This is a genomic window from Candidatus Nomurabacteria bacterium (assembly GCA_020631975.1).
Lineage (GTDB): Bacteria > Patescibacteriota > Saccharimonadia > Saccharimonadales > CAIOMD01 > JACKGO01.
The window spans coordinates 1-57,671 of record JACKGO010000008.1 but is presented as its reverse complement, the minus strand read 5'-3'; the positions used below and the strand labels follow the sequence as shown (position 1 = coordinate 57,671).

Here is a 57,671-nt window from a genome sequence, read left to right as displayed (position 1 = left end):
ACATCGTACTGAATGCACTTGGTAAAAATCACCAGCAACTTCAAAGTGTATTAACGGAGTATCAGTTTAAGATCGAACATTTAGTAGATAGTCCAACATACTTCCATAAGTTCGACTAATATTTATAAATATTTTATAATTACTGTAATGAAGCAACCACATATATTTCGTAGCACGTATGGTGGTGTCTTTATGGCTTTAGTGCTCTTTAGCTTATTTTGTGCGAATTTAAGTTTTATACGGGTTAGTATTACCCACTCTACAAGTTTATTGTTTTTACTGTGGAACCTACTTCTTGCATGGGTACCTTTAATCTTTGCGTGGCTGCTATACCGTAAGACTTTACAAAGTGGTCTTACGTGGTCAAAAAGAAATATTATTTACTTTATTTTTTGGTTACTATTTTTACCAAACGCATTTTACTTGACCACTGATTTCGTACACTTAAAAGGCTATTTTGATGACCCGCAGCGTATTTTTGATATCGTGTTGCTTATTAGCTACGCCATAAATGGGATAATTTTAGGGATGGTTGCGCTGTTACTGGTGCATGTTAGTGCTGTAAAAAGATTTAAAAACAACGGGCATTGGCTTCCGGTAGCCGTGCTGCTAATGAGTGGATTTGCAATATATTTAGGTCGTTATTTACGATGGAACAGCTGGGACGTGTTTATTAACCCGTTTGGTCTGCTATTTGATGTTTCAGACAGGATTGTTAACCCCAGTGATCATTTGCTTACTTTTAGCACAACGTTACTATTTTTTAGCTTTTATGGATTTTTGTATTTAATAGTGTGGCGCTTCTACCAGCTGGCAAGCACCCTTCAGCAAGAAAGTAAGTAATCTGTTACAATACCAATCGTTATGAAGCAGCTTACACAAGCCATCCAAACTAGTGTTAAACATTTATATGGTATAGATATTACAAACGTAGATCTTACGAGACCTGATACCCAATTTGGCGATTACGCAACCAATACAGCGATGCAACTTGCCAAACAACTTAAACAGCCACCAAGGCACATAGCCGATGCGCTGGTTGCTGATATTACTTCTAAAAACTATCCGTGGCTGACGAGTTTGTCTGTGGCAGGGCCTGGTTTTATTAATGCTTTTTTAAGTGACGACTTTATATTTAAAAATATTAATCCAGTACCAGACAAGGTACTGGCAGATAAGGTAGTTATAGCCGAATATTCAGACCCAAACGCTTTTAAGGCACTTCATGCTGGGCACTTGTATACTACGCTCGTGGGTAACGCGGTAGCTAACATACTAGAAGCCGTAGGTGGGCGCGTGTATCGGCTTAATTATGGTGGTGACGTGGGGTTGCATGCTGCCAAGGCAATGTGGGGTATTATTGATACGCTTGGTGGTGAGTTCCCCAATAAGCTACAAGATATTCCAGAATCCGATCGCCCTTCGTGGGTAAGCCAATGTTACGTTGCTGGTAATACGGCATATGAATCGAGCGAACAACACAAGCAAGCAATTGCTGAAATCAACCAAAAAGTGTATGCAATCCACGAACAAAACGATCATGAATCTGATTTTGCACAAATATACTGGATAACCAGAAATTGGAGCTATGATGGCTTTAAGAAAATGTACAAAGAATTGCAGGTTCATGCGTTTGATGAATTTATACCAGAAAGTACCGTGACACCACTTGGTAAACAAATTGTAGAAGAAGGCCTTGCAAAAAATGTGTTCGAAACATCAGATGGTGCAATTATTTACAGCGAAAAAAAATCTGGCCTTCATACACGGGTATTTATTACCTCTAAAGGCCTGCCAACGTACGAAGCAAAAGAGCTAGGTTTAGCAGTCTATAAGTGGCAAAAATATCAGTTTGATAAAAGCCTTGTCATTACAGCCAACGACATTACAGAATATATGAAAGTGTTGTTTAGCGCTATCGCGCACTTTTACCCAGAAGTAGAACAACGTACAACGCACCTTACGCATGGCATGATAAAACTCAGTGGCGGGCGTAAAATGAGTAGTCGCACGGGTAATGTGCTTATGGCCGCAGATATTATAAATTCTGCCACGCAAGCAAATAAAGAAAGTTCTGGCAAAGATGACGAAGCTGTAGCAATTGGCGCAATTAAATATGCATTTTTAAAACAGCGAATAGGCGGTGATATATCCTACGATCCAGAAGAGTCTATTAGTCTTAATGGCAACAGTGGGCCGTATTTGCAATACGCTCATGCAAGAGCGCGGAGTATATTGGCCAAAATACCAACCAGCAGCGATTCAAAAGTAGTCGTTGACACTTTAGACACTCATGAGCGTGCCCTAGCGGTTAAACTATCAGATTACGCAGAGACTATCAACAAAGCAGCCAACGATCTCATGCCGCACCATATATGTAGCTATTTATACGAACTTGCCCAAGTGTTTAACCGTTTTTACGAAAACAGCAAAGTGGTTGGCGATCCGCGCCAAGCAATTAGGCGAACATTAGTTCAGCAATATGCCAACACGCTAAAAACTGGCCTTGAAATCCTAGGCATAACCGCCCCCAATAAAATGTAGTATTTACAAAACAATAATAAAGTGCTATAATATATATGTCTATTATAGTGGCCGGATAGTCCGGAACAACCACTACTACCACGACGAGAGGTGGTAAAAATGGACTATGCAGCAATCGTAGCAATAGTTGGTCCTATCTTGGGGCTGACTTCGTGCTATCTTGGTATCTACAGCATGGGGGACGACAAGTTCCCGCTGCTGGTGAGCCTAGTCATGTTCTGTTTGGGCATGACAACGTGTGTGGTGTCCGTTCTTGCGACAGCAGGAACGTACCCCCTGTTGGTGAGTGGGAGCCTTGCTCTTGCCTTGATCCCGGGCATATTGTTCTGGGTGAGCACCATTTTCGATGCGTGGCGTGAGTAGCGTTGCAAAAAGGCTTTCTAGGTGGGCCGATTCAAACCACCTAAATCGTCCCGCGTGTGGCTACAAACCCCGCGGGACTTTCTCTTGGCTCTGAATTGACACGTACCTAAACTATATGATTACCTATAGTGTAGTATGAAAATGTTTTGCAAAACTAAATTTACGCAAATATAGAGTCGCCAATGGCGGCTTTTTTTTATATGTATAACAAGAAAGGATTAAGTAGTGGCAGAAACAATGTATAAAGGCGAACCAATTAACGGAGATTTTGCTGGTAAAGATTTTATATCTATTCAACAAGTTAGCAGAAGCGACCTAGAAATAGTATATTCTGCAGCTGATGTGTTGCGCGTAATACGTGAAGAAAAATTGCCTATCTCATTACTTAACAATCAATACCAACTTGCTAACGTGTATTACGAGCCTTCAACTAGGACATCATCATCACATGCCGCTGCATGGCGTAGGTTGGGTGGTGGCGTAGACACTATAAATAATGTAAGTTTTTCTTCTGTCGTTAAAGGAGAATCATTAAAACACACTGTTCAAACCCTAGAGGCTTTTTCAGAAATGGTGGTGCTGCGTCATGGTCAAGTTGGCGCAGCCGCATTGGCGGCACTGGCGCTAGACAAGCCTGTCATGAACGCAGGCGATGGCGTTGGTGAGCATCCTACACAAGCCCTGCTTGATGGCTATACTTTAGAACGCGAACTTGGTGGCATAGATGACAAGGTAATTACAATTGCAGGTGACTTATTACATGGCCGTACCACGCATTCACTCATGCAGCTCTTGGCCCTGTATAAGCCACGCCGGGTTAATTTAGTTGCGCCTCCAGAATATCAAATGCCCCAACAGTACATTGATTTAGTAACTTCCAAGGGTATAGAAGTTGTGCTTCACGTTGGCCTAGAAGCGGTTTTACCAGAAACAGATGCTTTGTATATGGTGCGTTTGCAGCGTGAGCGGCTAGAAAGTGACACTCATTTGCCGGTAGAAAAACAAGTAGTAAAAAAAGTTAATAAAATCATCAATCATGGTAGTGCGCTGCAGAAAGAAGCATTGGGTACAGATTTTGATGCTGCACTGGAGCGGTTATTTGGAACTATCAAGCATTCATCTAGTGAATCAGAGCGAGACATGGCACGGTTTTTGCTGTATGCAATAAATGGCACATTGCCAGAAGTAAAAGTACTAAAGAATGGCAATGGGTTTAATGACAATATATATGTGCTAACGCCTGAACTTATGGCTACTATGAAAGATGAAGCAAAAGTCTTACACCCTATGCCAATTGCAGGTGAAATTGAAGACGAAGTAGATGCCGATCCAAGAGCGGTGTACCTAGAACAAGTAGAAAATGGTATGTACGTTCGTGGTGCATTGATGTCTGAAATAATGGACGTCAATGTTCATGAAGCAAAGCTACAATATGATATCAATCAAGAGCGCGTGGCGGCTATTCGCCGGTATGCAGACTACCTTAAAGAGAGTGATCACGTTCCCCCCGAAATTAATTGGCAGCTTCAGTTGGCCGAGCTAGCAATATCTAAGGCTACATAAACAGTGATTTAATTTGTTAGTAGCGGCAAAACTACTATACTGTGTATATAAAAGCATAAAAAGAATGAGCGTATGAAAAAAATAGAATCAGCTTTGTTATTGTATCCACATCAACTATTTGCCACTGAGCATTTACCAAAAGTAGATATCATATATGTTATAGAAGATCCACTGTTTTTTGGTACAGACCAAGAATACCCTGTGGCGTTTCATAAGCAAAAGTTAGTATTGCACCGTGCAAGCATGCGCAGGTACACAGAAGAGCAATTGTGGGCACACGAAATAGACGTAGAATACATAGAACTTGCCGATGTCGTAAGTTCAGGCGAAGTACTTTCACACGCCCAAAAAGCTGGGGCTAGCCTTGTCTATATGTTTGACCCTAGCGATAGCCGCTTAGAAAAGCGTCTCCAAGATGCGCTATCTACAAACATAGTGTCACCGTTTGAACTGCGGGTTTTGCCTACGCCAATGTTCATGCTCAGAAGGGGCGAAGTAGAAGATTTCTTTACTAATAAGTCAAATCATTCTTTTGCCCCATTTTATCAGTGGCAACGCGAACGTTTTAACATCCTGATAGATAAAAAATACAAGCCGGTAGGGGGAAAGTGGAGTTATGATACCGATAACCGTAAAAAATTGCCCCAAGATATCCAAGTGCCGGGCTTTGTCAGCTTTGGCGATAACGAATACGTAAAAGAAGCGGCTTTGTGGGTAGAAAAACGATTTCCAGATAACCCAGGTGACGTTACAAACTTTATATGGCCAACTAGTCATGCAGAAGCAGAGCAGTGGCTTGATGATTTTCTGCAGCACCGCCTAGAATTATTTGGTCCGTACGAAGACGCAATTGATGGCCAAGCAATGTTGCTCTATCACAGTGGGATTTCGGCGCCACTTAACTGCGGCTTACTGACCCCTGGGGAAGTTGTTGATGCCGTGCTGGCGCAACATGAAAAATCTCCGGTTGATCTACCCAGTCTAGAAGGATTTATACGGCAAATTATAGGTTGGCGTGAATATATTCGCGGTATATATGCTGTGCAAGGTAGCAAAATGCGTAAAACTAACGGCCTGGGGCAAAACCGACAGCTAAGCACGCAGTGGTGGGATGGTACCACGGGTTTACCACCGGTAGACGATGTTATAACCAAGGTACAAAACCACGCCTATGGGCACCATATTGAACGCCTAATGGTAATGGGTAATATTATGTTGCTTTGCGAAATTCACCCAGATGAAGTGTACAAGTGGTTTTTTAGCCTGTTTATAGATGCCTACGACTGGGTCATGGTACCTAACGTGTACGGTATGAGTCAATTTAGTGATCTTGGTAGCATGGTTACTAAACCTTATATATCTGGTAGCAATTATATTTTAAGTATGAGCCACTACCCTAAAGAAGATTGGTGTGATGTTTGGGACGGCTTGTTTTGGGGTTTTGTAGAAAGGCATCAAGATATGTTAGCTAAGAACCCGCGCACCAGCATGATGGTTAAAAATTTGCACCGCTTAAACGAAGATCGCCGCCGTATAATTCACTATCGCGCTCAAGATTTCTTAAACAGTATATAACCTAGATATATAGCACAAGTACATTGACAAAAGCACAAAACTGTGCTAATAATATGTATGTAATTAACTAAAAACAAAAATATGACTGACATAGTTGAATCTCCAAGGAAAAAGGCTAATGAAATCGCGAAAGAACTTGTTTGCGTTACTGATGATTCAATTGAGGTATTGAAACAGGCATTTTACGCAGGGGATCAGCGACTAATAGATGATTATTTTTATACCGTGTGCGCTCATGTATCGGAATATCTCAACAGTTTACCACAAGATAGACGTGTGCAATCTGCTTTCCGTCTGATGCATGATCAGATTGATGCATTGGGCGATGTTGAAAAAGATTCTGACAGAAGAGCTGCAACACGACTAAACGCAGACGCTCTTTTGCAGGCTTGTCTACTACCGCTACCACCATACGCACCATGGGAGCTGATAGATTTAATGGGTCATGCAGCTATGCGTACATCCGATGTAGCAAACGATGTCTTATTGCCAATCTTGGCTGGCAAGCGAGTTGTCCCTGAGTTGTCCGCCGATGCGCCGTTAGGCGTACATTTGTTGCGAATCCGTTCGGTAGGGGTGATCGGGGTTTATCAGCAAGAATTCTGGCCCCAAATGAAGCAGATATTAGAGAGGTACCAGCGAATTGATATTCCTTTACTTGCAATGACAGCACAAATCGAATCCGATAATTGTGAACTTGAATTTGAGATGCGAAGTAACGATACGGGTCATAGTGATCTTACCCAAAAAAGCGCTGATTTATTAAAACGGCAATCTGGCTACGAGGATCGTTTCTGTGACGTCTTACTACCTGACGGCTTTGATTCGTACAAACAGTATGTTCGAATCGCCCCGGATGCGATTGCTGCTTACTCTGCGGGTGGCAATGTCGAAAGGTTTGTGCGCATAAAGCCAGGATTGCCCACAGATCAGAGCGAGATTCATGAAGAGGAAATATTAGAAGAGGTTAGCGCTTACGACGAAACCGAATACCCATTACTGTATGATCGATATACATTAGGTGCGATTGGTGATAGGCTTGGGCTTGATGTGCTGCGAATTACTCTTACGACGCAACAGCGATTATTTGACTTTATGATAGAGTCGGACAATCAAAGATTCAAGCGGGTCGAGACTGTCTTGCAGACATTATCCAGTGAAGATCGTCTGATCTTTGCAGAAGCATTTTTGGCTACTGAGTACGGCGAGAGTCTTGGTGATTCAATCCTGCAGATAGCCGAGAGGAGTGAGAGTTCAGAGCGTGGTAATGAGATTTTTCGTCTAATATCGTCGATTAGAGAAAACGCGCGAGTATGGGAATCGAATGCTTGGTTTGCCCAGCCAGATTGTGAGTATAATGAATATTTTGCAGGTATCAAGCAAGCTATAGAGTCACGTATATCACAGATATTGAGCCCTACTCCGGATCTGATGGACGGTATAACGCAACTGGCGCAATATTTTCACCGTGATGACACTCCGGCTGAACGTTTTGACATCGATTCGGTAGAGCAAGTGGTGCAAGGGCTAAAGATATTGAACTTGCTGATACAAAAATTATCTGCCGCTGAAGCAGAACCTATTTCTGATCGCAAGTCATTTGTCGAAGAAGATTACATGTCGTCTAGTGCAAGTTCTGATGGTTCTACTGCACGCATAATGATGCGACCAACTGAAACTCCGCAAGCCGAAGCGCGGATACGTTGGGCTGTTAATATCACGCCACAAGAGCAGATGGAAATATTTGGGAGGTATTTAGATGTTAATTCGAACGGTCAACCCAGAAACGCCAAGGCTTCTTTACGACTAGATTTTGAAAAAATTTCGGGTAGGTTATCCCTTGATCTCGGGTCTAGCATGCAGTACGGCAGTGGCTCAAGGGAATATCCCGATGTATTACTTGCAGCACTTATTACTGCTGGTGTGCAGCATGATGCCCTGCGGCAGGGCAAAGATATTGCCCATTTAGACTATCACGTTAGGGACACATTTGATTTATCTTTAAGCAATCCAGATACATTTGCAGGCTTTGTCAGAGCTATGCAAGAACGTTATGTTGACAAAGCTAAAATAGAACTTGGACGTATGTCTGTAGAAGCAACTGGCTTAACGGCAGAAACTACCAAAGAATCATTGCCTAACGTTGTGTATACTGGAGTCTTTTTCGATGATGCAGTACTTAGGTCTGTAGCTGGAGTAATTTTTAGTGAACCGTATGAACATATTCCCGACAATCCCCACATTACCTTAAAGTTCAGACCAAAAGATGGGGGGCTAAAAGGTCTAGATATTGGAAAACAGCAAAAGGTAAGAGTAGTGGGCTATATAAACGACGGTAAAGCTCAAGTGCTCATTATTGACCAAGCAGGTTTTGGCTCAGATGTAACGCAACCACATATTACCATAGCTACAGGAAACGATGCGAATGGCAAAAAAATTCCTCCCATGTACAGCAAATATGCAATCAAACAGGCTGAAATAAATGGTTCAATAGTTTGGTTTGATAAGCCCATAGAGCTGGTGGGCACAATTGGATATTTCGATGCGAAAGCTGGTAAGGTAATTACCCAGCCGAAATAGTTGGCTTGTAATGATCACGAAGAACAGTGAGTATTTGTCTCACTGCTTCGGCAATTGGCGTGCTATCAATTATAGTAGCCATTTGGGTTTCACCGAAAGCGATGAAAGCTACGCGGTTCCCATAAACATCGATTTCGACTGGTGCGATACGTGGGATGGCCTTTTGTGGCGTTTTGTTGCAAATAATCAAGATGTACTGAGCCAAAACTCTCGTACTGCCTCAACGGTAAAAACCTACAAACGTCTAAACGAAGACCGCAAACGTATTATTTCGTACCGCGCCCAAGATTTCTTGAACAGTTTGTAGCCCGCGCCGTATACTAAAAGGGCATGAAGCCTACAAAACTTACAAAACTGCAAAGAGACGTGCTGATAGACAAGGGCACAGAACCGCCATTTAGCGGTGATTACTAATATAACGAAGAGTATGGCGAATACGTATGCGCAGGCTGTGGCTCGGTACTATTTGCAAGTGAACATAAATTTGATTCTGGCAGTGGTTGGCCAAGTTTTTATGATGTCGCCAATAAAAAAGCTGTGCGTTTAGTAGAAGATACTTCAAACGGTATGCATCGTGTAGCGGTAGAATGTGCCAATTGCGGTGGCCATTTAGGCCATGTATTTAACGATGCTCCACAAACGCCCACCAATATACGTTTTTGTATTAATTCGTGCGTACTACATTTTAACGAAAAAGACATTTCTACCTAGAGATATAAAAGCATACAGGGAAAACCCTTTACAAAAACCTATTAAAGTGCTATAATATAATACGTTCATTTCCTGGATGCTGCATGGTGCAGAATACCGTCCACGAGCCTTGTAAAGGAGGTGAAAATGAACGAAACGTTGCTTTTGGCAGCAGCGGGGCCTCTAATGGCGCTCTGCGCCATGGCGATCGGTTTCATCATCATAGAAGGTGAAACCATCGTCGGCGGCATGCTCACCACGCTCGGTGGGATGGCGCTGCTGGGCAGCCTGTTGGGGTACGAAGCATACCCAACAGCGTGGGCTGTTAGCCTGTTTACAGGCGCGGTTCTGGCTGCAATGGCGATGCTGGAAAATTGGCACAGTACCAAAAAATGCCAGCAAAGGGGTTAGGTTTAAAAACCTCTAGAGCGGGGATCCGTAAGCATAGGTGTGCCCGTCAATAAAAGGCACAACCGAGAAGGAGCTGCTGTCAGGAAAGACGGCATAACCAGAAGGCACGGGCGAGACCGCACAAACGGCTTTCTAGGTGGGCCGATTCAAACCACCTAAATCGTCCCGCGTGTGGCCACAAGCCCCGCGGGATTTTCCTATATGTGCAATAATAGATAGCAGTGAACGCTACAAAAAACGACATACCACAAAAACTACTTTGGTTAGATCTTGAAATGACAGGTCTAATACCCGCAACAGACCGTATTCTAGAAATTGCTGCCATAGTAACAGATTTTAATTTTACAGAACTAGATAGGTACGAATCAGTGGTGTATCAACCACCAGAAGTCTTAGCACGCATGAACGAATGGTCACGCAGCACACACACCGCTAGTGGCTTGCTAGACAGGGTAAACGTCGCCCCAAACGAACAGCGCGTTGTAGCAGATTTTCTAGAGTTTGTGCTCCGCAATTTTGGCAATGAACCAGTAGTGCTGGCAGGCAATAGCATTCATCAAGACAGGCGCTTTATCCGCCAATGGTGGCCAGATATAGAAGCGCGTTTGCACTACCGTATGCTAGATGTAAGTAGCTTTAAAATTGTTATTCAAGGCAAATATGGCAAAGTGTTCAATAAAAAAGAAACCCACCGCGCACTAGATGACATCAAAGAATCCATCGCCGAACTCCAATATTACTTGAGCCTGTAATTGCTTAGTAACCTAAGCCTAATTCATCACTCAACAGATCAAACCCTGTTAGCTTTTACCATAAAAAAACAAACAACTACATTGACAAAAAAGCAAAACTGTGCTAATAATATATATGTAATTAACTAAAACAAAAACATATACAATGCCGACAACAGTAATAAACCCTGAATCTAAAAGTGACTTCAAGCATAGTCGTTTTACGCAAGAAGTACATAGTTATCTTGAGGGATTAAATGACCCTCTTGCTACGTCAATACAGGATTTACTAGAGAGACAAATTGAACTCAACGACCTATTTGATTGTTTAGTAAACAAAGAAGAAAATGATACATTTCTTGACTATTGGCAAAATCAATATGGTCAAAACATTGACGGAGAAAAGGGGTCTCGTTCGTGGATGATGCGGCGAGTTAAATCGTTAAATTCACATGAAACTAATGATATTTTAGTACACATAAATAGTTTACCTAAAGGACAACTAAATCAAAGCCTCGAATACTCAATTAAGAATAATCCCAACTTTCAGCAATATAGAGATCCTGAAACTTCTAGCGTACTGCTGAGAGACTATATTGAAGCACTAAATAATCTATACTTTGATAAAAATAATGGCCAATTTTTACGCAATATTGATTCAATTAAAAGCGCAGACGAAGCGCTTAGTTCAATATATGGTAGTGTACTCGAAGGTCTGATATTCCAAGCCTCAAATGATTCAGGGCGCGAACAATGGAGTAATTTAAATTTTATATTAAGCTCTCCGGTTGCTTTGAAATTAGGTGATAGAACTACACTCCAAGGTATGATATATGCGTTAGCATCTCGATTAAATAGTAGTTTGTTGGACGAATTACTAAGCGATACAGACATCGTTAGTCTCGTTGGAAATATAGTAACCCTAAAAGAAGTTGCTCTATTTATTGAGGGTGCTCCGCATTGGGGATATGGCGGCACCTGCGACGCTATATGGGAAAGAATATATAGCCACACCAAAGGCAGTGCTGAACGTACAGGTAATCCCCTAGTTGATATAGTTACAGACGAAGCTATGTCTTCTAGTCGCGAGATGTTAGGCAAAATTCAACATGGCGACACTAGGTATAACTATTATTCTGCCAGTGCGAATGGTAGCTTCAGAGACCAGGATAATGTTGACGATGAAAGCAAGCGTGACATTGTTGACATTATACCTGTGTCTAGCGACGGCATTAGCGCAATTATTGGTCCAGGGGGCAGAGTATATGCATTTCAATACCAAGGAATTACGTCGCCTTTTATTGCACTGGGAGAGTTCGGCGAAGATATGTTTGTCCCAAACTTACATAACGAAGATGAATTTAAACGATTTTGCGAAGTGTACTTCTTACCACAAGTGCGAATAGCCCTAGAATCTAGAATTGGCATAAAATTAAACAAATTATCGATGAGGTCGCAACTAATTTTTGCACAATATTTTTCGGAACAGACAAGTCTGGGTAATTTTGCACGTCTAAGCAAGGCTTTAAACAAAACTAATGAAAACGAAAGAATTAAAGTACTTGAGGCTTTTTTAGCGTTAGAATATGGTGATCATCTTGGTGAGGCAATAATTGATTTAGCGGAAGTAGATAGAAAAGGGGAAGCCTCACAAGAGATATTCAGCCTCATTAATGACATACGTGCTAATATGTTAAATTGGGAAAAAAGAGCATGGTTTGCACAAGATGACTGTGTGTATAAAGAATATTTTATTGGTATTAAGCGTGGTATAGAAATGAGAGTTTCGCAAATATTAAGCCCTGCCGCAGATATCCTAGCTGGTAAATCTCAAGATGCAGTATTTTATCATCGTGATGGCACTGAATCTGCTAGGCTAACAATTAATTCAATTGAACAAGTAATCCAGGGTCTTAAGCTCATCGAGCATCAGACTCGTAATTATGCGATGGCAGAGTCAGCACTAGTAGATGATCACTTACCAGTATCTGATAGAGATAGTGGCTTAAGATCATTTTCTAGAATAAATGATTCGGTAGGTATGACTTTACGCCCACACGAAACAGACGAAGCAGAGGCGCGATTACGGTGGAGTTTGGCTTTAACGCCAGCTGACCAGCAGGCAATATTTGGTAAACACCTTAGTGTAACGAAAGCTGGCAAGCCCCGCAATGTAAAAGTATCTATGAGATTAGATCTAGAAAAGATATCTGGGCATGTAGCATTAGATCTCGGTACATTTAGTGAAGATGCTACAAACCCAGAAAACGACCCCAATACCCTTTTGGCCGCATTGATTACTGTTGGCGTGCAGCATAGTCGCCAAAGGCATGGCGAAGGTATTATGCATAAAGATTACCATGTGCGTGAGACGTTTTCTCCGATATGCAGTGACCCGCATTTATTTGGAGAATTTATAGAAATGGCTGCGCACCACTTAACTATTTTGAGGAACAAACGTGTCGGCAAAACATCCCTAAAGGTTATAAATACATAGCCTATTTTAATACAAGTAGCTTAAATCTAATGCGTGACCACTGTATGTGACTTAGTAAAGTAGCCAGAAACGCTATTAAGCTCTACACCGGTAATTGGGATTACACTACCATCTTCTATTGCTTGTTCGATTACCGTATTGGCAATACTTGGTGGATATGGCTTATTCGTGTCAGGATCTATTGCACAAGATATCGTTATATGTGGAGCAGCTTTTTGTGAGAAAGGATTTTCTACAAGTACAACCTGAACTTGGCCATTGTCTACAACCCCAATAACTTTTAACGTATATTCAATGCCAGCAATAATTGGGCCGTGGGGTATTGCATCCCTGAAAGCATTGGTAGAATGCGTTGCATGGACTGTATCATACTTTGGTGGGTACTTAGCGAGTAGCTCTTGCTGAGCCTCGGCAGTTAAGAACATAGCTGTATATAAAATTTCAGATCGTTGGGTTTCAGGTAGTTCTACGTTAGGTTTTGACGCTTCTGGAATAATTGTCATACTGCGTATTATAGTTATGATTATTAACGAACGTCAAGGTAATGGAGTACTATAATCACGATAGTGAAGATACCATGGCCTCTGACTTTTCTCTAAATGACTCAGTTATGATTGCGTGTATATGCCTCATTGCCATAGCAATCGCGGGGCTTTCTATAAGTGTAGCCATTTGAGTTTCTCCAAAGGCAATAAAGGCCACCTTATCACCATATATGTCTATCTCAACTGGTGCGGTGTATATATCATCAGGTATGAACGTTCTATAGTATAGATTTTGTGTATCAAAACCTTCTTTAACATGTGCTTTACCTTCAGGGCTAAACGGTGTTATAGAATACGTTTTTATACCTGCATCAACCCGTTTTTTTCTGTATTCAATATAATAATCTTCACCTAATATTTTTACATCGGCTCTTGTGCGGAAAAGATATATATTCTCTTTGGTTTTTAAGGTATCGTTGTATATAGTTTTGATACCTTCTATACCTTGTAAAATGCGGGCGCCGGGTTCTTCAGAAAATTTATAGAAATAATCTATTAGATTGTTCATGTTATTTTCGATGATTTTTTCATTTTGCACGTATACTTTGCGCCTACGTTCTGCCAGCTCTTCTAGTGCTGCGGGGTGGTTAGCAGTGTACTTTGCACCGTATTTAACGTCATCCTTTTTTCTAATTAGGCCATACTTAAAAAGCTTATCTATAATTGCATACGTGTTGGTGCGTGATTCGTTGATATGTTCGGCTAGTTCTGCGGCAGACAAACCGGCGTGCTCTATGAGGGCTATATAGGCTTTAGCTTGGCTATCGGTTAGCCCAGCTTTTTTTATTATTTCTATGTCCATAACCTAGATTCTAGCATATATAGTTATAAATGTCAATTTAAAAATGACAAATGCTACCACTGTAAATATTATCAATAACATGCTAAGTATTGACAAAAAAGCAAAAACGTGACATACTGTATGCAAGATCGAATGAATGAGAGGCTTATCCATCGATCGCACCTTATAAACTAGATGCAAGCTACCAAGGCAAATGAGCCCTCCCGCATTATGTGGGTACGCGGCTTAAATGCTCGCGGTTGTGGAGCTAACATGTGTATTTACATGGTCCTGTAGGAATGATTCGCTTTTGATGCGAAACTCATGCCCGTTCTGTGGTACGCCCGAGAAACGTACGCGAATATACTTGTTAATTCTATATGCTTTACCATCTATTCATATAAGAGTGCTCATATAGCTCAAGTGCCTCTGGCGCGTACTCGTTGATATGGTAGGTTACACCTATCTCGCAGTTCAACGAGCCCGCCTGGTGCCGCCCAACCCCCTTTAAAGTCATACAAATAGCAGGGTGGGCAATAAGAACCCTATCATTATATAAAGGGTATTCTTAAGTGCGGCATCAAGCGGGTAATACATGCCCATATCATAATTAAATGCAGGAGAAGTAAATGATTGAACAAGATATCATTTTACCAGACGCATGCCCAAAATCACCTTTTTGGGGATATACAAGAAAAGAGACACTAGAACAGCTAGCATCTTTAGAAATTGTTGGGGATGCTGCCGAAAGAATAGCTGGTGGTTTATCAAGAGAAAGACATGCATGGCGTACAGAACAAGTCTTGGGCGCTATTGCAGCGTATTCTGGTGATATTACTGCAGAAGATAGCAATAACGCAATGGTTGTCGCTACTACACTCACCGATCGCATTGGTATTGGAGGTAGCAAACAGCTGACTGGCTGGGAAAGTCAAAAATCTGCAACATCAACACTCAGATTACCTATTTTTAGCACCTTGGGTAAGGGTAGAAAGTACGCTGGAGACGGAGCAGCTTGGACAGCAGCCATAGAAGCCGCTGGCAATACAGCAAGATATCAGCTAGGTGCTGGTCAATCTGCCCGAGTAAAAGTTGTACCAGAATCATTTGATATTGACGGTGTTGAAACCTTTGGTGTACCAAAAGAACTAATACCGGCACAGTGGATAGGAAACGTTGCTACAAAAGGCATTTGGAATGCGCTTAATAATGGCTTTAATACCAATGACTTATTGCTAGGCACACCGCAGCAGTGGGCAACTATGTACAATAATCCAGATGGCTCTAAGCTTAAAGTCATTAGGAGTATAGATGGTGTTTCACTTAAAGAGGCGTGGGATGCATTGCTTTTAGAATCAGACAACCTGCAGCGCTATGGTAAGTATTTACAAACTATATCAGAAGAAGAACAACAACAATCTTCTCCTGACGAAGACATACCTGCATGGGAAAGAGATTTTTTAAACAGTATAACAAATGACAATTCATAGCAATAAAGCTATGACAACATATGTCGATAAGGAGTAATATAATGAAAAATGAGATACAAGAATTTTTAATTGACGCAGACAATACAGCACTGTACAAGGTAGTTCGTGCAGATACGGGTACACTAGAAGATAGGTTCAGTATGCCTGTAGTTGACTTAAACGCCATTGATAACCCAGATGAACCTGGCTTACACCGACGTGTCCGGGCAGGCTTGTCAGCACTACTATTTAGAACGCCGGTAAGTGTTGATATGAGTTGGGAAATGACAACTTTAAGTAGTTTTGGTTCGGAATATGGTGATCAGTGGGGTGATGGTAGTCGTGGGTTCTACAATAGAGATTACGATTTAATTACCGATTCCTACCTAAATACACCCGGCTCTACATGGAATAATAATCCGCGTGCAGCAACGCTAAGAATGTCGCATAGTAGACATGTCACCAGTAGCAACGATGTACGTCCAATTGGTACCGGTGATTATTTACCATACAACTATGCATTTGGTTTATTTTCAGATAGTCAAGGGGTTCCTTCTGTAATAGGAAAATTAGTAACTTGGAATGAGGCTGGATACTCTAATTGCTTAGAATATCAAGATGATGCAGATCCTAAGCTGTCCGATTTTCGAGTGCATACCCAAGAAGCACATGCTGGTTTTGAAACTTTACACACGAGTTTGGCACAAAAAATAGAAGCACAAAATCTTATAGATATAACAGTTTAAAAGATAGATAATTCCTATACGTGAGCTAAAGACTATTTGGCTCACGGCAGGGCTTATTTATAGAGTAAGCTTGTTAAAAACTTGGCTTGGTTGCTTGATAAGAGGCTGTCTACTAAGATGCAAGCCTCTCATTCGGCTCCAATTGACAACTTGTGTCAAAGAATAGTGGATGTCCTTTCAAGCAGTAAGTTATTTAAGTTTTTGGGTACGGCGCTCGGCGAGGTTGATCCAGGGTGGGGCGGCAGCCCCACTATCGGCGGATCGCCGCAGGCATCTCGTCAGTGGTCGACACCGACGAGATTGTCCGGATCGTCGAAGAGCACCTGCTCTAGACGAATCCCCAGTATGGGCATCACTGGGTTACTAAAACTGCTTCCGCCCCAACTGGCGGCTAAAATACTTCCGAAGAAGCGAGTTGGCGCTTATTCGGACAACACCTCGGAAGGAGGTGAGTCCATTGGCGAAGCCAACTGACGTTGTGCGTAAGCCGCTGCCGTTTAAGCGGCAGGAGATCGTGTACTCAACGAGTACACCGAAGCCGTGCTAGGACGGCGAGGTTCAGGAAACCGTTTCCTTGTAAATAAAACGGAACCCCCTCGCTTAGGGTCATATAGTAAACGCGCTTTCTATGCATGCGCGTTCAAGCCCAACTCATGGGCAGGCATAGAGCGGGGTAGGACGTAACTCAATAAGCCCACCCCAACCCTCTGCAGATGTGTGTCTGCACTGATGAGCCGAAAACGGCGAAAGGAAATATATTAGGCTAGTAGCCTGAAAGGATATCATAAGTAATGAATAAACAAGAAGCAATTGAAGATTCTATACGTTCCAGTTCTCCTGATTTACCAATCTTAGGCGAGGGAATTTTAACAGACGATTTTCAGCATCATAATTTACCTGCTGATTTGTATAAGACGCATCCGGGTATATATGCAGTAAGACTACTACTCGATCCACCACATACTGAGTTGGGTGGTGATCATGTAGATTATAGTAAAACATTTGATCCTTATGTTGGAGGTTGTAATTTATGTGGTTTCGCAACAATCTTATGCGATGGAATTATACGTGATATTGATGGTGGATTGCATGAAGTTACACCAAGTTTAATGCAAAAAATCAATGAACGAAATCATGGTATTTCAGAAGTTGCTATTATGCATAATTTGCCCGATGAAGAGCTTACTAAACGAGGCTTAAAGCGTTACCAGACAGAAGAATATCCAATCATTGAACCAATTGTATCAATGGAAGAAACCATGGAACTCTATGAACGAAGAGTAGGTGATAAGCAAAATGCGGTTAATGAAGGTTTTGAAATTGGCATAATGGGTAAAAAAACAGAAAAAGGTGAAGTTGTATGGGTTGGGAATAATGGATATCCTGGTTGGGCGGCGGGCGAGCCGGTAAAAACTCAAGAGCTACTGTCTACACTAGTTTCTTATGGAGTGTTTATAAAAGAACCACATGAAAAGTGGCGCAATGTTACGAGATACATTGGGACTAATGGGCTAGAGGTAACAGAGACTTTATATTTTTTGAACAATGGTGAAATGATGATCAAATTTGTAGCTGAACCAGGACAAGTTGCAGGAATGTTATGGTCTGTCAATCATCCTGAAGACAACACCTACTTAATTGATCTGGAGGATTTGTATAATAACAGATCAGTTATAGCTACACCAGCATTATTTGATAGTGGGCTGAAACATTAATAACAAGTATTAATTATTTTAAAGACTGGTTGGATTGTTGATTGTTAAGACAATTTAGCAGTTGGCAACCCAACCAGTCTGAAGCCTGCTTGCAAAATGTGAGCACAGATTTGTTTGGGAGGAGGGGGCTACAATGTCCCTGTACGATGCTGCATATGCAGTACTTACATTGACCGCCGTGCTGCTGGCCATGGCAATCATGGCGTTAGTAGCGAGGGATAAGGTGGCTATGACGGTACTAGCCATCACAGCTATCATCAGTGGGGCTATTTTTATCCCGCTGAACTCGGCCCTCATCGAAGAGCAGGCCAGAGAACGTTGTGCCGGAGGGCTGCCCGTGCCAGGTAGCCCGTCCTACTGCTACAGTGGCGAACAGCCCCCGGCAGTGCTAGAGGGCGGAGCGTCGTGCACCAACGGACAAGCGGTAGTGCTCATGGAGCCCTACCGATCCGATGTGTGGGTGTGCCCTGCACCCGAAAGCAAAGTTTACCCCAGATCGTATCAGTGGTAAACCGCCAGCGCTTTTGTGATAAGCGCATCAAAGCCCACTTTGGGCAATCACAAAGGGGTGTGGCGCCCTCGTAAGCGCCCACCCCAACCCTCTGCGGATGTGTATCCGCACTGACGAGCCGAAAACGGCGAAAGGAATTTAATGAAAATATTAAGAAATAGTACATTAGAATCAATACAAAATAGTATACATACACAAGGGCGCGGTAATGGTGTTGCATCAGAAAAAGCATCAATACAACGGGATCTTGAAGACTATACATTATTAGTTCATGGATCGTCTGTTCGCCAAGCAGATGGTGTGCCCCCTAGAGATTTAGACGTGTTACTCGCCGGAGAGAGCTTGTTGCCTCTTCATAGGCGAATTAGTTTCTCGCGTGAATATAGTGTGGCAATTAATCAATCATTTATCTTGGATGCTTTGTTACACAATTGGCTATCCCGCTACCCACATACACGCGATCTGCCTATGGATATTTCCGAATACCACGGTACGCAACCTACGCTACTTGTACCTTGGGGTGCCGCTGGGCGAGGTGACAATTACCATATTGTAAACCAAGCACCTGGGCATACTATTGTTGAACAAGAAGTAAATGGCATCGGTTCGGCTTTAAGGGGTGACCTACTTGAGCCTGGAGCGTTTGAAGATTGGAAAGAAACACAAATATCTGATGAATATAAACTTTATATTTCTCTAGGGGGCATAGCGATGGCTTGGGAGGATCCATATTATGGAGATTTATTATGGACCACTGAACGCTTACCGGACCCAATGGAAGGCCTAGGCGCTATTCATAAAGCAATGCGTACACACTCACACGGAGAAGAGCTTGTTCGCAGCTTGCCAGAAGGCGACAGACTATATCAATTGATTGCCAATGGTGACCGCACAAGACGATACGTATCAGAACATTACGCACATTTTCATGCAAATGAGGCTGAGCCGACTCCTCATCATTCCGCAACGCTAGATTTTGGTATGGGCGAGCTAATACTTAATGATGTAAAGCGCTAAACTTGCGACTATGTATATATCAAACTATTGATAATGAGAATAGGTTTAATGGTATGTCGCGCTGTAGAAAAATTAGTACATAAATAGACGACCCCTATACGTGAGCTAAAGACTATTTGGCTCACGGCAGGGCTTATTTATAGAGTAAGCTCGTTAAAAACTTGGCTTGGTTGCTTGATAACAGGCTGTCTACTAGGAACCCCTCATTTGATGTAAGCCTCTCATTCGGCTCCAATTGACAACTAATGTCAAAGAATAGTGGATGGCCTTTCAAGCAGTAAGCCATTTAAGTTTTTGGGTACGGCGCTCGTTATTTGTAACGTGCGTCAGCCAAAACCTTAAACTTATAATTGACAAATAAGCAAAACTGTGCTAATGTATAATCATACAATTACAAACAAAAACATATCAAAAAGGAAATAAAATAATGTCAACATATGGAGAAGGAACTCCCTTATCACACACAATAGAACAGGTATCTACTACAGAACAAGATAATAATCAAAGACGATGGCGCATAGGTCGCTGGTTTGGCTCCGTGGCTTTATCTGTACTTGCCAGTATGGGTGCTACACAACAGAACAATAGTGCACCAGAACACACTGGTTTTACTACTGTTGCAACGATGCAAACAAGAAGCCATGAAGCGAGTATTGGTATAGGTTTGCCTGATATCTTACCCGGAGATGCGACACTGAGGTTGCCCGGTGTAGAGATTGCAGAGCAACCAGATGATGCTAAAGACACTAAGTCAGGTACGCCAGAATCAAGCCAAGAAATAGTCAAGGAACAGCTAAGGGTAGCGCTTATGGAGTGGGCTCGTCTTTTTGACAAAGATGCAATGGCAGAAAAACCAGTAGCCATGGCACAAGTGCAAAAAATTGCAGACACAATAACTGATCTTATACAGAATGATAGTGAAATAACTGACATTCGTTTTATCGGTAGCGCATCAGACGAAGATGACTATGCATATATGTATGGTGGTGAAAATCCCGGTCTAGGAATAGACAGTGCTAAAAACGAAGCACTTGCCCTAACTCGTGCCAAAGCAGTAGAAAAACTTGTCACTGCTCTATTGAGGCAACAACTGAGTGCTGAAGAATATGAACAAGTGATTGATGTTATGCAAAAACCCAAGGGTATAGAAACGCAAGATAAACAGCTTAACAAAGATATAGAACAACTTGCTGATACGATGGGTATACGTACAGTTGATTTAGTCTCGCTTTATAACAGAAACCCACAAGAGCTGCCCAAGGATGCAAGAGAAACACTGGCAGGCTTGAAGCGAGATAGATATGTAAAGGCAATTATAACAGCAAAGAATAATGTAGTGAGTGAACCAGAAACGGGTGTCGTAAATGAAGAAGAAGACCAACCTAGCTCAATTGTGATAGTACCAATAATTATTCCTTTTAGAAGAAGGAAATCATCGCAATACCCAAATCCAAAGCATGGTACAAACGGAGTAAAAGTGTCTAATGGAGAATCATTTGAAGATGTTACAGCGACGGGCATTGGCAGTACTAAACTTATGGCACAAATGGCTGGCAAATCGTCAAAAACAGGCAGAATTCGCATGGGTGGTACTACTAGATTCATGGGCACAAGACGACAGAGAGGCGTGTCACGTAGCGGTATTGCTACTGGCCTATATGGTGTACAAAAATATCGGGGTAAAATCACACCAATCATAACAACAAATATAGAGTCTGGTGTTACAGATAGGCCGCTAGAAGATGCGAACTTACCACCAAAAGACCCAACAGCTAGCATTATACCTAAAAGACAGCGAAGCAAAGGTAAGGAAACTACTCAACATGGCGGACGAGGTTTTAGGCGTAAACAACCAGCCCAATCCAATAATGGTGGCAACAGTGGCCCAAGAGGCCAAAGGAATTTCTTCCCACGGTCACGTTATACCACAAGAAGAACACGTCATTAAGTATCACACGTGAAACTGAATAGTATATAGGAGGTTATTTACAAGTATCTGTAAACAGATGAATATTTGCGGTAAACTAGTGTAAAGATGGAACACAAAACTGTCGAACAATACATTTTGAGCATGCCTGGTGCAGTGCTCGATTACCCATTTGGCAAAGGTGTAGCGGTATATAAAGTTGGTGCCGACGAAGCAGCGCGGCAAAAGATGTTTGCGCTGATTGCAGAAGACACCACACCCTTACGATTGAGCTTAAAATGCGACCCACAACTTGCGGTTGTACTCCGCGAAAAGTATGAAACGGTATTGCCGGGCTACCACTTAAACAAAAAGCACTGGAACACGATTATTTTAACTGGTCAGCTTACATGGGAAGAAGTGCAAGACCTTATTCGCCATAGCTACAATTTAGTAGTAAGTGGGTAAGTATAGAAGAGAGTAAGCTGCTAAGTATTAAGATACAGCAGCACTCTACTCACTTACTAACTTATATACTTTTCACTGCTTTACTGCTTTGGGGTGGTGGGTTCGCCCAAGATAACACCAATTTGGGCATAGTACGATTCGAGCTCTTTTTTAAGCTTGGCAGATTTTGTTTGACTATAGGCAGTTACAAGGGTTTGGCGGTATAAATCTAGCCGTTCAGTAAGAATGGTTTGGTAGGTTTTGTCAAACGAACCAGAATTTTTGGCATCATCTAGCACTGCTTCATAGCCACTATTTTGGTATGGGGCGATTATTTTTTTGGCATTTTTGCCGAGTTGCCCCATGATAGCGGCATTTTGTGATGATACGGTTAAGCTAACAGAAGCAGTTTTATTAATAGTGGCTGTGTCTCGCGCCTCTTTGGCGCCTATTTCTGTAATTGCGATAATATCAGCTTGGGCACCACCAACCGGCGCTAGTACTTCTTGCGTATTTTTACTACTGGCAGATATCACCGTGACCAGTAATATGCCAAGCAATAACGCTAGTGCTGCTCCGGCCACAATAATAATGATGCGTTGTTTTTTACTACCACCAAACAATGGTTTTTTTTGCGATGTTTGGTTCATGATAAATTCGTAGTTGTTTTGGTCCATTACTATATGATTATAGATGAAACTTTTGGTAATGTGGAATAAAAGCATAAATAGTATAGCGCACAGTGGGCTACGAGTAAGGCGCGACACGGTCTTTACGCTAGGCAATAAACGCTATACCCTTATAGCATGGATGCTGTAGAAGAGGTTAAGCAACGTTTAAGTATAGAAGATGTGGTTGCTGAATATGTTGAGCTAAAACGTTCTGGGCGCAATTTTAAAGGTCTGAGTCCGTTTACATCTGAGCGTACACCCAGTTTTATCGTTAGCCCAGAAAAACAAATTTGGCATGATTTTAGCTCTGGCAGGGGTGGTGATATGTTTAGCTTTATTATGGAAATGGAAGGTGTAGACTTTAGGGGTTCGCTAGAAATATTGGCTCGGCGCGCTGGTGTAGACCTGAGTTTGTACGATAAAGGCGATGGTGGTGGTATGCGTAAGAAAAAAGATGCTGCCCAAGCTGCTTTGACTATGGCGGTACGGTATTACCAACAATCGCTCTTGCATAGCCCATCGGCACTCTCCTACGTAACCGACACACGGGCGTTACGCCGCCAAACTATCGCCGACTTTGGCATTGGCTACGCACCAAACACTGGTACAGCACTTGTGGATGCATTGACCAAAAAAGGTGTGTCTGTTCATGACATGAAACTTGCTGGGCTTGCGAATGATCGCTACGGCAAAGTGAATGATATGTTTCGGGGTAGAATTGTTATTCCGCTATATGATGCCCAAGGGAACCCACTTGGTTTTACAGCACGTATTTTACATAAAGAAGACAGTGGTCCTAAATACATTAATACTCCACAGACAATTTTATATGACAAAAGTCGCCACGTCTTTGGCTTACACGCAGCCAAAGAAGCTATCAGAACGAGTGGTTTTGTGGTGATTGTAGAAGGCAATATGGATGTGATTAGCACGCACCAAGCAGGCTATAAAAACGTTGTCGCGACGGCCGGTACTGCAATGACGGGTTTTCAGATTAAAGCCTTACAGCGGTTGACGACGGATATTCGGCTTTGCTTTGACCAAGACGCAGCAGGTGTTGCTGCAGCCGAACGTGCCATAGATGTTGCTCAGGCTGCAGGTGTACAACTTTCTATTGTTTCGCTCCCAGAAGGTAAAGATCCTGACGAGCTCATTCAAAAAAATGTTGCGCTATGGGAAGAAGCGATTCATTCGCCTGTTTACGCAGTAGATTGGCTGATTGATAGGTACAAAGAGCAGTTTGATATTACCAGCGCTAGTGGCAAACGAAAGTTTAGTGATGCCTTGGCGCATATTGTGAATAGTTTGCACGATTCTGTAGAGAAAGATCACTACATTAAAGTATTAGCAGAAATTGCAGGTGTGAGTGAATCTGCCATAAAAACCAAGTTAGCGGTTATGGCATCTGGCGAAAAAGCCAGCCTAAAAAAGCGCAAAAACGATGCGCCTACGCTCGGCCACGACCAAGAAGCATACCAAGATCAACTGCTATCACTACTAGTTATGTTCCCAATAACGCGGCGGTTTTTAGAAACGGCAGATACTACCTATTTTGTGTTTAGCACCCCAGAGCGCCAACGCGTATTTGAGTATGTGAGCCAAAATCCTCACGTTACAATTACAGATTCTATACCTGATGATTTGAAAGATGTCGAAGACTATGTCAAAATACTACTACTGAAAGCAGAAGAACTCTACGCAGTTGGCTTTGATGCCAACGAAAGATTGCGAGAGCTGCAAGATTTAATTGAAAAACTAAAATCAAAATATTTTGTGAGCCAAAGACAACTTTTGTCTGCGCAGATTAAGCAGGCAGAAGAGGCTGGCGACGAAGAAAAAGTAAACACATTGCTAGAACAATTCAATCAACTATTAAAGAAAGGGCAATCATAGAGTGGTAGATAAACCTGCAGATTTGACTGACAAAAAAAGTAAATTATTAGAAAAAGCGCGTATAAGCGGCAAAATAGAATATAAAGAAATATTGGCCATGATTCCAGAAGCAGCCGATAATATTGAGCTATACGACACCATTAGCTCTGAATTGGTAGACGCTGGTATTGAAGTAAATGGGCATGAAGATCCACCACTAGAAGTAATCGCCAAGGTAGAAGACGAGTGGGAGGCAGAAGACGAAGAAGAAATTATGACTACCCAAGCAGCGTTGCTTGACGATGTTTCTGATGATTCGGTGCGCTTGTATTTACGTGAAATAGGTAAAATACCGCTACTTTCGTCTGAAGAAGAGCTTGCTTTGGCCCATAAAGTGGTGGCGGGCGATAAACGCGCTAAAGACAAAATGGCAGAGGCCAATATGCGCCTTGTTGTTTCTATAGCCAAGCGATATGTTGGCCGTGGGTTAGATTTATTAGACTTAATTCAAGAAGGTAATACGGGGTTGTTGCGTGCGGTAGAAAAGTTTGACCCAGACAAAGGCTTTAAATTTAGTACGTATGCAACGTGGTGGATTCGCCAAGCAATTACCCGAGCGATTGCTGACCAAGCACGAACGATTCGTATTCCTGTACACATGGTAGAAACGATTAATAAGTTACTTCGTACTCAGCGCCGTTTGACGCAAGAACTTAACCGCGAACCAACCAACGAAGAAATTGCCAAAGAAATGGAAATGGAAGTTGAAAAAGTTGAGCATATCATGAAGATTAAACAAGATATTCACTCACTTGATCAATCGGTACGTGATGATGAAGAAGATTCTGTACTTGGTGACTTCGTAGAAGACGAAGACACAGTAACGCCAGAAGAATCAGCTACGAATCAGCTATTAAAAGAGCACGTGCAAGAACTTCTAAGCGGCCTAAGTGAGCGTGAACAAAAAATTATCCGTATGCGATTTGGGCTTGACGATGGCAAAAACCATACACTAGAAGAAGTAGGTCACGAATTTAGTGTTACCCGTGAACGTATTCGCCAAATAGAAGCCAAAGCGTTGGCAAAACTTCGTAAACATAAAGAAAGTAAGCGATTACTCGACTATATACGGTAATATAAAAGCATATGATTATAGGATTATCTGGAACGCTGTCTAGTGGTAAAGACACACTTGCCGATCACCTGCAAGAAAAATTTGGTCTAATGCATATAAGTACGGGTGATATTGTGCGAGAAATCGCTCAGTCACAGCGCGGTTCGGTAGAACGCCCCGTGCTATATGATGTAGGCAACGAATTACGTCACTCTTACGGTGGCGGAGTGCTAGTAGATAGGGCACTAGACAGGTACCAAAATAGTATTCGTACCTATGCAGGTGCCGTCATTACTGGAATACGCAGTTTGGCTGAAGCCAAAGCCATAAAAGAAAAAGGGGGCACGATAGTATTTGTAGATGCCCCTCTAGAATTGCGTTTTATCCGTATGCAATCACGCCATCGTGACGGCGAAGCGCGCATAACGTTAGAAGCTTTTAAGCAGCGTGAACAAAAAGAACTTGCAAGTGGCCTGAGTGATGCCGATTTTAATATTACACAAATTGGCCAGATAGCCGATATACATTTACAAAACAACGCGTCATTAGAAGACTTTTTTGCAGCTGCAGAAAGGGAGTTGCAGCTGGCCTAGGAAAGACAAGCAGGTAGTATCATGCCAAAGCCAACAGATACAATTGAGACCACAGATTTTACACTTTTTAAGCAACAACTAAGCACCCATAAACATACTATTGATACAGAGCTGCAGCGCATAAGTGAGCATCTGCTTGCAGATACAAACGAACAGTTTGGTGAAGTACCAAAAGAAGTGGTCGCAGCGTACGCGGCTGTACTACTGAAGGGTGGTAAGCGTATTCGTGGCTCACTGGCAATGGCGGCATATGCTTTGTTTGAAGGCGATAATCAACCAATGATTACCCAAGCAGCGTGCGCTCTAGAAATGCTCAACACCTATATTTTAATCGCGGATGATATTCAGGATAGATCAGAATCTCGCCGTGGTGGCAAAACAGCACATATTCAAATGCGTGATTTTCATGTTAAAAAGCACTTAAAAGGTGATTCTTTGCACTTTGGTGAAGCAATGGCTATAAACAGTTTTTTGATTGCTCAGCATTACGCTGCTAACCTTATAGCTACGTTGCCAACCTCAGCAGATATTCGTATTAAGGCCCTACAGAATGTTAATAAATGTTTTATTGTTACCGCTCATGGCCAAACAATGGACATTTTTGTAGAGTCTAATGGAGCTGCATCTTCAGAAGAAGTAAACCATATTTTAGAATGGAAAACGGCGTACTATACATTTATAAATCCTTTGCAGCTTGGGGGTATTTTGGCCGGAGCTCGCAAAGCAGACATGGCAAAGCTGGCAGACTATGGTTTGCATGCGGGGCGGGCGTTTCAGCTTGTTGATGATATTATTGGTACTTTTGGCTCATCTGATATGACAGGCAAAAGTCCGCTAGACGACATAAAAGAAGGTAAACGTACATTAATGGTACTCGCAGCCCTAGAAAAAGCTAATGCTTCAGACAGTTATTTTCTAGAAGCATGTCTTGGCAGCCAACAACTTACCATGCACGATTTTGAAAAATGCCAAAGCATTATTACAAAAACAGGTGCGCTAGATTACACCAAAGAACAAGCAGAACAGTCTAGCAAAAAAGCAATAGCCGCTATTAGTAGCGAAACAACGTGGGTGCCACAAGCAAAGCAATTTCTTATAGATCTTGCTCAATACATTCTCGTGCGTAACACGTAGCACAATTGATGACATTAAAAGGTATACTAAATAGAGTATGAAGAAAAAAATAGCAATAATTGGTGCTGGTTTTGGCGGCATAAGCGCTGCCGCATATTTAGCGCGCGATGGCTATGATGTTACAGTGTTCGAAAAAAACAGTCAGCCAGGTGGCCGGGCAATTGTATATAAACACAAAGGCTTTACGTTTGACATGGGGCCAAGTTGGTACATGATGCCAGATGTATTTGAAGATTTTTTTACAGATTTTAATACTTCATCAGAAAAATACTACCAACTAAAAAAACTCCTTCCGTCGTATCGGGTGTATAACAATACAACGTCGCACGATGTTAGTCCGGTAGATGAAGGTGGCTTGGCGGTATTTGACGATCTTGAACCAGGTGCAGCCAAGCAAGTAAAGCAACTGCTTAAAAAAACAGGCAAAGAATACCGACACATTCGTGAACACCTACTAGAAAAAGACTATATCTCACCAATAGACGCAATTGATAGTAAAGCACTGTCTATGCTTGCGAATCCGGAATTGTTTTTTTCGTACCATAGCCGTATTAAAAAAACGTCACGCAACCAAGATATTCAAAAAATTCTCGAATTCATGACAGTGTTTATGGGTGGCAGCCCACAGAATATTCCGGGAGTCTATAGTTTATTAAGTCACGTCGATTTGAGCCTTGGTATATGGTACCCAATGGGTGGTTTTGGGGCTGTGGTAAAAGGTTTTGAGACGATTGCTAAACAACAGGGCGCAACATTTGTGTATAACGCAGAAGTTACCAGAATTCATACGACACAGCATTCCGTATCGCATGTTGAAGTTGCTGGTGTTAAGCACCAATTTGATGCTGTTATAGCGAACGCCGATTATCATCACGTAGAAACAAAGCTGGTGCCAAGAAACTACCAATCGTATCCAGAAAAGTACTGGGCCAAAAAAACACTATCACCGTCTGCTATGTTGGTGTACTTGGGGGTAGACAAAGTAGTGCCTGGTTTGTTGCATCATACAATGTTTTTTGATGCAGACTGGCATGGTCATTTTGACCAAGTATTTTCAAAAAAAGAATGGTCGCTCCGCCCGCTTTTTTATGTTTCTAACCCAAGTAAGACAGATCCTACGGTAGCACCAAAAGGGAAAGAAAATATTATTATGCTCGCACCGCTTGCGAATGGCTTGCACCCAACAAAAGATCAAATAAATGAACTAGTAGAAAGTTTAATCGCTCGCCTAGAAGCTCGTACAAAAACAAACATTAGCAAACATATTGTGGTTAAAAAAGTTGTTCTGATGGACTTTTTTGCAGAAACATTTAACGCGTATAAGGGCAATGCCTTTGGTTTAGCGCATACACTAGGCCAAAGTGCGATGTTTAGGCCCCGTATGCAAAGTAAAAAATTAAAGAATTTATATTATGTAGGGCAATACACAAACCCAGGTACGGGCGTGCCAATGGTAGTGTTATCTGGTAAAATTATTGCAAGAGTGGTGGGCGAAAGGGTTCGCCAGTGACAAGAGAAAAAGAGATATTTAAACAAGGTAGCACAACATATTACTGGAGTAGCGTATTCTTTCCAGAGCAGACAAAAGAAGACGTATTTAAACTTTATAGTTTTGTACGTATTGCCGATAACTTTGTAGATGCCAAGCCACAGAATAAAAAATCTTTTATTCAATTAAAAAAAGCGTGGACCGCATTGGTGAATATAAATAAGCAACCGTCTAAAAAAATGAATTCAGATATTCGCTTGGCTGTAACTAATATGTATGACGTATACAAAAAGTATGATTTTTCTAAAGAGTGGGTGAGTGCATTTTTAGACGCCATGGAACAAGATTTAGGAAAAAAAAGATACAAAACATTAGACGACATCATTGCTTACATGTACGGCTCTGCAGAAGTTATTGGGCTCATGATGGCAAAAATAATCGGTGTACCAGAGCGGGGCTACGAAGCGGCTCGTATGCAAGGCAGGGCTATGCAATATATCAATTTTATACGCGATATCGCAGAGGATAATCAGCTGGGGAGGGCATATTTCCCAGCGAGCGAACTCAAGAAATACGGGCTTCCGAGTGTTTCTAAAGAAGATGTGTATCGGCACCCAGCAGCGTTTCGTGAATTTATAGAAGCCCAACTTGCGTACTATACAAAATGGCAAAAACAGGCAGATAAAGGCATGAAATACATACCGCGATCGCAGCGAATCGCACTGCGTACAGCAGTTGATATGTACAACTGGACAGCGGTAGCTATTGCAAAAAATCCTTTTATAGTGTTTGATAAAAAGATAAAACCAAGTAAAAGCCGTGTGGTGGTACGGGCGTTAGTGAGGTCTATCCATGCGTGAATTTACATATTACTTATTTAATCTACTGGTTTTTTTGCCAGTTTTGGTACTGAGCTTTACGACAGATGTAAAGCCACACCGTCACGTACGTGGCTTGTTAGCTGGATTTTTATTAGTGAGCGTACCGTTTATGCTGTGGGACATATGGGCAGCGCAAGCGGGTCACTGGGGCTTTAACGTGGCCTACATTACAGGGCCGTACCTGTTTGGTGTACCACTAGAAGAATATTTATTCTTTATTACTGTGCCATTCGCGATGATTTATGTTTGGGGAGTGGTCAAAAAATATGTTACCGACCGCGCTACGGCTGGCTTCTTTCCACTATTGGCTTTTGGTATCACGGCAGGGTATTCGGTATGGTTACTGGTGAATTACTGGGGTAATGGCTATACACGCTCGGTTGCAATTGCAGCTATTATTGCTGTTTTAGTGGCAGCGGTTTCACGTATTGCCTATACGTGGCGATTTTGGACGTTTCAGGTTGTGCTCCTTGGGCTCTTTTTAGTATTTAATTCACTTCTTACAATGTTGCCTATTATTACTTATGGCCCAGATGCTATTATTGGCTTTAAAATTGGCGATATACCAATAGAAGATTTTTTGTTTAACTTTGCCTTTATTAATCTGTTTTTGCTAGTTTACACATTTGTAGATCAGCCCAGAATAGTCAAATAACTACAAAAGACCAAACATTGACAAAAAAGCAAAAATCTGCTATATTTTATATATGAAACCGAGCCCCGAAGCTCACGATATAAACAGTTCAGCGTTCACTCAGCAGTACTCTGAAGAAATATCTCGTTTACTGGACATTGCCGGCATACTAATTGAGCCAGGTGATGATTTAGTGTCCGCAACGCAGCCACTCGTACGTGGTGATCATTTTCATCCTGAAACACTATTACACCTTTCTGCAGAAGACCAGATACAAGCTTTGCATATATTTGAAAATATGGGTATGACGCAAGCCGTATATCCAACCGGTGGTACATATGATCGAGTATTGGTACTAGGTGGTGTGCATTCCAGTAATCTAGATAGGTTAAAATTTGTGTATGAGCAGATAGAGTCTAACAAGATTGAGCTATTTAGTGAACAAAGTATAGTACTGCTTGGTGGCACAAGACCTATTCAAGAGGGCGAAACAAGCAACGGTGAAAGTATGCTTACAGAGTCAGACAGCTTGCGAGAGGCGGCTGTGGCGCATTTTGGCAACTTAATACTTTCTCAGGTACATTTGCGCCTCGGGCTCTTGCCAAAGAGTCACAATTTAGTGAGTAAACGAGTATTACGTAGTGATAAAGAGGTGTTTAATGTCATTAATGCTAATGCTGTATCGCGCCCTCAAGGCGCACCAAGACACACGACGGCTTCTACAACGCTAGATTGGTTAACGCAGGATAATATAGAAGATGGCGCAAGAGTGTTATTTGTATCAGGTAATCCATATATACACAGGACTACACAAGATGTTCTATCTGTAATAAGACATTCCGGTCGTTCATTTGATGTAGAAAGCTGTGGACCTGCAGCTACTCCCAACTTGCTCGTAAGGCGTGCCTATGGTGAATTAGGACGAATTATATTTAGTGAAAGCGTTTTACAAGAATTAAATTAAGCATATTTATAGGTTTTTGGTAGGCGTGCATAACTTGGTTTGCTGCGCTGTCTAGAATCAATAATGCTAAAAATTTGTTTAAATCCTTCTGCCATAGCTTTACTTTCTATTATCATTGCCAATGCGTCTTCTCCAAATGTAACAAAGTAGACTTTATCCCCATACACCCCCCATTCAAACGAAGCGGTGTAGTCATTTGCTTCTAACCACGTTCTAGTTAATAAGTATGCTTTATCTGTTTCTTCATAATTACTAGGCACACGTGTATTTTCTGGAGTTATTGCAAAGCGAGGTATTTTGGCTTTAACCGCAAGCATACGGAGTTTATGCATCTGCGCATATCCATAAAAATCAATCGCTTTAGGTGAAAGCATAAAATAGATAGGTTTTTGATCGTTTACTTGGTCTTGGTAAACACGTTCTATATCATCTTTACCCATAAAGAAACGTACACCGGGCTGTTCGTGCGTTTTAATAAACTCATTAAGTAGTGATTGGGTGCTGGTTTCTAGTTCTTTTTGTGATTGCTCTAACTGCGCGCGATGTTCTTGCGCAAGCTGTACCAAGCGCGTGGGGTTGGTGGCTCTGTAATGGATTTTATTGCTTTTATCAAACTTAATAGCTAGCTCTAGAGCTGTTAATTTATCTAGTATTTTGTACATATTTGTGCGTGATTCGCCGACGTTTTTGGCAAGGTCGGCTGGCTTCCACTCTTTTTTAGAGAGCAATACTTGGTATACGTGTGCCTCTGTTGGGTTAAGACCTGCAGCGCTTAAATTTATCATGCAAGTAGTATAGCACAAAAAACCTAAAATGTGAAATAATAATTCACAATTATAAAAAAACAGATAAATAAATTAAAACAATAGTGAAAATACTATTGACATAAGTACAAAAATTGTATATAATGCGTAATACTATATTACTAATCGGTTTATAAAGGAGTTTTTGTATGAAAGGCGCAACAATTGCAGACGCTGCAATCACCAGTAGTGAAACACTCTATGAAATAGTAGAGGCCCTGCGTGTAGAAAATGAAAACCTAAAAACCGAAAACGAATTACTAAAAGTATTATTAGGAGAATAATTATGAACAAACGCAACGAACAATTTGGCGTTTACTACGAACTAACAAACTCTGGCGTACCCGAAACACGCTTAGTTGAAACTTATGGTTCAAGGGATGACGCACTCACGCGAGCGCAACAATTAAATGCGGAAGAAGGCTTAGACGACGCACCTTTTGAAGGTGCTGGCGATATTGAAAGATATACCGTCATGACCGTACTTAAAGATCTCGGAAATATTGCTACAGAAAACGAAAGTGGAATAGATGGCTAAAAGAAGAGAAAGAGACCCTAACGGGATCATATTTAATGGCCACGATATTGGCATAGGTTCAGATAGACTTGGCAACGAACTATACGAAGCTGTCTATGAGCTTGCTACGCGGGTAAGCCCCGATAGGCCTTATGTGCAAGAAACAGCTATAGAACCATATGAAGTTACAGTTCATGATCAATATTTTGCGATGCTGACCCATGGGTTACGTATACAGCCGAGATCTTTCTTTTTAATGACAAATGATGAGCTAAGACATAATCAGAATGACCCAGCAGTATCTACATTTTTGTCTGCGCTAGAAGAGCACGAACCATCGGATGACCCCACGCAAGGTGCCAGTGCCTTAACGTACGCACGACGAAATAGTGTTGTAGAGCAACACAGGCGCTTAGCAAGAGGTAGTATTATGACAGCTATGCAAGAAACGATGTCGAGCATGCCCGAGCTAGGGCATGGGCATAGTGATATTGTGCTAAAAAGTTTAGGTATAGTAGCTGTGCTGGGTAAGTATAGTAGTCCTAAAAGACTGATGGTATACCCAGAAGGTAGCAGTACGTGGCTATTACCCCACCGTATCAATGGAGTTCCTAGGGGCTATAGGTATAATATGCAGGACCCAAATGTGCGTGATGCTGCACAGTGGGCAATTGACTACGCAAGTGGATTAATCAATGAAATTGACAAATAAGCATAAGTGTGATATATTAATAATTAACTGTAACAAAATAAAAAACTAAATCATAAGTTAAGAAAGGAATATAACGATGACACAAAATAACCATGAGCAGGCACCATTTCACGAAACAGATCCGACTAAATTAATACCATTTAACTCATTTGATATTAACAGACACCGTATCGAGCAGATTGCAGGTATCGATGGTCCAATAGTTGATGAGCTTGCTAAAGTATTTGGTGTAGAAAAGCCCGAAAATGGATGGGATGTTGCATCGCTTGGTGAGCTTATTTCGATTGTAGGTCCAGCAAAAACACTGCAAGACAATATTCCTGCCATGGAAGAAATACTACCAGGTGTGGATGGCAAAAGATTTGCGATTGAATGGGTGAAACAGTCGGGTCTTTTAGAACCATCTTTTCGCAATTATGAAAATCCAGACCGATTAGTACCTCACTTATTTGAAACCGCAGTTATTACTGGGGGTGTTCGTAATTGGATGATGCGTAGGGCAAAAGTACTTATAGAAACACTACAAAATGGTACTGAGATTTTAGAAGTTAATCTAGTTGCCGGAATGCGTGAAATGCGCACAGCTGAAGGTAGCGATGTTCTTGAAGGCGACACAGAAGCGAGCTACATGGAGCGCGTCATTAAGCCTTTGATAGAATCATCAACAAACGTAACAGTGGATTTGTCTACTCCAGAGACTACCAGCGGTAATGAAATTTCTGCCGAAGTGGCAAAGATCACAAAAGGTGCAGAATCTGTGCTTGTTGCCTGTAATGCAGGTAATTGGATACAAAATGCAGGTCAGATAAGAAGAGCGATGGATGAAGATAAAAATAAGGTTTTTGTAGTAAGCGATACATTCCCGGTTGCAGAAAACGATGAGCCACCTGCAGAAGCCCAAAATCCTTTAACAGCAGTTGGCATCATAGGCCGTAACTTGCAAGAGCTAAAACGGCAAACGCAGTAGTATACATACCAGAAAATTCTGTTGAATATACGAAAAATATATATGCACAATTAAAAAGCGTCTCACACGGGGCGTTTTTTATTTGACGTGAATGCAAATAATGGTTATGCTAGAAGGGTATATAGCGTAAAAAACAAAACGCTCGCACAAAAGAACACCAAGACAAAATGTAAAAAAAGAGGTAATTCGTGGACAAATCGCACATACGTCCACGGCTATCTGCATACCAACGCAATTTTGCAGCCCCCGCAGCTGTAAACACCCATGCGTCGGTAGTTGCTGATATGCCGCTGGTTTCGCCCCCGCGGCCATTTGGCTCTGTACAGCCAAAGAGCGCCCCGGATTTTAAGGTAGGAGCAAAAACATATAAACGCTCACAGATAAAAAGAAGAGCTCTTAAAGGAGTGGCTTTTTTTGGTATTGGTATTTTATTGCTATTGTTACTACTTGGGGTCATTGGCTATGTGTTGAATGAGCGTTACGCGGGCAAGGCATTGCCGTATACCTACGTTGGTGATATTTCTATTGGTGGGCTCACGCAACCAGAAATTAAAGCGGCTCTAGATAAACGAGCAGAAGAGATCCGTGTAACACTAACAGAAGGCGGTCTAGTACGCGACGTACCGGTAAAACAATTTGGGGCTCAGTTTGATACCCAAAAAGCAAGCGAAGATGCAATTACAGGGTTTAACCCGTTTAGTTACTTAACAAAACGTACTGTGACGGTACCGGTGCAGGTGAACGAACGCTACGTAGATGGTTATTTGCGGTTACATGTGGCAAACATGCAGACAGATGCTGAAAATGCAGAAATCGTGAAGGCCAAAAAAGATTTGGTGATAGTTCCAGAAACCACTGGTTTTAGAACAAGCTCTGCATATGTGACAGAACAATTACAAAAACAATTACCAACCCTAGACGACCCAACGGTGAGTCTTAGTGCAGTGACAGATAAGCCATCTATTACCCAAGCAGATTTACAAGACGATATAGACACAGCCCGTAAATTGATTGCTACGAACATTGGTATAAAAGCATACAATACAGTTATTCGGCCAACCGATGACCAAAAGCTTTCATGGCTCGAGATTAAGCAAATACCCGGCAGCAATGAAGTGCAGATACAGTTTTCACAAACAAAAGTACGCGAGTATGTATTTGAAGCTACAAAAAAATACAGTACAGAACCCGTAGCAGAGCAGATTGTTACCAACGCAGATGGCACACAAAGTGTACAGGCTGGTAAAAGCGGGTATATAGTAGCAAATATAGATGAGGTAGCTGCAAATGTGTATCGTGCATTAATGAACCAGCAACCCCAAGTCGTTGCACTTGTGATTAACCCGGTAGAGTACCAAAAAATTGATCCTTCATTAGTGCCAAGACAACAGGCAATTACGGCAGTACCCCCACAATCTGCCCAACAAACGCAAGCGAACCAAGCCCAAACACTTGCCACAACCCAAGCTACGCAATAGATTACGACCGCTGTTCATAATCTGTCGGAGCGCGTATACTTTATGGTATACCAAGGAAGATAGGTGTTATGGCAGATGGCAAACCCCGCAAACGATTAGTCATTATTGATGGTAAATCTGTTTTTTACAGAGGCTATTATGCCATGCCAAATTTGAGCACAAAAGATGGTGTGCCAACGGGTGGTGTTTTTGGATTTGCGACGCTAAGTTTAGAAGTTATGAAGCGTTTACAGCCCGATTATGTGGTTGTTGCATGGGATAAACCCAAAACGAATATTCGCAAAAGATTAGACATATATCCAAAGTACAAAGCTGGGCGTAAACCGGCCCCAGCTGATTTTTACGTGCAAATACCAATCCTACATGAGCTACTAGAAGCACTTGGCTGGCCACTTTATGAACTAGATGATTATGAAGCTGACGATATAATGGCAGGGCTCGCAAAAAAAGCAACTGCGCAGGGTATAGAAACGGTACTTGTAACGAGCGATCTAGACGCCTTGCAGTGTGTTGACGAGCTAGTGAAAGTATATGCACTCAAAAAAGGCTTAAGTAACATAGAAGAATTTCACCCAGAAAGCTTTACGGCAAAATATGGTCTCAAAACAAGCCAGTTCCTTGACCTTAAAGCACTACAGGGTGACTCTTCTGATAATATTCCAGGCGTTCCTGGCGTGGGCGAAAAGACGGCAACGAGTTTGCTCCAGAAATATGAAACGTTAGATGGTGTATACGAAAATATCGATCTTATTAACGGGAGTGTGCACGATAAACTTGTGGCAGGCAAAGACAGCGCATACATGAGCAAAGAGCTTGCACGCTTGTATATCGACGCACCAATTGAGTTAGACTTGCATGCCACAGACGTAAGCAAGTTTGATGCCCCGCGCTTAAAAGGCGTGCTAGAAAAGCTAGAATTTAGATCGTTGATTCGCCAAATGCCAGAACTCGCTGATGTTGTGTCTGATAATGCAGATGCCAACTTTGAAATTCGGGCCCTACCATACGTGAAACTCGCCGACTTTGTATGGCAAAAACAACTGTGTATTGTAGGGTTTTTCACCGATATTCATAATACCAACTGCCAAGCACTCGTGATTGCTAACGACACGCACATTACCATACTAGACGAACCACACAAGCAACTAAATGGAGTAGTAAAAAAACAATTAGAGGGGTGCGTTGTGAGTGGTTACGACACCAAGCGTGTGGTAAGTCATTTGCTTCAAAATGGTGTACATACGTCCGTAGAGCACGACGTGAAAGTGGCAGCATTTGTTTTGAATTCTTTGCAATCGCCATTTGATTTGCATGCGATATCACAACGGGAGCTTGGTATAGATATACCGAATTTGCAAGATATTCCACCAGAAGATATAGGAGTATATGCTGCTGATATTGTTGGTGCAATACTTGAACTTACGGTGCGCCAAAACGAACAACTTAGTAGCATAGGCGCACTGCATAGAGTGGTACAAACTATGGAATGGCCGATGATACCAATTTTAGCTTCTATGGAATGCGAAGGGATTCAGCTAGACATACCATACCTTCGTGTTATGCAGCGGGAGTTTGAAGATATCATTAGTGATCTAGAACAGACGATATATGGGTTTGCCGGTCAAGAGTTTAATATTAGTAGCCCGCAACAGCTTGCAGAAGTACTATTTGAAACACTTGGTTTACCCGCGCAAGGTATAAAAAAGGGCAAAACTGGCTATAGTACAGCTGCAAGTGAGCTGGCAAAGCTCGTCGGTTACCACCCTATAGTGCCTGTGATTAGCAAATACCGTGAATACACTAAGCTAAAGAGTACATACGTAGATACATTACCGCTACAAGTTGCAGATGATGGTCGTATCCATACTACGTTTCATTTGACGATTGCACAAACTGGTAGGCTTTCGAGCTCTGACCCTAATTTACAAAATATTCCGGTACGGAGCGAAATAGGTAAAAAAATTCGTCATGCTTTTGTAGCGAAACAAGGGCATAGTTTTATTAGTGCAGATTACAGCCAGTTTGAACTCCGTTTGGCTGCTGTTTTAGCCGGCGACACAGACATGATAGAAGCGTTTAATAGCGGTGCAGATATACATACCAGAACTGCCGCAGAAGTGTACGGTGTTGCATTAGATGATGTAACAGCAGAAATGCGGAGTAATGCAAAAACGATTAACTTTGGTGTTTTGTACGGTATGAGCCCACACGGACTAAGTGTGGCAACGGGCATGACTATGAATGATGCCAAAGATTTTATAGATAAATATTTTGCTGCTCGGCAGCCACTCGTAAGCTATATTGAAAGCCTTAAGAAAAAGGCAAAAGAAGACGGATATGTAGAGACGTTGTTTGGCCGCCGCCGGCCAACACCAGATGTAACATCGAGCAACTTTATTGTTCGGATGAGCGCCGAGCGCCAAGCGGTGAATATGCCAATTCAAGGTACAGAAGCAGATATTATGAAACTCGCCATGATTAAACTAGAAAACGCTTTGCCTAAAACCGCCAAACAGCTTCTGCAAATACATGACAGTATTTTAGTAGAAGTTCTTGATAACGATATTGGTATAGCTGCAGACATTATGAAATCAACAATGGAAACAATTCATCCTCAGCTTGGTATCAACCTGAAAGTGGACGTTAAGACCGGTAAGCACTGGGGTGAACTATAATAAAGATACAGAATATATGACACATCTTTCTAGCCACACAACACAATATACAGCACGGAATAACTATGGTATTGGCGCCGGTGGTGTTGTGTATAAACGCATCAATACTGGTGTGCAATTTTTGTTATTAGGAAGAACTTCTGCGAATGCAGAGGTGACCTATCATCTCCCTAAGGGTACGCTACATATTGATGAGCCTATTGAAGCGTGTGCTTTGCGAGAGATAACAGAAGAGGCGGGGGTAAAGGTAGCATTAAAGACATATTTAGGTGGCGTGTGTGCATCGTACGATCTTGATGGGCATCATTATGAAAAAATCATTCATTATTATGCTGCGGAGTATGTTTCGGAGGCGGACCCAATGGATGCTGAACATGATTTTAAAGAGTGGTGTGACACGACTGACGCGTTAGAAAAATTATCACACAATCCAAAAAGGGAAGACAAATTAATAGAAAAGTGTAGTACGTACTTACGCAGCCACAAAAAGCCTTTTACCAAAAACAAACCAAAGCACTGATTGCTACGAGCACTACTGATGTGGCGCTCAACCATAAGCGTGCATATGAACTATGCAGAGGGGTTTGTTTGGGTGAGCTTAGGTGCGCAACAACAAGTGCAGAAAAGAGTGCTATTGTTGCCGTAATGATGCCAATAGGTTGCTGGGTAATGCCAGCAAGTTTCATAGCAAGAGCCGCTATTGCTACTAACGCAAGTGCTGTGCGTCGCCATGCAAAAAGGGTTCTACCAGAAGCATTAGATGGTTCTTTCTTCATAGATACCACATAACGCTATGTTATTATCGCTAAAATACTAATTATGCCAACTATCAAAATAACCACTGCTAAGGTAAACAATCCTTTGGGTGCCGGTAGCGGTGTTTTTGTTCGTATGGCTATTTCTACATTTGCCCATCTGAATACAGAGACAATCGCCAATACTGCACCCCCAATAGATAAAATGATTGCCGCTACACTAAAAGCCACCGGCACAGAAACACTATTTTTTAAGGCGGCCGCTCCTAAGCCAGTTGCTACCAGCGCCAATGCGGTGCGTAGCCCTGCTAGTGCAGTACGCTCGTTTGCCAGTGACACGCGGGCGTCTGGTTCTTCGCCGACACGGTAAATATATTTTGGCCAACGTTGTTTTTGCGAAGTCATATACATCAACTATAGCACGATGATAACCCCTTATGGTTGCACAATAGTATCAACGTTGTACACTAGTGCCATGAATACATTTATTGGTGGCATAACGCCACAGTTGGACTTTCCTCGGCAAGATTTATCAGACGATAATGCTCAGATGCTCGAGGTTATGTTAAGCAATCCACATGTATTAAACGTTTTTCATGAAACAGCCGAATCGGTCAATGCTGTGTATAGAGTAGGGCATCCAATCGTAAAAATTACTATAGAGCAACTATATGATTCGCAACATGCATGGGCTGCGAGTGTAGGTACTGCTGTGTATGAGGCGATAGCTGCGTTGGTGCAGAAGCCTACAACAGACATTAGCCCAGTTATGCTGGAGCATTTACAAAGCCCAGATAGCACAGAAGCATTAGTATATACGTTACAATCAGAACTGCAGGCTTTTTATCGTGACATGCCAAACACGGCAGCTGTCGTAGAAAGTGCGTCGTCACGCGTTACAGCAGACACAACGTACGCAGTGCTTGGTGCGGTTGTAACGCGGAATTTTGAACTAGTCGATGCTAACTATCAATAGCGTAAGAGTTAAAACACGCGCCGAAGTTGAAATATACTTATAAAAGTTATATAATATAAATATGGATCCAAGAGTTATTAGAATTATCCGCATCGTGCTCATACTGTTGGTGCTGTTTTTGTTTATTTGGTTAATTATTTGGCTTTTCCGCCCAAGCAAGCCATCAAATGAACCTGCCCAACCAACGACACCAGAAGCAACTGCCCAGCAAGAACAGCTGCAGAATGTACGCTACGTTCAAGATGGTGAAATTACCGGCCCAGAGCAGCATTATTCAATTGTTATTACAGTAAATGCTACAAGTCGCCGAATAGACATATATAACGGCTACAATGTAGGTCCAATGCGTTCAGAGAGCTATATAAACAACCAAGCGTCGTATGATGCATACTACAGTGCGCTAAAGAATGTGGGATTCTTCAGCACTAGAGATAATACAGATAACGTAGATCGTACAAGCTATTGTCCTTTGGGTATTCGCTATTCCTATATTGCAGGCAACGATCTTACAGACCCAGTATTAAATAGCTGGAGCGCATCATGTAACAGAAGAGCAGGTACCTTTGCTGGTAATGCTGGCAATGTAAAGACGCTGTTTAAAAATCAAATTCCAGATTACGCAACGCTCACCAAGGGTATTAACCTTTAAAATCGTTTAATTTTATAGCGTAGTTTGTAGCATTCATTTGCGCTAAGCGTATTATTAATATATATGAAATGACGCTTACAAAATAATTAATTTATCTTTATTGCGCATTACAATTTCGCGCAAGTGTGGCACAATAGTAACCGATGAACGTATTATTCAAAAAGCTCCGTGCAGATGCGGTTTTACCACAATACCAGACAGACGATAGTGCAGGTATGGATGTGTGTGCAGCCATTGATGAGCCAGTAGTTTTGGGGCATTTAGACCGTGCTACTATTCCGTGTGGTTTTGCTATGGCAATTCCACGTGGGTACGAAATTCAGGTGCGCGCCAGAAGCGGGTTAGCTGCCAAGCATGGCATAGGTCTCGTAAATGGTATAGGGACAATTGATTCAGATTACCGTGGTGAACTAGGGGTGATACTGATTAATTACTCTAAAGATTCGTTTACTATTAAAAATGGTGATAGAATTGCCCAAATTGTGCTGGCGCAAACCGAACGTATACACTGGAAAACTGTAGATAATCTTGATACTACCGGTCGTGGCCAAGGGGGCTATGGCAGCACAGGTGTGTAGCTGTTGTGCCTTATATGCAGCGCACGTAACGCCACAGGGTAGTGCTACAATAGTGCAATGATATACCGAGCAATAATTTTTGATTTCTTTGGCGTTGTAGGGCAGTCTACCTACCAGCTCGTTGGTGAAGACTATACATATACAGAAGCGCAAAACGCACAACTGCATGATTTACACAAAGCATTTGATAACGGCTTTGTCGGTGACCAAGAATTTTTGCAAACGTACGCACGTATTATTGGGTTGCCATACGAAAAATTTATAAAAAAATACTACACATCTGAACAGAGATTTCGTAATTCTTATGCTGTTTTGGCTCTTGTGGAATCATTAAAAAAAGATTATAAAGTTGGGCTCCTTAGTAACGTAGGGCAAGACGCGTATACAAAATTTATTGAACCAATTGTTCATCATTTTGACGAGGTAGTTACCAGCTATGATGCACAATTAGCCAAACCAGAACGGGCAATATTTGAGCTTATGGCGCACAAGCTTGGCGTAGATGTCAGCGAATGTATTATGATAGACGATTCAGAATCTAATTGCGAAGGTGCACGCGCTGCTGGTATGCAGGCTATTTGTTTTACAACATTAGACAATTTAAAACAAACTCTTCGTATATATTTAATACAATAAGTTTGCTAAACATGGTATAATATACCACTAGATAATTATGAACAGAGAAGACCCGTGGCTTCTGGAGCAACCTAGCTCACATAGTTCATACCCCATTCGCCACGAAGAAATTACCATAAAAACCTCATCATTCCGCAAGCAAGACATTTCGGTTCTTTTGTATCACCCAGAAACCCCTGCAAATAATCCGCTTGAAAGAGAGCTTGTTTTGTGCGAATCTGGCTGGACCGAAACCCGGTTAGACAAACAAGCCAGGTCTATTGGCCGGGTTGGTTTACATGCAGCATGTTTTAATCATCCCCGCCGTGGAGCCCTGCGTGATTTATGGTCACTGCTTGTAGCTAGCCGCAATCTTCGGGCGAACTGGCAAGAACTTTCTAATGCCATTTGGGAAGAAAAAGACCTAGAGCGTGCCGAAGGTGTATTGATTGATATGCTCGCAGATCAAGTTGCCGATGAAGATGATAGAAAAACGCTGTTTAGTGCTGCTGTGTCTGCAGGTAAATCTCGCCGCGACAATTTACTGGCAGTAACGGATAGACTGCGTGAAGAAAACTTTGACTTGCATTTACTTGGACATTCCTTAGGTGGAATTGACGTTACGATGGCAACAAAAGCAGCACCACAGCACGTTAAGTCGCTCTCGCTTGCAGGTCCTGGTGGTGTGATGATAAACGATTCTGTTGGTGGGATAATTCCGCGAGTTGCGGCCACAGTTGTTGGCGAAAGAGCAGAGGTGTTTCATAACGTACGTGAACTCGCCCGAATGGCAGTTAATACGGTACTCTTTATAGCAGAAAACCCAGCCCTTACCATTTACGAAGGTGGCTACGCGGCAACGAGCCGTTTAGAAAAATCATTATGGGATATTATGGCCGACTACGGCATACCCACAACTTTGATATTGGGCGAAAAAGATAAAATGTTCCCAACAGACATTGTTACACAAGATATACAGCCTATACCTTTTGCAGGGACAGTCATAATTCCTGGCGCGGGCCATAATATGACCCTGCACCAAGCTGATATTGTGGCTAGAATTATGAGAAATATCGCTATGGATGTTGATGATAGGCGCTCAGGTAGGTTAGAAGTAAATATGAAAAATGCGCTTGCAATGCGAGCTCATTTACGACCTACCGATACCATGAGTATGACAGATGTAGAGATAGATTTATTTAAACGTAACGACTAACCAATTTTAATACGAAATTTTTTGGTAATACCACAACGGGTAATGATATCTGTTTGGCGCATACGTAGTTCGGTGGCTAGTATGCCGTTAGGTACACTGAGCCATAAAATATCATTTCTAAGAGAAATCTTAGCAGTGAAATTAAACTGCTGCTTGCAATAGTGCTTTAGAGCAGTTACTTCTGTTGGTTCGTCTACGTCTTTTTTAGCAAGTAAATCTTTAATACTGTCCATCTACTTAATAGTAACGAGTTGCGAGACGTACGTAAACAGTAGTTCTTAAGCTGTAATCTGCCAGTAGTCTGCTGTAGACTAAAAGCATGCCAGAGTTACCAGAAGTAGAAACAGTGAGAATAGGTTTGAAAAAGTTAATCATTGGTAAAACCATTGTTAATGTTTCGTTCGATTGGCCAAAAAGTTTTCCTAATGATCCGCAGCAAACAGCGGCCTTTATACTAAACGCACGCATTCAAAACGTCCGGCGCAGAGCCAAGGTGCTCATGATAGATGTATCCACAGACTATAGCTTAGTTATTCATTTAAAAATGACGGGGCAGTTGGTATACCGCGGTGAACAAACATTTGGTGCAGGTCACCCGAATGATAGCTTAGTAGGAGATTTACCAGATAAATCTACGCGAGTCACCATAACTTTTGCAGATAATTCCCAACTATTTTTTAACGATCAACGTAAATTTGGCTGGATGAGGCTTATCCCTACGCTAGAAATACCAAATATTGATTTTATGAAAAAAGTTGGCCCAGAACCACTAGAACCTAGCTTTACTCTGCAGGTATTTCAGGACCAATTACTGCGCCGTAAAAACACGAACATCAAAGCAGCGCTTCTAGACCAGACTGTCGTAGCTGGCATTGGCAATATCTATGCCGATGAATCGTTGTTTATGGCTGGTATTCACCCAAAAAGCATCGTCGGAGCAATCCCTAAGCGGCGTATCAATCTATTGCACGATTCGGTAGTGCATGTTTTGCAACTAAGTATTAATAAAGGTGGATCAACTGATAAAAACTATGTGAATGCAGAAGGCAAAAAGGGTAGTTACATGAGTTTTGCAAAAGTATTTAGACAAGAAGGAAACATCTGCCCAAACGGTTGTGGCAGTATAATAGAAAAGATAAAAGTAGCAGGCAGGGGCACGCACATATGCAAAAAGTGCCAAAAACTGTATAAAGTAGCGTAGCATGACATATTTATATTACGGAGAAAACACCCAAGAAAGAGATGCAGCCGTAAAGGCGTTGCTCGGTTCTTTTATTGCTGTTAATGGCGACATGGCGGTAGATGTTATAGACACAGAAATGGCAGAACCCGCGGATGCTATAGATGCTGTTACTACCGTGCCGTTTTTATCGCCTAAGCGCTTAGTGGTTTTACGATACGTAAGTAGCAATAAGGAGCTCGCCCTCGCTATAGAAACCCTACTTAACAGGATTGCCGATACCACTGATGTTTTGTTTATAGAATCACACTTAGATGCTCGTAGTGTATTTGCGAAAACACTTAAGAAGCAGGTAAACGAAGTAAAACATTTTGAATCTATAGAAGGACCACAATTACAAGGCTGGGTGGTACAAGAGGCTGCGAAGCTTGGCGGTACAATCGCCCCGCGAGATGCACAGCTACTGCTTGATAGAGTCGGCCATAACCAGCAGCTTATTCATAATGAGCTCGTCAAGCTTATTTTAGTAGACACTACAATCAGTACCGATCTTATACGAGAAATGACACACGTTACACCAAGTAGCAGTGTGTTTGCGATGCTAGATGCTATTATGCAGGGGAATGTTGGTGGCGCATCACGAATGTATTATGAGCAGCGGGCTCAAGGCATGGAACCGCAAGCCATTTTGGGTATGATTATATGGCAGCTGCATAGTTTAGCTATTACTGTTGTATCACGTCAGCTGCCCGCAGATGATATCGCCAAAAAAACCAAACTTAACCCGTTTGTTATAAGGAAGAACATGACTATTGCTAAAAAAATTTCTAAGAAACAAATGGTAGCTCTACTAGACGCTGTCATTGCAACAGACACAACCATAAAGACTGGCAAGGCTAAAGCAGACTCTGCCATCCATGCTTTATTCATAGAACTCGCGTCTATTATTAATCCTACGCAATCAGCGGTTAGCTAAAAAAGCATACAACAGAATACTATTTAGAAGAGTTTTTTTTGGATGTTTTCGGTTTTGTAACAGCCGGTTTTTTAGCGGCTGGCTTTTTTGCAGCAGCTTTACGAGCAGGTTTTACTGGAGTTTTAGCTGGTTTTTTGGCAACAGTGGTTTTAGCGGCTGGCTTTTTAGCAGCAGCAGGCTTAACCCCAGCTTTTTTAGCAGCAGCACTGAGCTGGCTTTTTTTGCGGGCAGCTTTATTCTTGTGTATAACATTCTTTTTTGCAGCAGTATCTATAGCGCTAACTGCTTGTGTGTGGGCATCTGTAATTTCTTTAGACTTACCACCAGCAATTGCTTTATGAAACGACTTAACGGTTTCTCTCATTGTTCTTCTTGTTTTGGCATTTCGTACTGTTGCTTTTTGGCTAACGCGCACGCGCTTTTTAGCGGATTTAATAATTGGCATGAAGCTCCTTCTTTACTATTGCTTTATCGTTATAAACTTCAACAGCAAAGTATACTGTAAAATTGGTAAATTTGCAATAATTTGCTTGCATAAGCATAATCGGCGTGATACGCTGGCATTGTAAACTCTAATTAAAAACCAAAAACAATGGACCAAAACGCTAAAGCACAAGCGGTAGAACGTATAAAAGAAGCGCAAAATGTACTTATTACGGTAAGTACTGATCCTTCTATTGACCAACTTTCGGCTGCTATTGGCTTGACGTTACTATTGAATAAACTCGATAAACGAGCCACGGCAGTATTTAGTGGCGAAATACCATCTACATTAGAGTTTCTTAGACCAGAAGACACAATAGAGCAAACAACCGATTCATTGCGTGATTTCATCGTATCGTTAGATAAAGCAAAGGCAGATAAACTACGATATAAAGTAGAAGATGAAGTGGTGCGAATATTCATCACACCATATAAAACCAAACTCACAGAAGAAGATTTAATTTTTAGCCAAGGTGATTTCAATGTTGACGTCGTTTTAGCACTTGGTGTAGACAACAGGGAACACATAGACCAAGCAATTATGGCGCACGGCAGAATACTACATGATGCGACCGTTGTAAGTGTCATGGCAGGCGAAGCAACGAGCGATGTCGGGAGTATAAATTGGCAGGACCCAAATGCGAGTAGTCTGTGCGAAATGTTAATGAGTATTAGTGAATCTCTAAAATCTGGAACCATAGACAATCAAATAGCCACCGCGTTTCTGACAGGTATCGTTGCTATGACAGATAGGTTTAAAAATGAAAAAACGACACCTAAAGTAATGACCATGAGTGCCCAATTAATGGCTGCGGGCGCTAACCAGCAACTTATTGCAGCTGAGTTAACTCCACCAGAACCAGAAGAGCCAGAAGAAGTTCCAGAAGATCAGCTGACGGAACCTTCGGATGATGACGATGAATCCCAGCAAGAAGAAGGTGTGATTACACTACACCATGATGAAGAGCCCACGCAAGAAGAGCCTACCGTTCCAATAGAAGAAGTAGAGGATGATCGGGTGCACATAGATGATGAAGGTGAATTTTCTAATGCAGAACAATTGCGTGAAGTTGTAGAACAAGTGCAACAAAACAAGCATGCTACGAGCACCCACGAAAAACGGATAGAACCATTGCCAGAAAGTGACGCACCAGATAGTGTTACGGTTGATGAAGTACTTTCTCCTGATGCTCCGACCACCGAAAACACCGATGCTGTAGAACCACAAACACCAGAAACAACCACAGATAGTCAGCCACCGATTCCGGGCCAAGAGATTCAGCCAAGTACAGACACTTCAGACGATACAGAAATTTCATTGCCTAGCCCCGTAGAACAAGTAGACTACCCCCCAATAACTGGTCAACAAGCTGCTTATTTAGAAAATGCCCCGACGGACGCGAATCAGCAAGATGAATTTGTTATGCAAACAGACGAAGAATTACCAAGTATAGAACCCGCAAAAGAAGGTTCATATTCAAAATTTTTAAAAGATAAACCAACCATTGATAAACCACTGAACGCTACCAACGATACAAATGCAGCAGAAATGGCAGACGATCCGCTCGCGAGCATTCCACAGGCAGGTCCTGTGGCAGAAAACTACGATGATTCGCCACTACTATCTACTCAACACGATGCTGAATCACCGAGAGCTACCGAGGTGCCTACAACAGAAGACACGCGCTTGAGCGACGATGGCGAAACTGGTACCAAGCCAAATATTCCACTTGGTCCAAATGTAAGCCAAGACAATACGTTATCAGAAATTGAAGCTAATGTAGAAAACTTTGAAAACCAGGTAAATGAAGTAGCTGGTGCGTCTGAAGAAGACGCTCGCCAAGCTGTTATGGAGGCTATAAGCCAAGCTGGCCCTTCTGAGTATGAACCACCTCAACAAAACATAGGTGCTCAGTTTGTACCGCTAGATTCAGAAGTGCCGCCAAGTGATGGTGGGCAATCACAGCCCGCTCCAGAGCAAGAGCCAACAGACCCACCACCAAGTGTGCCACCACCCATAATGCCACCACAGTTCCCAATACCTGGTGCTGAAGTATACGAACCAAGCAACGAACCACCACAACCACGCTAACATTTTAATGTACATACTCCCACGGCAGACTTGGGGTACAATAAACAGATGATAGAAGGGTTATTGTTAATTGATAAGCCAGCAGGAATATCCAGTTTTGGGGTTGTTGCGAAAGTTCGCGGTATTGTACGCGCTAAAACAGGAATCAAAAAAATTAAGGTAGGTCACACTGGTACGCTAGACCCAGCGGCGACAGGATTACTGATTCTTGCAGTGGGCTCATATACTAAAAAAGTGCCTCTGCTTATGAAACAAGATAAAACATATTTTGTGACAATGAAACTTGGCCAAACTTCATCTACTGGCGATAAAGAAGGTGAGATTTCTGCAGGGAACGCGTATGTGCCAACACAACAAGAAGTGCATGATGTAATTACGTTTTTTACTGGTAGTATGATGCAAACTCCACCAGTGTTTAGTGCCTTAAAACTGAATGGCCGCCGAGCATACGATTTGGCACGCCAAGGCAAAGAGTTTACGATGCAACCACGCCCAGTTATGGTGCATAGTAGTGAACTTAATTCGTATACATACCCGTTCGTCACCTTTACGACACATGTTGGTAGTGGTACGTACATACGCAGTCTGGTAGAAGATATTGGCAACAAATTAGGCACCGGTGCATACATGAGTGATTTACGGCGAACAAAAATTGGTTCCTACATGCTAGAAGAGGCGGTACCCTTAGGCGAATTGAATACAGAAACGATACAAAGCTACCTACAAATAGACTTGAAATAAAATAGTATATCTGTTAGAATACAACTAACGCCATCAATACTAACTATTTAATCTAGACGAAAGAGGAACACTACTTGATTGCTACAGATAAGAAAACCGATATTATTAAGGCGCACCAGAAGAACAAAACTGACACAGGCTCACCAGAGGTGCAAGTTAGTATTATGACAGCTCGCATAAGCGAAATAACGGAGCACTTAAAGGTCAATAAGCACGATTATATGGCTCGTCGCGGACTCTTGCAATTGGTTGGCAAGCGCAAACGATTACTTAAATACCTTGCTGACACTAACCCTGATGCATATCTAAAATTAGTTAAAAAACTAGGCTTACGAAAATAGTTTGACCACTCGCGTAGCGCAAGACACGTTTCTTGCGACATGCTAGAGGCCTAACCAGTACGTTGGTAACTCTCACTTGTGTAACGATTGAGTGTACCACTAAAAAAACTAGCGATAACCTCTTACATTAAAAAATAATACAAGCATGACACTGCGACGGTGGTGGAGCGGCTATACGAAAGAACATATGTCACGCATAGAGGTTGTTCTTGGTATATCTGACCCTGCTACTTTTGCCTTGGCAGCTTAAGAAAGGAATTATACCTATAATGGGAGATATAATTAACCCCTACAATAAACCAATAATAACCGTAGAAAAAGATTTTTTAGGACGTAAACTCAGTTTAGAAGTTAACCGAGTAGGATTTCGGGCAACAGCGAGCGTTATTGTACGCTACGGCGAAACCGTTGTACTTGGTACAGCTATGGTGAGCCCAGAGCGTCTTAGCCATTTTGATTATTTTCCGCTCAGCATTAACTATGAAGAAAAAATGTATGCAGCTGGTAAAGTCAGTGGGAGCCGTTTTATTAAGCGCGAAGGTCGTCCGAGCGATGACGCTATTTTAATAGGCCGTTTAATAGACCGCCCAATTCGCCCACTGTGGCCAAAAGGCTATCGGCACGAAGTGCAAGGTGTCGCAACGATACTAAGCACAGACCCAGAATTTAGACCAGATATGATTGCTATGATTGCCATGAGTGCTGCTTTTAGCCTAACAGGCGCACCGTTTGACGGCCCAGTTGCTGGTTTAAGAGTCACTCAAGTTGATGGTGAATACAAAGCGTTTGTTAAGGGCGACGAGTATGATAAAGGAGTGCTAGATCTAGTTGTAGCCGGTACAAAAAATGGTGTCATGATGGTAGAAGCTGGTGCCAGCGAAGTTTCAGAAGAAACTATTGCCGACGCCATTGAATGGGCTTTCAACGCCATACAACCCGCCATTGAACTACAAGAAGAACTTGTTAAAAAAGTAGGCGTTCGCGAACAAGCATTTGAGCTTGATCTCCCTGATGAAACGATTCAAAAAACCGTTAATACATGGGTAGAGGGTAAATTTGGCCAACAACTACGTGCTCCATATCCAGAGCGCAATGATCTTGTATACGAACTCCGTGCAGCTTTTCATAACGCAATGGAAGACGAGGTTGGTGAAGATGATTACGCAGACCTAAAACGCGAATACGACGATGCATTTACCTTAGCACTACATAAAGATGTCAGAGAAGGCATTATTAAAGACGGCGTGCGCCCAGATGGCAGAGGGTTCGAAGATATCCGTCCTTTAAGTAGCCAAACAGGCTTATTGCCACGAGCACACGGCTCGAGTTTGTTCACCCGCGGTGTTACTCAAGCATTAAACATCGTCACGCTCGCACCGCTTAGCTACGCTCAATTAGTAGACACAATGGAAAAATCAGGCGAACGACGGTACATACACCATTACAATGCACCCGGCTGGACAGTAGGCGAAGTGCAAAGAATAGGCAGCCCTGGTCGCCGCGAAATTGGCCATGGTTACTTAGCAGAACGTGCTTTAACCGCTGTTTTACCAAGCGAAGCTGATTTTCCTTACATGATACGATCGGTGACAGAAATTATGAGTCAAAACGGCTCAACCAGTATGGCTGCAACATGTAGTAGTTGTTTAGCACTTATGGACGCTGGTGTTCCACTTAAGCGACCGGTTAGCGGTATCGCCATGGGTCTTATTATGGACGGAGACACCCCAATCATTTTAAGTGATATTGCTGATGCAGAAGATTTTGCCGGCGATATGGACTTTAAAGTAACGGGTACCAGCGAAGGTATAACCGCTCTACAAATGGATATGAAAGTGCATGGTTTACCGGTGTCTGTTTTACGTAAAGCACTTGCTCAGGGAAAAACTGGCAGGGCACATATATTGCAGCACATGGTTAGTGTCATGCCAGCCCCAAGCAAAGAACTCAGCCCATATGCCCCACGGGTAGAATCTATAAAAATCAACCCAGATAAAATACGTGATGTTATTGGCAAGGGCGGCGAAATGATTAATAGAATTATCGATGAAACCGGCGCAGAAATAGACATCAAAGACGACGGTACGGTATTTATAGCGAGCCCAGATGGCGATAGCATAGCCAAGACAAAAGAGTGGATTGCTCGCCTTACAGAAGAACCAGAAGTAGGCAAGGTCTATAAAGGTACTGTTGCCAAGGTAATGGACTTTGGCGCATTTGTTACTATTTTACCCGGCATAGATGGTATGGTGCATGTCAGTGAAATGGCAGATAAAAGGGTAGAAAACCCGCGCGATATCGTGAATGAAGGCGATGAAGTGATGGTAAAACTTATGGCAATTGACGATCGCGGTCGCCTGAGCCTAAGTATGAAAAAAGCCTAAATAGGGATAAAGCAATAAGCGAGTATGTTTGTACGTGAAAATATAAATAATGTTGTACACAGGACTTTTCGTAGCTTCGTCTACTAATTGCAAAGACCAACATGACTAAGCAAGAACGTTTAGATCAAATAAAAGCAGACATTGTCACGAGCAATGTCTGCCCAGATTTGGCCTCAACCGCCACGAACCTTGTATTTGGCAGTGGTAACCCAAATGCAGAAATAGTGTTTATTGGAGAAGCCCCAGGCAAACAAGAAGACGAACAGGGCTTACCGTTTGTTGGTGCGAGTGGTAAATTTTTAAACGAAATGTTGGGCAGCATTAACATGCGCAGAGAAGAAATCTATATAACCAATATTGTAAAATATCGGCCACCACACAATCGCGATCCACAACCCGACGAAAAAGCAGCATTTTTACCATTTCTGCAACGTCAACTTGCTATAATACAACCTACATTAGTCGTGACGTTAGGCCGTCATTCAATGACGTGTTTTCTGCCAACAGCCAAGATTAGTGAAGTTCACGGCCAAGCGAAACGAATACAATGGGGCATAGGGGCAGTAGACGGTAGCAAAAAAAGCGAAAAAATTATTATTTTACCCCTATATCATCCAGCTGCAGCATTATATAACGGATCAATGCGTACTGTACTACAACAAGATTTCAGTACAATACCTACAATTCTCACATTAATTAGAAAAGGAAAATAAAGGAACAATTATGACAGAACAAACTAATAAGCGGCCCGCTTCTAAAGGGCAAAACAACAAACAACCAAATAATAAAATTAATTTGAATGCTCCCGCCGTATCGCGTGGTGCTGCTATTCGTGCACAGCGGCGTGCCCATGACGACGCGAATCGTGTGATTAAGCAGTATTTGCCAGCAAACGTAGAAATCGCAGAGCAACAAACAAGAAGAGCTAATGTAATCACCGATGATTTCGATAAGCTTAAAATTACCTATTTGGGCGGCCAAGAAGAAATCGGTGAAAAGAACATGCAAATTATAGAATGGAAGAACAGTGCAATTGTTATAGATTGTGGCAACTGGTTGGGCATTGAACTGCCTGGTATTAACTATTCTATTAATGACACAACTTATCTAGAAAAAATTAAGCACAAGATTAAAGGCTATATTATTAGCCACGGTCACTTAGACCATTTAGGTGGTTTAAAACATATTGTGCCTAAGTTCCCGGCACCTATCTATGGTTCGAGCTTTACCATTGGGGTGATTCAAAAAACATTCGAAGAAATACCGGCAGAAGAAGACCAATCTTTTGTACCGCGAACTATTGTTATGAATATGGACAACCATGAACGGCTTAAAATTGGTGAATTCTTTATTGAGCTTGTACGTGTTACCCATTCAGTGCCAGAATCGAGCTTTATTGTAGTAGATACACCTGTTGGCAGAATCATCAATAGTGGTGACTGGCGCTTAGACCCAGAGCCTCTAGACGATAAACCAACAGATGTTGAACGATTAAAGCAGCTCGGTGATGAAGGCGTACTTTTACTTATGAGTGATAGCACGGGAACGGCTCATTTAGGCAGAACCCCAACTGAAGACACACTTCAAGACAGTTTTCATGACATTATCAATCATGCAGAAGGCAGGGTGTTTGTAGCGATATTTTCTAGCAATATGAACCGTGTGCAAATGATTGTAAACGCTGCAGTACAGGCCGGCAGAAAAGTTGCGCTAGACGGTAGAAGCATGATGAACTATGCAGAAATTGCTATACGCCAAGGTATATTAAAAATCCCCAAAGGCACCGTTACAACAATGCGTGAAATCGCGAGCTTGCAAGATAACAAGATACTCGTTATTTGTACAGGTGGGCAGGGCGAGCCGAATGCTGCTTTACAACGCATGGCAGAAGGTAACCATAACCACATTACCTTAAAGCCAGGTGACTCAGTCATAGTAAGCTCTACTCCTATTCCAGGCAACGAAGTGCGTTACCAAACCATTGGTAATGAGCTATCGGCGCGTGGCTTACACCTCTTTAGGCATCCCACCCACGAAGTAGATGGATGCGGGCCATTGCACGTATCGGGTCACGCCCGTAGAGACGAATATAAAGAGTTGTTGCATATTATACGGCCTAAATATTTTGTGCCTATATACGCTGGCCACTTACACCGTCGCTACTACGTAGATATGGCTGTAGAAGAAGGTTGGCCACGCAAAAATACTTTTTTGGTGACAAATGGCGATAGCTTATTGCTCACAGACAACTCATGTGAAGAGGGTCCTAAAGAACCCCATGGAAATATTTTGGTAGACCAAACAGGTGCAGTCGTTTCTAATGTTGTCATTAGAGATAGGTTACTTATGGGCCAAGACGGGTTAGTGGTCGTTGTCTTAACAGTAGACAAAAAGACAAGCAGTAATCTTACAAGTCCAGATATCATAAGCCGCGGTTTCATTTATATGCGCGATAACGAAAGCCTTATGAACGATTTACGTGTCGAGCTAAAACGAGCTGTTACGCAGCGCTTTAAACGTGTAGAACTTGATAGGTTTAAACAAGAAATCAAAGAACATGTAACACACTTCTTATACGATCGCACGCAACGTTCGCCAATAGTTATTCCAGTCATAAATGTGGTTGGCGGGGCATCTTCTAAGCAGCAAAACACCAAACCAAACGAGCAACAAGATCCTCAAGTTATTGCTGAAGATCAAGCCAAACGGTTTGCTCAGATGCGTGCTCAACTGCTTGGCCAAGAAGTTAAAACAGACTAAACATTTGCATTAGATAGGTTGAACCACGTAACCATCATTTGTACAAGAGAGTCTTGTGTCGGGCTACTAATTCTGCACTAAAAACTAGACATAAGCAGTAAAGTGTGGTATTATATACTACATGGTAATTAAAAGAAAAACCCCCAGACATTTACAACTCGTCCACTCTGGTGAACCACAGGCTAACACACCCTACGATATTGCGACTATCCTAGATATTGTTGGAACGTACTTAAACCAGCAGGAAGACGGTTTTGACACAAGCCATACCATTGCTATTCACGGTGAAGTTGTTTTAGACAACACAGATATACCCGTCGTACCACTTACGGTAGAGTTATACGACACAGAAGTACAATACGGACCAGCCAAACCAATTGTGTTGGCGCGTTTTATTGTTGCCAGACTTAGCTCTGATATGCAGCCCGTACCAGACGAGCAAGACGTGTACGAACTTAGGCGGTATCCGTTTAAGAATTCGTATAGTTTGTATCGTATATCTGAATTTTCTACAGATAAAGGTCCAAGACAAGTAGCTCATCTATGCGACGAAGACCAAGTAAATACTGTGGCAGATTTACTAGATCATTTTCATGAAGTAAATGAATAACTCATGGTACATATTAAAATAGGGTAAAATAGTATAAGCAATGGCAAAAAAGAAGAAAACCACGAAAGCAAAACGTAAATCCAAAAAGATTGACGAAACAGCTCCTAAAACGGTGAGTTATTTTTGGCGCCAAGTATATGCATTCGCCTTAATTGTGCTTGCTATTTTTATATTCTTGGGTGGTTTTAATATGGGCGGTAAACTGCCAATAAGTTTGTTTGATATTACTGCATGGTTAGTGGGCTTTGTTGCCTACATTATTCCGTTTGTATTAATATTTCTCGCTATTCACAAACTTCGCCACGAAGAGTTTATGATACCAATTGGTAAACTTCTGGCTAGTTTACTATTTATCGTGTCACTTTCTGGTGCATTGCACGTATTTTTAAGCAGAGAAGACGCTAATTCAGCTGCCGCGGCAGGCACATACGGTGGGCATGTTGGCAGTATTGTCAGCGGTGTGTCGCTAAGTGTATTAAACGATGTAACATCATTTATATTACTATTATTTTTGGCATGGGTAGGCTTTATGCTTATGTTTGGGCTTTCGCCAAAAGTGTTATTGCAAAAGTTTAAAAACCTCTTTATCCGCGAAGAAGCAGACACCGATCTAGCAACGCTGAAAGAACAGCCTAAGAAGCTACGAATGAACGAAAACGTACCTGTCGAGCACCATAAAGACGACGAACAACTCGCCAGTGGTCCGCGCCGTTCTACCTTTAAGAATTCAGTAGAACCGCTCACGGCAACAGAAAATCATGCACCATTGGTTATGGCGGCAGATCCTAACTGGAAGGTTCCACCACTGTCGCTATTAAGTGCTAAACAAGATAAGGCTGACCCAGGTGATGTTGAAGGCAACGCAGAACGTATTAAACAGGCACTAGCTAATTTTGGCATAGAAGTCACCATGGAAGACGCCAACATTAGTGCTCGGGTGACGCAATACACTATGCGTGCTCCGCAAGGGGTAAAGATGAGCAAAATCGCCAACCTGGCGGATAATATTTCATATGAGCTTGGAGCGCATAGCGTACGTGTCGAGGCACCGATTCCTGGCAAAAAAGCTGTTGGTGTAGAAGTACCAAATAAAGACTCTGCCACAGTTACACTGCGCAGCTTACTCAAACGACCCGAATGGGTGGCACAAAAAAGCAAATTAGCCTTTGCGGTTGGCCAAGATATAGCGGGCGATCCTGTCTACGCAGACCTAGATTCTATGCCGCACCTACTTATTGCCGGGCAAACAAAATCAGGTAAATCGGTCATGGTGAACACGCTACTTACCAGTTTGCTCTACACCAATAGCCCAGCAGACGTAAAACTTATTTTGGTTGACCCAAAGTTTGTAGAAATGGAGCCATACAACGATATTCCACATCTACTCACACCAGTTATTAACGATCCAGAAAAGTGTGTGAGTGCACTTAAGTGGGCCGTCGCAGAAATGGAACGGCGCTATAAGATATTAAAGCAAGAAAAAGTTCGTGAAATCCATGCCTATAACGAAAAGATGCCGAACGAGAAAATGCCATATATTGTGATTGTTATAGATGAACTTGCAGATCTTATGCAAATGGCGGCTCGTGATGTTGAGGCATTGATTGTACGTATTGCTCAAAAAGCGCGCGCTGTTGGTATTCACCTGGTGCTTGCCACACAGAGCCCACGTGTAACGGTTATTACCGGGTTAATTAAAGCTAACGTGCCTGCACGTATTGCCTTTACGGTGTCGCAAGAGGTAGAATCGCGTATTATCTTAGACCAAAGCGGGGCAGAAAAGCTACTTGGTTACGGTGATATGTTGTTTTACACCACCGATATGCCTAAGCCAATTCGTGTTCAGGGGAGCTTAATTACTACAGAAGAAACTAACAAAGTAACCGACTTTTTGCGTGAACAACAAGAACCAACCTACGATGACGAGATCGTGAGCATGCCCGTGCAGTTTAATGGCAAAGGCGGCATAGTGCCAGATGTTGGCCCGAGCAATAGCGAAGACAGCGAATTTAAAGACGCCGTGCGTGTAGTCGTAGAAGGTGGCAAAGCCAGCACCAGCTTGTTGCAAAGGCGTTTGCGTATTGGGTACGGCAAAGCCAGCCGTATTATTGACGAAATGGAAGAACGGGGCATTGTTGGCCCAGCTGATGGCTCACGCCCAAGAGAAGTGTTAATACACAGCGTAGAAGAGGCATTTGGTTCCGGCGCAACAGATGATGAAGACGATATAACGCATATACCGGTGTCTGATGACCCGCGTGATGAATATCTTACCCACTAACCTCTTTACAATTGCTGTAAAATTGTATTTAATAAAACCATAAGCACAAAAAACTAAAAAAGGAAAAACAAAATGTCATTGGCTAATCGTAACGGGCGCACTACTTGGGTCCCACACTCCAGGGCTAAAGTAACAAAAAAATACGGAGTTAAAGATAGTCAGTATAGCGCTGGTCATCATACTGGAACAGACATAGCTATTCAAGGTAGTAGCGGTCAAAAAATCATATGGGCACCGTCTGTAAAGGGTAAGGTGGTACGGCGTGGTTATGATCCGAATGGATATGGCAATTATGTCGTAATTAAGTCTGAAAATAACAGGCAATGGCTTTTAGCACACATGAGAAATCCTGGTCCGCGTGTTGGCACAGTTTTAAATCAAGGTGATAAGATTGGTAATATTGGAGCAACAGGCAATGTGTCGGGACCACATCTTCATA

General features: G+C 42.2%; 54 protein-coding genes and 1 pseudogene (1 of these 55 running past the window's edge). 47 read left to right on the top strand and 8 right to left on the bottom strand.

The features are described 5' to 3' along the window. The 11 genes and pseudogenes from H6795_04610 to H6795_04560 all read left to right on the top strand — a co-directional run. Positions 1-119, top strand: partial view of an NAD(P)H-dependent oxidoreductase gene (locus H6795_04610; protein MCB9817775.1) — the end only. The gene continues 553 nt to the left of window position 1, outside the view; the window shows 119 of its 672 coding nt (coding positions 554-672); its start codon lies off the left edge, out of view; its stop codon occupies positions 117-119. A 28-nt stretch (positions 120-147) separates the two neighbouring features. Beyond that, entirely contained in the window at positions 148-843 is a 696-nt protein-coding gene (locus tag H6795_04605) for a DUF1361 domain-containing protein (protein MCB9817774.1), read from the top strand. Positions 844-864: 21 nt separating this feature from the next. Continuing rightward, positions 865-2,544, top strand: coding sequence for an arginine--tRNA ligase (argS, locus tag H6795_04600; GenBank protein ID MCB9817773.1), 1,680 nt, complete (start codon positions 865-867; stop codon positions 2,542-2,544). Between the two features lie 588 nt (positions 2,545-3,132). After that, entirely contained in the window at positions 3,133-4,470 is a 1,338-nt protein-coding gene (locus tag H6795_04595) for a hypothetical protein (protein ID MCB9817772.1), read from the top strand. Between the two features lie 72 nt (positions 4,471-4,542). Then, the gene (locus tag H6795_04590) at positions 4,543-6,045 is read left to right on the top strand and encodes a cryptochrome/photolyase family protein (protein MCB9817771.1); all 1,503 of its coding nucleotides are present in this window, start codon (positions 4,543-4,545) and stop codon (positions 6,043-6,045) included. Positions 6,046-6,126: 81 nt separating this feature from the next. After that, positions 6,127-8,625 (top strand): hypothetical protein, encoded by a 2,499-nt coding sequence (locus tag H6795_04585; protein ID MCB9817770.1) that lies wholly within the window; start codon positions 6,127-6,129, stop codon positions 8,623-8,625. Between the two features lie 10 nt (positions 8,626-8,635). Next, positions 8,636-8,932, top strand: coding sequence for a hypothetical protein (locus H6795_04580; GenBank protein ID MCB9817769.1), 297 nt, complete (start codon positions 8,636-8,638; stop codon positions 8,930-8,932). A 23-nt stretch (positions 8,933-8,955) separates the two neighbouring features. Beyond that, positions 8,956-9,336: pseudogene (msrB, locus tag H6795_04575) on the top strand (peptide-methionine (R)-S-oxide reductase MsrB). Between the two features lie 126 nt (positions 9,337-9,462). Next, positions 9,463-9,726: a hypothetical protein gene (locus H6795_04570; GenBank protein MCB9817768.1), complete on the top strand. Its 264-nt coding sequence runs from the start codon at positions 9,463-9,465 to the stop codon at positions 9,724-9,726. Positions 9,727-10,001: 275 nt separating this feature from the next. Next, a complete protein-coding gene (gene orn / locus H6795_04565) occupies positions 10,002-10,478 on the top strand; it encodes an oligoribonuclease (protein ID MCB9817767.1) in 477 nt (158 codons plus the stop codon). Between the two features lie 145 nt (positions 10,479-10,623). After that, positions 10,624-12,954 (top strand): hypothetical protein, encoded by a 2,331-nt coding sequence (locus H6795_04560; GenBank protein MCB9817766.1) that lies wholly within the window; start codon positions 10,624-10,626, stop codon positions 12,952-12,954. 26 nt (positions 12,955-12,980) lie between these two features. On the opposite strand, the gene H6795_04555 is transcribed toward H6795_04560, so the two are convergent. Then, on the bottom strand, positions 12,981-13,457 hold the full coding sequence (locus H6795_04555) for a hypothetical protein (protein ID MCB9817765.1): 477 nt from the start codon (positions 13,455-13,457) through the stop codon (positions 12,981-12,983). Positions 13,458-13,512: 55 nt separating this feature from the next. Continuing rightward, positions 13,513-14,301 carry a hypothetical protein gene (locus H6795_04550; protein MCB9817764.1) on the bottom strand — a complete coding sequence of 263 codons (789 nt, stop codon included), beginning with the start codon at positions 14,299-14,301 and terminating at the stop codon, positions 13,513-13,515. A gap of 608 nt (positions 14,302-14,909) precedes the next feature. Between H6795_04550 and H6795_04545 the strand changes: the two genes are divergently transcribed. From H6795_04545 to H6795_04520, 6 genes are all read left to right on the top strand, one after another. Further along, entirely contained in the window at positions 14,910-15,770 is an 861-nt protein-coding gene (locus H6795_04545; protein ID MCB9817763.1) for a hypothetical protein, read from the top strand. 41 nt (positions 15,771-15,811) lie between these two features. Continuing rightward, positions 15,812-16,495: a hypothetical protein gene (locus H6795_04540; GenBank protein MCB9817762.1), complete on the top strand. Its 684-nt coding sequence runs from the start codon at positions 15,812-15,814 to the stop codon at positions 16,493-16,495. A 791-nt stretch (positions 16,496-17,286) separates the two neighbouring features. Further along, positions 17,287-18,210, top strand: a complete 924-nt coding sequence (locus H6795_04535; GenBank protein ID MCB9817761.1) for a hypothetical protein — start codon at positions 17,287-17,289, stop codon at positions 18,208-18,210. Between the two features lie 652 nt (positions 18,211-18,862). Next, positions 18,863-19,738: a hypothetical protein gene (locus tag H6795_04530; protein MCB9817760.1), complete on the top strand. Its 876-nt coding sequence runs from the start codon at positions 18,863-18,865 to the stop codon at positions 19,736-19,738. 427 nt (positions 19,739-20,165) lie between these two features. Further along, positions 20,166-21,686: a hypothetical protein gene (locus H6795_04525; protein ID MCB9817759.1), complete on the top strand. Its 1,521-nt coding sequence runs from the start codon at positions 20,166-20,168 to the stop codon at positions 21,684-21,686. 87 nt (positions 21,687-21,773) lie between these two features. Beyond that, positions 21,774-22,112 (top strand): MmcQ/YjbR family DNA-binding protein, encoded by a 339-nt coding sequence (locus tag H6795_04520; GenBank protein MCB9817758.1) that lies wholly within the window; start codon positions 21,774-21,776, stop codon positions 22,110-22,112. A gap of 80 nt (positions 22,113-22,192) precedes the next feature. Here H6795_04520 and H6795_04515 read toward each other — a convergent pair whose 3' ends face one another. After that, entirely contained in the window at positions 22,193-22,768 is a 576-nt protein-coding gene (locus H6795_04515; GenBank protein MCB9817757.1) for a hypothetical protein, read from the bottom strand. 129 nt (positions 22,769-22,897) lie between these two features. Here H6795_04515 and H6795_04510 point away from each other — a divergent pair, with 129 nt between their 5' ends. Genes H6795_04510 through H6795_04475 form a run of 8 tightly spaced genes read left to right on the top strand, consistent with a single transcriptional unit; the run spans position 22,898 to position 31,443 of the window. After that, entirely contained in the window at positions 22,898-24,655 is a 1,758-nt protein-coding gene (locus H6795_04510; GenBank protein ID MCB9817756.1) for a DNA primase, read from the top strand. A gap of 22 nt (positions 24,656-24,677) precedes the next feature. Beyond that, positions 24,678-25,769 (top strand): RNA polymerase sigma factor RpoD, encoded by a 1,092-nt coding sequence (gene rpoD / locus H6795_04505; protein MCB9817755.1) that lies wholly within the window; start codon positions 24,678-24,680, stop codon positions 25,767-25,769. A gap of 11 nt (positions 25,770-25,780) precedes the next feature. Continuing rightward, positions 25,781-26,341 carry an AAA family ATPase gene (locus H6795_04500; protein MCB9817754.1) on the top strand — a complete coding sequence of 187 codons (561 nt, stop codon included), beginning with the start codon at positions 25,781-25,783 and terminating at the stop codon, positions 26,339-26,341. Between the two features lie 21 nt (positions 26,342-26,362). Beyond that, on the top strand, positions 26,363-27,475 hold the full coding sequence (locus tag H6795_04495) for a polyprenyl synthetase family protein (protein ID MCB9817753.1): 1,113 nt from the start codon (positions 26,363-26,365) through the stop codon (positions 27,473-27,475). 37 nt (positions 27,476-27,512) lie between these two features. Further along, positions 27,513-28,985: a phytoene desaturase gene (gene crtI / locus H6795_04490; protein MCB9817752.1), complete on the top strand. Its 1,473-nt coding sequence runs from the start codon at positions 27,513-27,515 to the stop codon at positions 28,983-28,985. Next, complete coding sequence (locus tag H6795_04485) at positions 28,982-29,824, top strand: phytoene/squalene synthase family protein (protein ID MCB9817751.1); 843 nt, start codon at positions 28,982-28,984, stop codon at positions 29,822-29,824. The genes crtI and H6795_04485 overlap by 4 nt, the downstream gene beginning before the upstream one ends. After that, a complete protein-coding gene (locus H6795_04480; GenBank protein ID MCB9817750.1) occupies positions 29,817-30,500 on the top strand; it encodes a lycopene cyclase domain-containing protein in 684 nt (227 codons plus the stop codon). Before H6795_04485 ends, H6795_04480 begins: the two co-directional genes overlap by 8 nt. 52 nt (positions 30,501-30,552) lie before the next feature. Next, positions 30,553-31,443 (top strand): hypothetical protein, encoded by an 891-nt coding sequence (locus H6795_04475; protein MCB9817749.1) that lies wholly within the window; start codon positions 30,553-30,555, stop codon positions 31,441-31,443. Here the strand turns inward: H6795_04475 and H6795_04470 are convergent. Continuing rightward, positions 31,440-32,228, bottom strand: coding sequence for a hypothetical protein (locus tag H6795_04470; GenBank protein ID MCB9817748.1), 789 nt, complete (start codon positions 32,226-32,228; stop codon positions 31,440-31,442). The genes H6795_04475 and H6795_04470 overlap by 4 nt on opposite strands. 304 nt (positions 32,229-32,532) lie before the next feature. Between H6795_04470 and H6795_04465 the strand changes: the two genes are divergently transcribed. The 6 genes from H6795_04465 to H6795_04440 all read left to right on the top strand — a co-directional run bounded on the left by H6795_04465 (position 32,533) and on the right by H6795_04440 (position 39,115). Next, the gene (locus H6795_04465; protein MCB9817747.1) at positions 32,533-32,784 is read left to right on the top strand and encodes a hypothetical protein; all 252 of its coding nucleotides are present in this window, start codon (positions 32,533-32,535) and stop codon (positions 32,782-32,784) included. Next, positions 32,777-33,475, top strand: coding sequence for a hypothetical protein (locus H6795_04460; protein ID MCB9817746.1), 699 nt, complete (start codon positions 32,777-32,779; stop codon positions 33,473-33,475). Before H6795_04465 ends, H6795_04460 begins: the two co-directional genes overlap by 8 nt. A 76-nt stretch (positions 33,476-33,551) precedes the next feature. Further along, positions 33,552-34,442 (top strand): hypothetical protein, encoded by an 891-nt coding sequence (locus H6795_04455; GenBank protein ID MCB9817745.1) that lies wholly within the window; start codon positions 33,552-33,554, stop codon positions 34,440-34,442. A 188-nt stretch (positions 34,443-34,630) separates the two neighbouring features. Next, on the top strand, positions 34,631-35,920 hold the full coding sequence (locus tag H6795_04450) for a peptidoglycan binding domain-containing protein (protein ID MCB9817744.1): 1,290 nt from the start codon (positions 34,631-34,633) through the stop codon (positions 35,918-35,920). 68 nt (positions 35,921-35,988) lie between these two features. Then, positions 35,989-38,595 (top strand): DNA polymerase I, encoded by a 2,607-nt coding sequence (gene polA, locus H6795_04445; GenBank protein MCB9817743.1) that lies wholly within the window; start codon positions 35,989-35,991, stop codon positions 38,593-38,595. Positions 38,596-38,611: 16 nt separating this feature from the next. Continuing rightward, a complete protein-coding gene (locus tag H6795_04440; protein ID MCB9817742.1) occupies positions 38,612-39,115 on the top strand; it encodes an NUDIX domain-containing protein in 504 nt (167 codons plus the stop codon). On the opposite strand, the gene H6795_04435 is transcribed toward H6795_04440, so the two are convergent. Further along, positions 39,090-39,371 (bottom strand): hypothetical protein, encoded by a 282-nt coding sequence (locus H6795_04435; protein MCB9817741.1) that lies wholly within the window; start codon positions 39,369-39,371, stop codon positions 39,090-39,092. The genes H6795_04440 and H6795_04435 overlap by 26 nt on opposite strands. Positions 39,372-39,386: 15 nt before the next feature. After that, positions 39,387-39,755, bottom strand: coding sequence for a DUF202 domain-containing protein (locus H6795_04430; GenBank protein MCB9817740.1), 369 nt, complete (start codon positions 39,753-39,755; stop codon positions 39,387-39,389). 70 nt (positions 39,756-39,825) lie between these two features. Between H6795_04430 and H6795_04425 the strand changes: the two genes are divergently transcribed. The 5 genes from H6795_04425 (at position 39,826) to H6795_04405 (ending at position 43,384) form a co-directional block, all read left to right on the top strand. Further along, positions 39,826-40,326, top strand: a complete 501-nt coding sequence (locus H6795_04425) for a hypothetical protein (GenBank protein ID MCB9817739.1) — start codon at positions 39,826-39,828, stop codon at positions 40,324-40,326. A gap of 61 nt (positions 40,327-40,387) precedes the next feature. Beyond that, positions 40,388-40,975, top strand: coding sequence for a hypothetical protein (locus H6795_04420; protein MCB9817738.1), 588 nt, complete (start codon positions 40,388-40,390; stop codon positions 40,973-40,975). Positions 40,976-41,118: 143 nt separating this feature from the next. Then, positions 41,119-41,553 (top strand): dUTP diphosphatase, encoded by a 435-nt coding sequence (gene dut / locus H6795_04415; GenBank protein ID MCB9817737.1) that lies wholly within the window; start codon positions 41,119-41,121, stop codon positions 41,551-41,553. A 57-nt stretch (positions 41,554-41,610) separates the two neighbouring features. Beyond that, the gene (locus tag H6795_04410; GenBank protein ID MCB9817736.1) at positions 41,611-42,189 is read left to right on the top strand and encodes an HAD family phosphatase; all 579 of its coding nucleotides are present in this window, start codon (positions 41,611-41,613) and stop codon (positions 42,187-42,189) included. A 37-nt stretch (positions 42,190-42,226) separates the two neighbouring features. After that, a complete protein-coding gene (locus H6795_04405) occupies positions 42,227-43,384 on the top strand; it encodes an alpha/beta hydrolase (protein MCB9817735.1) in 1,158 nt (385 codons plus the stop codon). Here H6795_04405 and H6795_04400 read toward each other — a convergent pair. Next, on the bottom strand, positions 43,381-43,617 hold the full coding sequence (locus H6795_04400) for a hypothetical protein (GenBank protein MCB9817734.1): 237 nt from the start codon (positions 43,615-43,617) through the stop codon (positions 43,381-43,383). The two genes, H6795_04405 and H6795_04400, sit on opposite strands and share 4 nt — an antisense overlap. Before the next feature lie 86 nt (positions 43,618-43,703). Between H6795_04400 and mutM the strand changes: the two genes are divergently transcribed. Together mutM and holA are read left to right on the top strand one after the other, a co-directional pair. Further along, positions 43,704-44,585, top strand: coding sequence for a bifunctional DNA-formamidopyrimidine glycosylase/DNA-(apurinic or apyrimidinic site) lyase (gene mutM, locus H6795_04395; GenBank protein ID MCB9817733.1), 882 nt, complete (start codon positions 43,704-43,706; stop codon positions 44,583-44,585). A gap of 1 nt (position 44,586) precedes the next feature. Further along, on the top strand, positions 44,587-45,540 hold the full coding sequence (gene holA / locus H6795_04390; GenBank protein ID MCB9817732.1) for a DNA polymerase III subunit delta: 954 nt from the start codon (positions 44,587-44,589) through the stop codon (positions 45,538-45,540). 19 nt (positions 45,541-45,559) lie between these two features. Here the strand turns inward: holA and rpsT are convergent, their stop codons facing one another. Continuing rightward, positions 45,560-45,985, bottom strand: coding sequence for a 30S ribosomal protein S20 (gene rpsT, locus H6795_04385; GenBank protein MCB9817731.1), 426 nt, complete (start codon positions 45,983-45,985; stop codon positions 45,560-45,562). 147 nt (positions 45,986-46,132) lie between these two features. On the opposite strand from rpsT, the gene H6795_04380 reads away from it, so the two are divergent. From H6795_04380 to H6795_04340, 9 genes are all read left to right on the top strand, one after another. Further along, a complete protein-coding gene (locus H6795_04380; GenBank protein ID MCB9817730.1) occupies positions 46,133-48,115 on the top strand; it encodes a hypothetical protein in 1,983 nt (660 codons plus the stop codon). Between the two features lie 48 nt (positions 48,116-48,163). Next, complete coding sequence (gene truB, locus H6795_04375; protein MCB9817729.1) at positions 48,164-48,856, top strand: tRNA pseudouridine(55) synthase TruB; 693 nt, start codon at positions 48,164-48,166, stop codon at positions 48,854-48,856. A 74-nt stretch (positions 48,857-48,930) separates the two neighbouring features. Next, positions 48,931-49,197, top strand: coding sequence for a 30S ribosomal protein S15 (rpsO, locus tag H6795_04370; GenBank protein ID MCB9817728.1), 267 nt, complete (start codon positions 48,931-48,933; stop codon positions 49,195-49,197). A 269-nt stretch (positions 49,198-49,466) separates the two neighbouring features. Beyond that, positions 49,467-51,581 (top strand): polyribonucleotide nucleotidyltransferase, encoded by a 2,115-nt coding sequence (gene pnp / locus H6795_04365; protein MCB9817727.1) that lies wholly within the window; start codon positions 49,467-49,469, stop codon positions 51,579-51,581. A gap of 101 nt (positions 51,582-51,682) precedes the next feature. After that, positions 51,683-52,294, top strand: a complete 612-nt coding sequence (locus tag H6795_04360) for a uracil-DNA glycosylase (GenBank protein MCB9817726.1) — start codon at positions 51,683-51,685, stop codon at positions 52,292-52,294. A gap of 10 nt (positions 52,295-52,304) precedes the next feature. Next, entirely contained in the window at positions 52,305-54,341 is a 2,037-nt protein-coding gene (locus H6795_04355; GenBank protein ID MCB9817725.1) for a ribonuclease J, read from the top strand. A 121-nt stretch (positions 54,342-54,462) separates the two neighbouring features. Beyond that, positions 54,463-54,951 carry a hypothetical protein gene (locus tag H6795_04350; GenBank protein ID MCB9817724.1) on the top strand — a complete coding sequence of 163 codons (489 nt, stop codon included), beginning with the start codon at positions 54,463-54,465 and terminating at the stop codon, positions 54,949-54,951. 40 nt (positions 54,952-54,991) lie between these two features. Beyond that, complete coding sequence (locus H6795_04345) at positions 54,992-57,232, top strand: DNA translocase FtsK 4TM domain-containing protein (protein MCB9817723.1); 2,241 nt, start codon at positions 54,992-54,994, stop codon at positions 57,230-57,232. A 72-nt stretch (positions 57,233-57,304) separates the two neighbouring features. Then, the coding region (locus tag H6795_04340) for a M23 family metallopeptidase (GenBank protein MCB9817722.1) at positions 57,305-57,671 on the top strand (367 nt) is incomplete at its 3' end.

Excerpts from the sequence above, each read along its gene's own strand:
- H6795_04560 (MCB9817766.1), top strand. The coding sequence starts at position 10,624 with ATGCCGACAACAGTAATAAACCCTGAATCTAAAAGTGACTTCAAGCAT.
- dut (MCB9817737.1), top strand. The coding sequence starts at position 41,119 with ATGAACGTATTATTCAAAAAGCTCCGTGCAGATGCGGTTTTACCACAA.
- H6795_04345 (MCB9817723.1), top strand. The coding sequence starts at position 54,992 with ATGGCAAAAAAGAAGAAAACCACGAAAGCAAAACGTAAATCCAAAAAG.
- H6795_04545 (MCB9817763.1), top strand. The coding sequence starts at position 14,910 with ATGATTGAACAAGATATCATTTTACCAGACGCATGCCCAAAATCACCT.
- H6795_04480 (MCB9817750.1), top strand. The coding sequence starts at position 29,817 with ATGCGTGAATTTACATATTACTTATTTAATCTACTGGTTTTTTTGCCA.
- H6795_04400 (MCB9817734.1), bottom strand. The coding sequence starts at position 43,617 with ATGGACAGTATTAAAGATTTACTTGCTAAAAAAGACGTAGACGAACCA.
- H6795_04590 (MCB9817771.1), top strand. The coding sequence starts at position 4,543 with ATGAAAAAAATAGAATCAGCTTTGTTATTGTATCCACATCAACTATTT.
- H6795_04380 (MCB9817730.1), top strand. The coding sequence starts at position 46,133 with ATGGACCAAAACGCTAAAGCACAAGCGGTAGAACGTATAAAAGAAGCG.
- H6795_04515 (MCB9817757.1), bottom strand. The coding sequence starts at position 22,768 with ATGGACCAAAACAACTACGAATTTATCATGAACCAAACATCGCAAAAA.
- H6795_04420 (MCB9817738.1), top strand. The coding sequence starts at position 40,388 with ATGGATCCAAGAGTTATTAGAATTATCCGCATCGTGCTCATACTGTTG.
- pnp (MCB9817727.1), top strand. The coding sequence starts at position 49,467 with ATGGGAGATATAATTAACCCCTACAATAAACCAATAATAACCGTAGAA.
- H6795_04475 (MCB9817749.1), top strand. The coding sequence starts at position 30,553 with ATGAAACCGAGCCCCGAAGCTCACGATATAAACAGTTCAGCGTTCACT.
- polA (MCB9817743.1), top strand. The coding sequence starts at position 35,989 with ATGGCAGATGGCAAACCCCGCAAACGATTAGTCATTATTGATGGTAAA.
- H6795_04580 (MCB9817769.1), top strand. The coding sequence starts at position 8,636 with ATGATCACGAAGAACAGTGAGTATTTGTCTCACTGCTTCGGCAATTGG.
- H6795_04550 (MCB9817764.1), bottom strand. The coding sequence starts at position 14,301 with ATGGACATAGAAATAATAAAAAAAGCTGGGCTAACCGATAGCCAAGCT.
- H6795_04360 (MCB9817726.1), top strand. The coding sequence starts at position 51,683 with ATGACTAAGCAAGAACGTTTAGATCAAATAAAAGCAGACATTGTCACG.
- mutM (MCB9817733.1), top strand. The coding sequence starts at position 43,704 with ATGCCAGAGTTACCAGAAGTAGAAACAGTGAGAATAGGTTTGAAAAAG.
- truB (MCB9817729.1), top strand. The coding sequence starts at position 48,164 with ATGATAGAAGGGTTATTGTTAATTGATAAGCCAGCAGGAATATCCAGT.
- H6795_04355 (MCB9817725.1), top strand. The coding sequence starts at position 52,305 with ATGACAGAACAAACTAATAAGCGGCCCGCTTCTAAAGGGCAAAACAAC.
- H6795_04570 (MCB9817768.1), top strand. The coding sequence starts at position 9,463 with ATGAACGAAACGTTGCTTTTGGCAGCAGCGGGGCCTCTAATGGCGCTC.
- H6795_04435 (MCB9817741.1), bottom strand. The coding sequence starts at position 39,371 with ATGAAGAAAGAACCATCTAATGCTTCTGGTAGAACCCTTTTTGCATGG.
- H6795_04530 (MCB9817760.1), top strand. The coding sequence starts at position 18,863 with ATGAAAATATTAAGAAATAGTACATTAGAATCAATACAAAATAGTATA.
- orn (MCB9817767.1), top strand. The coding sequence starts at position 10,002 with ATGACAGGTCTAATACCCGCAACAGACCGTATTCTAGAAATTGCTGCC.
- crtI (MCB9817752.1), top strand. The coding sequence starts at position 27,513 with ATGAAGAAAAAAATAGCAATAATTGGTGCTGGTTTTGGCGGCATAAGC.
- H6795_04605 (MCB9817774.1), top strand. The coding sequence starts at position 148 with ATGAAGCAACCACATATATTTCGTAGCACGTATGGTGGTGTCTTTATG.
- H6795_04585 (MCB9817770.1), top strand. The coding sequence starts at position 6,127 with ATGACTGACATAGTTGAATCTCCAAGGAAAAAGGCTAATGAAATCGCG.
- H6795_04520 (MCB9817758.1), top strand. The coding sequence starts at position 21,774 with ATGGAACACAAAACTGTCGAACAATACATTTTGAGCATGCCTGGTGCA.
- H6795_04465 (MCB9817747.1), top strand. The coding sequence starts at position 32,533 with ATGAACAAACGCAACGAACAATTTGGCGTTTACTACGAACTAACAAAC.
- H6795_04405 (MCB9817735.1), top strand. The coding sequence starts at position 42,227 with ATGAACAGAGAAGACCCGTGGCTTCTGGAGCAACCTAGCTCACATAGT.
- H6795_04350 (MCB9817724.1), top strand. The coding sequence starts at position 54,463 with ATGGTAATTAAAAGAAAAACCCCCAGACATTTACAACTCGTCCACTCT.
- H6795_04500 (MCB9817754.1), top strand. The coding sequence starts at position 25,781 with ATGATTATAGGATTATCTGGAACGCTGTCTAGTGGTAAAGACACACTT.
- rpsT (MCB9817731.1), bottom strand. The coding sequence starts at position 45,985 with ATGCCAATTATTAAATCCGCTAAAAAGCGCGTGCGCGTTAGCCAAAAA.
- H6795_04470 (MCB9817748.1), bottom strand. The coding sequence starts at position 32,228 with ATGATAAATTTAAGCGCTGCAGGTCTTAACCCAACAGAGGCACACGTA.
- H6795_04440 (MCB9817742.1), top strand. The coding sequence starts at position 38,612 with ATGACACATCTTTCTAGCCACACAACACAATATACAGCACGGAATAAC.
- H6795_04525 (MCB9817759.1), top strand. The coding sequence starts at position 20,166 with ATGTCAACATATGGAGAAGGAACTCCCTTATCACACACAATAGAACAG.
- H6795_04425 (MCB9817739.1), top strand. The coding sequence starts at position 39,826 with ATGAATACATTTATTGGTGGCATAACGCCACAGTTGGACTTTCCTCGG.
- argS (MCB9817773.1), top strand. The coding sequence starts at position 865 with ATGAAGCAGCTTACACAAGCCATCCAAACTAGTGTTAAACATTTATAT.
- H6795_04555 (MCB9817765.1), bottom strand. The coding sequence starts at position 13,457 with ATGACAATTATTCCAGAAGCGTCAAAACCTAACGTAGAACTACCTGAA.
- H6795_04460 (MCB9817746.1), top strand. The coding sequence starts at position 32,777 with ATGGCTAAAAGAAGAGAAAGAGACCCTAACGGGATCATATTTAATGGC.
- H6795_04540 (MCB9817762.1), top strand. The coding sequence starts at position 15,812 with ATGAAAAATGAGATACAAGAATTTTTAATTGACGCAGACAATACAGCA.
- H6795_04455 (MCB9817745.1), top strand. The coding sequence starts at position 33,552 with ATGACACAAAATAACCATGAGCAGGCACCATTTCACGAAACAGATCCG.
- H6795_04495 (MCB9817753.1), top strand. The coding sequence starts at position 26,363 with ATGCCAAAGCCAACAGATACAATTGAGACCACAGATTTTACACTTTTT.
- H6795_04535 (MCB9817761.1), top strand. The coding sequence starts at position 17,287 with ATGAATAAACAAGAAGCAATTGAAGATTCTATACGTTCCAGTTCTCCT.
- H6795_04510 (MCB9817756.1), top strand. The coding sequence starts at position 22,898 with ATGGATGCTGTAGAAGAGGTTAAGCAACGTTTAAGTATAGAAGATGTG.
- holA (MCB9817732.1), top strand. The coding sequence starts at position 44,587 with ATGACATATTTATATTACGGAGAAAACACCCAAGAAAGAGATGCAGCC.
- H6795_04430 (MCB9817740.1), bottom strand. The coding sequence starts at position 39,755 with ATGACTTCGCAAAAACAACGTTGGCCAAAATATATTTACCGTGTCGGC.
- H6795_04410 (MCB9817736.1), top strand. The coding sequence starts at position 41,611 with ATGATATACCGAGCAATAATTTTTGATTTCTTTGGCGTTGTAGGGCAG.